This is a genomic window from Lelliottia jeotgali (genome assembly GCF_977070485.1).
In genome coordinates, this window is record NZ_CDRVFO010000028.1 from 1 (window position 1) to 55,973 (window position 55,973).

At 61.8% G+C, this 55,973-nt stretch carries 49 protein-coding genes and 2 tRNA genes; 33 read left to right on the top strand and 18 right to left on the bottom strand.

Annotated elements, in window-relative coordinates; all coding sequences use genetic code 11:
* Positions 1-3,599 (top strand): Ig-like domain-containing protein (locus tag ACW4TB_RS26510; RefSeq protein WP_455828689.1); only part of this gene is annotated, 3,599 nt, incomplete at its 5' end.
* Positions 3,600-3,681: 82 nt separating this feature from the next.
* Here ACW4TB_RS26510 and ACW4TB_RS26515 read toward each other — a convergent pair.
* Together ACW4TB_RS26515 and ACW4TB_RS26520 are read right to left on the bottom strand one after the other, a co-directional pair.
* A complete protein-coding gene (locus ACW4TB_RS26515; RefSeq protein ID WP_012315633.1) occupies positions 3,682-4,047 on the bottom strand; it encodes a YbaN family protein in 366 nt (121 codons plus the stop codon).
* Between the two features lie 7 nt (positions 4,048-4,054).
* Positions 4,055-4,642 (bottom strand): YecA/YgfB family protein, encoded by a 588-nt coding sequence (locus tag ACW4TB_RS26520; protein WP_012315632.1) that lies wholly within the window; start codon positions 4,640-4,642, stop codon positions 4,055-4,057.
* Positions 4,643-4,886: 244 nt separating this feature from the next.
* Here ACW4TB_RS26520 and recQ point away from each other — a divergent pair, with 244 nt between their 5' ends.
* Both recQ and ACW4TB_RS26530 read left to right on the top strand, forming a co-directional pair.
* The gene (gene recQ, locus ACW4TB_RS26525) at positions 4,887-7,031 is read left to right on the top strand and encodes a DNA helicase RecQ (protein ID WP_012315631.1); all 2,145 of its coding nucleotides are present in this window, start codon (positions 4,887-4,889) and stop codon (positions 7,029-7,031) included.
* A 141-nt stretch (positions 7,032-7,172) separates the two neighbouring features.
* A complete protein-coding gene (locus ACW4TB_RS26530; RefSeq protein WP_012315630.1) occupies positions 7,173-7,610 on the top strand; it encodes a MarR family transcriptional regulator in 438 nt (145 codons plus the stop codon).
* Between the two features lie 21 nt (positions 7,611-7,631).
* On the opposite strand, the gene ACW4TB_RS26535 is transcribed toward ACW4TB_RS26530, so the two are convergent.
* Positions 7,632-9,815 (bottom strand): patatin-like phospholipase family protein, encoded by a 2,184-nt coding sequence (locus ACW4TB_RS26535; protein WP_279929750.1) that lies wholly within the window; start codon positions 9,813-9,815, stop codon positions 7,632-7,634.
* 66 nt (positions 9,816-9,881) lie between these two features.
* Between ACW4TB_RS26535 and ACW4TB_RS26540 the strand changes: the two genes are divergently transcribed.
* Positions 9,882-10,163, top strand: coding sequence for a SelT/SelW/SelH family protein (locus ACW4TB_RS26540; RefSeq protein WP_125924520.1), 282 nt, complete (start codon positions 9,882-9,884; stop codon positions 10,161-10,163).
* Here ACW4TB_RS26540 and ACW4TB_RS26545 read toward each other — a convergent pair whose 3' ends face one another.
* The gene (locus ACW4TB_RS26545) at positions 10,164-11,054 is read right to left on the bottom strand and encodes a DMT family transporter (RefSeq protein WP_279929753.1); all 891 of its coding nucleotides are present in this window, start codon (positions 11,052-11,054) and stop codon (positions 10,164-10,166) included.
* 110 nt (positions 11,055-11,164) lie between these two features.
* Complete coding sequence (locus tag ACW4TB_RS26550; RefSeq protein ID WP_012315626.1) at positions 11,165-11,938, bottom strand: helix-turn-helix transcriptional regulator; 774 nt, start codon at positions 11,936-11,938, stop codon at positions 11,165-11,167.
* Between the two features lie 126 nt (positions 11,939-12,064).
* Between ACW4TB_RS26550 and ACW4TB_RS26555 the strand changes: the two genes are divergently transcribed.
* On the top strand, positions 12,065-12,877 hold the full coding sequence (locus tag ACW4TB_RS26555) for a UDP-2,3-diacylglucosamine diphosphatase (protein WP_279929756.1): 813 nt from the start codon (positions 12,065-12,067) through the stop codon (positions 12,875-12,877).
* A gap of 15 nt (positions 12,878-12,892) precedes the next feature.
* Here ACW4TB_RS26555 and ACW4TB_RS26560 read toward each other — a convergent pair whose 3' ends face one another.
* A complete protein-coding gene (locus ACW4TB_RS26560) occupies positions 12,893-13,204 on the bottom strand; it encodes a DUF962 domain-containing protein (protein WP_008091834.1) in 312 nt (103 codons plus the stop codon).
* A gap of 155 nt (positions 13,205-13,359) precedes the next feature.
* Between ACW4TB_RS26560 and ACW4TB_RS26565 the strand changes: the two genes are divergently transcribed.
* A complete protein-coding gene (locus tag ACW4TB_RS26565) occupies positions 13,360-14,421 on the top strand; it encodes an AraC family transcriptional regulator (protein WP_012315624.1) in 1,062 nt (353 codons plus the stop codon).
* Here the strand turns inward: ACW4TB_RS26565 and ACW4TB_RS26570 are convergent.
* Positions 14,378-15,832 (bottom strand): TrkH family potassium uptake protein, encoded by a 1,455-nt coding sequence (locus ACW4TB_RS26570; RefSeq protein WP_012315623.1) that lies wholly within the window; start codon positions 15,830-15,832, stop codon positions 14,378-14,380. The genes ACW4TB_RS26565 and ACW4TB_RS26570 overlap by 44 nt on opposite strands.
* A 181-nt stretch (positions 15,833-16,013) precedes the next feature.
* Here ACW4TB_RS26570 and ACW4TB_RS26575 point away from each other — a divergent pair, with 181 nt between their 5' ends.
* Positions 16,014-16,571, top strand: coding sequence for an NAD(P)H nitroreductase (locus ACW4TB_RS26575; protein ID WP_012315622.1), 558 nt, complete (start codon positions 16,014-16,016; stop codon positions 16,569-16,571).
* A 131-nt stretch (positions 16,572-16,702) separates the two neighbouring features.
* On the opposite strand, the gene ACW4TB_RS26580 is transcribed toward ACW4TB_RS26575, so the two are convergent.
* The 5 genes from ACW4TB_RS26580 to ACW4TB_RS26600 form a co-directional block, all read right to left on the bottom strand.
* Positions 16,703-18,037 carry a sensor histidine kinase gene (locus tag ACW4TB_RS26580; RefSeq protein ID WP_455843117.1) on the bottom strand — a complete coding sequence of 445 codons (1,335 nt, stop codon included), beginning with the start codon at positions 18,035-18,037 and terminating at the stop codon, positions 16,703-16,705.
* A 64-nt stretch (positions 18,038-18,101) separates the two neighbouring features.
* Positions 18,102-18,518 carry a Spy/CpxP family protein refolding chaperone gene (locus tag ACW4TB_RS26585; protein WP_254466250.1) on the bottom strand — a complete coding sequence of 139 codons (417 nt, stop codon included), beginning with the start codon at positions 18,516-18,518 and terminating at the stop codon, positions 18,102-18,104.
* A gap of 162 nt (positions 18,519-18,680) precedes the next feature.
* Positions 18,681-19,358, bottom strand: a complete 678-nt coding sequence (locus ACW4TB_RS26590) for a response regulator transcription factor (RefSeq protein ID WP_012315619.1) — start codon at positions 19,356-19,358, stop codon at positions 18,681-18,683.
* Positions 19,359-19,436: 78 nt separating this feature from the next.
* Positions 19,437-19,736, bottom strand: a complete 300-nt coding sequence (locus ACW4TB_RS26595; protein WP_039604111.1) for a YciI family protein — start codon at positions 19,734-19,736, stop codon at positions 19,437-19,439.
* 1 nt (position 19,737) lies between these two features.
* Positions 19,738-20,331, bottom strand: coding sequence for a septation protein A (locus ACW4TB_RS26600; protein ID WP_042111648.1), 594 nt, complete (start codon positions 20,329-20,331; stop codon positions 19,738-19,740).
* Between the two features lie 67 nt (positions 20,332-20,398).
* Between ACW4TB_RS26600 and ACW4TB_RS26605 the strand changes: the two genes are divergently transcribed.
* The 6 genes from ACW4TB_RS26605 (at position 20,399) to ACW4TB_RS26630 (ending at position 26,863) form a co-directional block, all read left to right on the top strand.
* Complete coding sequence (locus tag ACW4TB_RS26605) at positions 20,399-21,259, top strand: PHP domain-containing protein (RefSeq protein WP_012315616.1); 861 nt, start codon at positions 20,399-20,401, stop codon at positions 21,257-21,259.
* A gap of 13 nt (positions 21,260-21,272) precedes the next feature.
* Entirely contained in the window at positions 21,273-21,902 is a 630-nt protein-coding gene (locus ACW4TB_RS26610; RefSeq protein WP_042111646.1) for an L-threonylcarbamoyladenylate synthase, read from the top strand.
* Between the two features lie 5 nt (positions 21,903-21,907).
* Positions 21,908-22,753 carry a segregation and condensation protein A gene (locus tag ACW4TB_RS26615; protein WP_455843118.1) on the top strand — a complete coding sequence of 282 codons (846 nt, stop codon included), beginning with the start codon at positions 21,908-21,910 and terminating at the stop codon, positions 22,751-22,753.
* The gene (gene scpB / locus ACW4TB_RS26620) at positions 22,740-23,519 is read left to right on the top strand and encodes an SMC-Scp complex subunit ScpB (protein ID WP_279929765.1); all 780 of its coding nucleotides are present in this window, start codon (positions 22,740-22,742) and stop codon (positions 23,517-23,519) included. The genes ACW4TB_RS26615 and scpB overlap by 14 nt, the downstream gene beginning before the upstream one ends.
* Before the next feature lie 222 nt (positions 23,520-23,741).
* Positions 23,742-24,806 carry a 23S rRNA pseudouridine(2605) synthase RluB gene (gene rluB, locus ACW4TB_RS26625; protein WP_279929767.1) on the top strand — a complete coding sequence of 355 codons (1,065 nt, stop codon included), beginning with the start codon at positions 23,742-23,744 and terminating at the stop codon, positions 24,804-24,806.
* A 635-nt stretch (positions 24,807-25,441) separates the two neighbouring features.
* A complete protein-coding gene (locus ACW4TB_RS26630; protein ID WP_012315611.1) occupies positions 25,442-26,863 on the top strand; it encodes an amino acid permease in 1,422 nt (473 codons plus the stop codon).
* A 100-nt stretch (positions 26,864-26,963) separates the two neighbouring features.
* On the opposite strand, the gene ACW4TB_RS26635 is transcribed toward ACW4TB_RS26630, so the two are convergent.
* Positions 26,964-27,848 (bottom strand): LysR substrate-binding domain-containing protein, encoded by an 885-nt coding sequence (locus tag ACW4TB_RS26635; protein WP_012315610.1) that lies wholly within the window; start codon positions 27,846-27,848, stop codon positions 26,964-26,966.
* A gap of 152 nt (positions 27,849-28,000) precedes the next feature.
* Here ACW4TB_RS26635 and ydiJ point away from each other — a divergent pair, with 152 nt between their 5' ends.
* Positions 28,001-31,018, top strand: coding sequence for a D-2-hydroxyglutarate dehydrogenase YdiJ (gene ydiJ / locus ACW4TB_RS26640; protein ID WP_279929771.1), 3,018 nt, complete (start codon positions 28,001-28,003; stop codon positions 31,016-31,018).
* Positions 31,019-31,091: 73 nt separating this feature from the next.
* Here the strand turns inward: ydiJ and ACW4TB_RS26645 are convergent, their stop codons facing one another.
* The 4 genes from ACW4TB_RS26645 to phhA all read right to left on the bottom strand — a co-directional run bounded on the left by ACW4TB_RS26645 (position 31,092) and on the right by phhA (position 33,898).
* Positions 31,092-32,279 carry an MFS transporter gene (locus ACW4TB_RS26645; RefSeq protein WP_254466247.1) on the bottom strand — a complete coding sequence of 396 codons (1,188 nt, stop codon included), beginning with the start codon at positions 32,277-32,279 and terminating at the stop codon, positions 31,092-31,094.
* Between the two features lie 97 nt (positions 32,280-32,376).
* On the bottom strand, positions 32,377-32,502 hold the full coding sequence (locus ACW4TB_RS26650) for a hypothetical protein (RefSeq protein ID WP_256345817.1): 126 nt from the start codon (positions 32,500-32,502) through the stop codon (positions 32,377-32,379).
* 211 nt (positions 32,503-32,713) lie between these two features.
* A complete protein-coding gene (locus ACW4TB_RS26655; RefSeq protein WP_003254532.1) occupies positions 32,714-33,070 on the bottom strand; it encodes a 4a-hydroxytetrahydrobiopterin dehydratase in 357 nt (118 codons plus the stop codon).
* Positions 33,071-33,109: 39 nt separating this feature from the next.
* Entirely contained in the window at positions 33,110-33,898 is a 789-nt protein-coding gene (gene phhA, locus ACW4TB_RS26660) for a phenylalanine 4-monooxygenase (RefSeq protein WP_012315607.1), read from the bottom strand.
* A 256-nt stretch (positions 33,899-34,154) separates the two neighbouring features.
* Between phhA and ACW4TB_RS26665 the strand changes: the two genes are divergently transcribed.
* Positions 34,155-35,714 (top strand): sigma-54-dependent phenylalanine hydroxylase transcriptional regulator PhhR, encoded by a 1,560-nt coding sequence (locus ACW4TB_RS26665; RefSeq protein WP_012315606.1) that lies wholly within the window; start codon positions 34,155-34,157, stop codon positions 35,712-35,714.
* 81 nt (positions 35,715-35,795) lie between these two features.
* On the opposite strand, the gene ACW4TB_RS26670 is transcribed toward ACW4TB_RS26665, so the two are convergent.
* On the bottom strand, positions 35,796-36,050 hold the full coding sequence (locus tag ACW4TB_RS26670) for a DUF2790 domain-containing protein (RefSeq protein WP_012315605.1): 255 nt from the start codon (positions 36,048-36,050) through the stop codon (positions 35,796-35,798).
* Positions 36,051-36,477: 427 nt separating this feature from the next.
* On the opposite strand from ACW4TB_RS26670, the gene acs reads away from it, so the two are divergent.
* The 18 genes from acs (at position 36,478) to ACW4TB_RS26760 (ending at position 55,972) form a co-directional block, all read left to right on the top strand.
* Positions 36,478-38,439: an acetate--CoA ligase gene (gene acs / locus ACW4TB_RS26675; protein ID WP_012315604.1), complete on the top strand. Its 1,962-nt coding sequence runs from the start codon at positions 36,478-36,480 to the stop codon at positions 38,437-38,439.
* A gap of 506 nt (positions 38,440-38,945) precedes the next feature.
* Positions 38,946-39,731 carry an ABC transporter substrate-binding protein gene (locus ACW4TB_RS26680; RefSeq protein ID WP_012315603.1) on the top strand — a complete coding sequence of 262 codons (786 nt, stop codon included), beginning with the start codon at positions 38,946-38,948 and terminating at the stop codon, positions 39,729-39,731.
* 88 nt (positions 39,732-39,819) lie between these two features.
* On the top strand, positions 39,820-40,509 hold the full coding sequence (locus tag ACW4TB_RS26685; protein WP_012315602.1) for an ABC transporter permease: 690 nt from the start codon (positions 39,820-39,822) through the stop codon (positions 40,507-40,509).
* A complete protein-coding gene (locus ACW4TB_RS26690) occupies positions 40,506-41,204 on the top strand; it encodes an ABC transporter permease (protein ID WP_012315601.1) in 699 nt (232 codons plus the stop codon). The genes ACW4TB_RS26685 and ACW4TB_RS26690 overlap by 4 nt, the downstream gene beginning before the upstream one ends.
* Before the next feature lie 22 nt (positions 41,205-41,226).
* Positions 41,227-41,991: an arginine/ornithine transport ATP-binding protein AotP gene (aotP, locus tag ACW4TB_RS26695; RefSeq protein WP_012315600.1), complete on the top strand. Its 765-nt coding sequence runs from the start codon at positions 41,227-41,229 to the stop codon at positions 41,989-41,991.
* 100 nt (positions 41,992-42,091) lie between these two features.
* Positions 42,092-43,072, top strand: coding sequence for a transcriptional regulator ArgR (argR, locus tag ACW4TB_RS26700; protein WP_012315599.1), 981 nt, complete (start codon positions 42,092-42,094; stop codon positions 43,070-43,072).
* A 294-nt stretch (positions 43,073-43,366) separates the two neighbouring features.
* Positions 43,367-44,587, top strand: a complete 1,221-nt coding sequence (locus tag ACW4TB_RS26705; RefSeq protein ID WP_012315598.1) for an aspartate aminotransferase family protein — start codon at positions 43,367-43,369, stop codon at positions 44,585-44,587.
* 140 nt (positions 44,588-44,727) lie between these two features.
* Positions 44,728-45,747, top strand: a complete 1,020-nt coding sequence (aruF, locus tag ACW4TB_RS26710; RefSeq protein ID WP_455828682.1) for an arginine/ornithine succinyltransferase subunit alpha — start codon at positions 44,728-44,730, stop codon at positions 45,745-45,747.
* A gap of 54 nt (positions 45,748-45,801) precedes the next feature.
* Positions 45,802-46,830, top strand: coding sequence for an arginine N-succinyltransferase (gene astA / locus ACW4TB_RS26715; RefSeq protein WP_012315596.1), 1,029 nt, complete (start codon positions 45,802-45,804; stop codon positions 46,828-46,830).
* Complete coding sequence (gene astD, locus ACW4TB_RS26720; protein WP_254466246.1) at positions 46,831-48,294, top strand: succinylglutamate-semialdehyde dehydrogenase; 1,464 nt, start codon at positions 46,831-46,833, stop codon at positions 48,292-48,294.
* 23 nt (positions 48,295-48,317) lie between these two features.
* On the top strand, positions 48,318-49,667 hold the full coding sequence (gene astB, locus ACW4TB_RS26725; protein ID WP_012315594.1) for an N-succinylarginine dihydrolase: 1,350 nt from the start codon (positions 48,318-48,320) through the stop codon (positions 49,665-49,667).
* A gap of 14 nt (positions 49,668-49,681) precedes the next feature.
* Positions 49,682-49,972 carry a hypothetical protein gene (locus ACW4TB_RS26730; protein ID WP_012315593.1) on the top strand — a complete coding sequence of 97 codons (291 nt, stop codon included), beginning with the start codon at positions 49,682-49,684 and terminating at the stop codon, positions 49,970-49,972.
* Positions 49,973-49,982: 10 nt separating this feature from the next.
* The gene (astE, locus tag ACW4TB_RS26735; protein ID WP_012315592.1) at positions 49,983-50,990 is read left to right on the top strand and encodes a succinylglutamate desuccinylase; all 1,008 of its coding nucleotides are present in this window, start codon (positions 49,983-49,985) and stop codon (positions 50,988-50,990) included.
* Positions 50,991-51,327: 337 nt separating this feature from the next.
* Positions 51,328-53,952: an alanine--tRNA ligase gene (alaS, locus tag ACW4TB_RS26740; protein WP_042111640.1), complete on the top strand. Its 2,625-nt coding sequence runs from the start codon at positions 51,328-51,330 to the stop codon at positions 53,950-53,952.
* An 85-nt stretch (positions 53,953-54,037) separates the two neighbouring features.
* Positions 54,038-55,273 carry an aspartate kinase gene (locus ACW4TB_RS26745; RefSeq protein ID WP_012315590.1) on the top strand — a complete coding sequence of 412 codons (1,236 nt, stop codon included), beginning with the start codon at positions 54,038-54,040 and terminating at the stop codon, positions 55,271-55,273.
* A gap of 167 nt (positions 55,274-55,440) precedes the next feature.
* The gene (gene csrA / locus ACW4TB_RS26750; RefSeq protein WP_003254503.1) at positions 55,441-55,629 is read left to right on the top strand and encodes a carbon storage regulator CsrA; all 189 of its coding nucleotides are present in this window, start codon (positions 55,441-55,443) and stop codon (positions 55,627-55,629) included.
* 72 nt (positions 55,630-55,701) lie between these two features.
* Positions 55,702-55,792, top strand: a tRNA-Ser gene (locus ACW4TB_RS26755).
* Between the two features lie 106 nt (positions 55,793-55,898).
* Positions 55,899-55,972: transfer RNA gene (locus ACW4TB_RS26760), tRNA-Arg, on the top strand.
* Position 55,973 lies beyond the last annotated feature (1 nt).

A 55,973-nucleotide genomic window follows, 5' to 3' on the forward strand; every position in this document is an offset into this window, starting at 1 on the left:
ATGTGGTGTACGGCAATGTGATGTACAACGACGTGGTGGGCGCTGACATCCGCAGCGACGGCCAGTATGTGGTCGGCGTGCGTGCCGGTAGCGATACCTCCACGTCGGCTATCGGCCAGCTCAACACCCAGGTCAACGGCCAGTACGGCTACCTGACCATCGATGCCCAAGGCAACGCCGAGTACCACTCCAACCCCAACGTCACCTCGCCGCGGGATGCCGTCGATACCTTCGTCTATACCATTCGCGACGCCGATGGCGACGAAAGCACCACGACCATAACCATCAATGTGCATAGTTCGTTGATGACCTGCGCGGACCACGACGTCACGGTCTACGAGAAAGCTCTGGACCTGCACAAGGACGGTGGCGACCTGGCCGCCGGCACTGTGACTGGCAGTGACCCAGCATCGCACCAGGAAACGGCCTCTGGCACCCTGGCCGGCTCGACCAGTGGCGGGGTCGGCGCACTGACCTACACCTTGGTCGGCAATGCTGTCGGCCAGTACGGTCAGATCCTGCTGAACGCTGATGGCTCCTACACCTACACCCTGACCTCGCCAGCGAACTCGCCGACCCATGCCAACGACGGCGCCAATACCGTGACTGAAACCTTCACCTACCAGGTGCAGGATTCTCAGGGTAATTCGACCACCAGCACGATCGTCATCAGCATCGTCGACGATGTACCGACGGCTAACGCCGATTTCGTCAGTGTCGCCAAAGGTGATGTGGTCAGCGGCAATGTCATGTACAACGATGTGGTCGGTGCCGACACCCTGAGCGATGGCAAGTACGTGGTAGGCGTGCGCGCTGGCAACGATACCTCAAGCTCTGCGCTCGGCCAGCTCGACAGTCAGGTGCATGGCCAGTACGGCTATCTGATCATCGATGCCCAAGGCAATGCCGAGTACCACTCCAATCCCGATGCCGTAGCGCCGCGGGATGCGCTGGATACTTTCGTCTACACCGTTCGTGATGCCGACGGCGACGAGAGCACCACGACCATCACCATCAATGTGCACAACCCTTCACTGCAGCCATGTGGTGACGGGGGCGTCAAGGTCTACGAAAACGCGCTGGACCTGCATCGGGATGGCCACGACCTGGCTGCTGGAACTGTCACCGGCAGCCACCCCGAGTCGACCCGCGAGACCGCTTCCGGCAGCCTGGTCGGCCAGGTCGCAGGAGGCGTGGGGGCGTTGACCTACACCTTGGTCGGTGATGCCGTTGGCCAATACGGCCAGTTGCTCCTCAATGCTGATGGTTCATATACCTACACCCTTACCTCGCCGGCGAACTCGCCGAACCATGCCAACGACGGCGCCAATACCGTCACCGAATCCTTCACCTACCGGGTGCAGGACACGGTGGGCAACTGGACCACCAGCAGCGTCAGCATCACCATCGTCGATGACGTCCCGCAAGCCCATTACGATTTCGTCAGCGTGGGCAAGGGCGACATCGTGCGCGGCAACGTGATGTATAACGATGTGGTGGGGGCCGATACCTCGAGTGACGGCGCCTATGTGATTGGCGTGCGCGCGGGGCATGACACCTCCACCTCTGCCAGCGGCCAGCTCGACAGCCATGTGTATGGGCAGTACGGCTACCTGACCCTCGATGCCAAGGGCAACGCCGAGTATCACTCCAACCCCAATGCCGTAGCGCCGCGGGATGCGCTCGACACCTTTGTTTACACCATTCGCGATGCCGACGGCGACGAAAGTACCGCTACCGTGACCATCAACGTACATGACCAGTCGCTTCAACCCTGTGGCGACGGTGGGGTCACGGTTTACGAAAAAGCGCTTGACCTGACCAAGGATGGCCACGACCTGGCGGCAGGGAGTGTCAACGGCAGTGAGTCTTGCTCGACTGCCGAAACGGCTGTCGGCAGCCTGGTCGGACAGGTCGGTGGCGGCGTCGGTGCTTTGACCTACAGCCTGATAGGCAATGGCATAGGCGAGTACGGTCAGATCCACCTGAACGCAGACGGCTCCTACACCTACACCCTGACTTCGCCAGCGAATTCGCCGACCCATGCCAACGATGGTGCCAATACCGTCGGTGAGTCGTTTACTTACAGGGTCGAGGATACGCAAGGTAACTGGACCACCAGCAGTGTCACCATCACTATCGTGGATGACGTGCCGCAGGCCCATTGCGATTTTGTAAGTGTCAGCAAAGGTGAGGAGGTGCGTGGCAATGTCCTGTCCAACGATGTGATCGGCGCTGACGTGCCGGGCGATTGCGGCTACGTGGTGGGCGTACGCGCTGGCGATGACACCTGCACCTCGGCTATAGGTCAGCTCGGCAGCCAGGTGGTTGGCCAGTATGGTTACCTCATACTGGACGCCAGGGGGAATGCGGTTTACCACTCCGACCCGAGCGTCGTGGCACCGCGGGATGCAACCGACACCTTCGTCTACACCATTCGTGATGCTGACGGTGACGAAAGCACCGCGACCATCACGATCAACGTGCACGACAATTCGATAGCCGAATGTGGCGCCGGGTACGTCAGGGGGCAGGAGCAACGGGTTGTCGATCGCAGCGCGTTCACCCTCGATACCAGCAGCATGACCGCGGCGCTGGTGGTGCTCGGCTACCTGGGCGCGTCCGGCATGGTCAACGCCCAAGGCAATGCCGAAGAAGTGATCAATGTCACCCTGCGCAAAGGTGAAGCCCTGCAACTGAATCACACGCCCGATGGCGGCGACCTGGCAATGCAGTGGAAGGATGCCGGTGGCAGCTACCAGGCCATCGCCTCAGGCGACAGCTTCACTGCCAGCCATGACGGGGTGTACAGCATTCACCTCAGCGACCCGTTGGGTGCAGGCAAAGGCAGCGAGAGCTACACACTTAACATGGTCCTCGACTACGCCAATGCGCAGGACGCGGCCCCGCTCACGGGCGCTGGCAGTGAGCACTTCACTGCTGGAGTCATCGACATTGCGTCGCTTGAAGCGCATGCCGCCGCTGCCCAGGGGGCGAGCGCTACGGCTGACTATGCTCAAGCCGAGGGCGCGGTCACCGTCGACCTCAGCCTTGAAGGGCCGCAGGACACAGGAGGTGCGGGCGTTGAAACCTTGAGTGGCATTTACAACCTGATCGGCTCGGACTTTGGCGACACCTTGATCGGCAACAGTGCCGACAACGTGCTCAACGGCGGTGCAGGCAATGATGTGCTCACAGGGGGAGGCGGCAATGACATTTTGACCGGTGGCAATGGCAGCGACACGTTCGTATGGCAGAAGAACGACAGCGGCCATGACACGCTCAACGATTTCACCCCAGGCAGCGACAAGCTCGACCTGTCGCAGCTGTTGCAGGGTGAACACGCCACGGCGGCGTCCCTGGATGACTACCTGCACTTCAAGGTCAGTGGCGCCGGGGCGACTGTGGTATCGACCATCGAAGTGAGCAGCGTGGCGGGGGCGGCGCCGACGCAGACGATCGACCTGGCCGGCGTTGACCTCGCGCAGCACTACGGTGTGACGGCAGGGGCGGGCGGGGTGATATCGGCGGGGCCGGATACGGCGACCATCATCAACGGGATGATCGATGATCATTCGTTGAAGGTGGACACGGTGTGAGCTGCGCGGCCTGCAAGTTTGCTTGAAGCTTGTGGCGCTATCTCCGGATTGCCGGCGATAGCGCCAGAGCCGGCTGCGCTGTTCAGCCTGGCCGGTGCAATGTCTTCTGCTTGAGGATGTACAGGCTCACAAGCACCGCACTGGTCAGCATGAATGCCCGTGCCCAGAACAGGGGCACCAGGTAGCAGGACAGGCCGATGCTCGCCCACATCAGGCCGATGGCGTATACCTTGCCCTTCAAGGGGATACCTTCACCGCTCAGGTAGTCGCGGATCCACGGCCCCAGTGTGGGGTGGTTGACCAGCCAGTGATGAAAGCGTGGCGAGCTGCGGGCGAAGCAGGCCGCCGCCAGCAGCAGAAAAGGGGTGGTGGGCAACACCGGCAGGAAGATCCCCAGCACCCCCAGCGCGACGCTGAGCCAGCCTATGGCCAGCAGCAGGTAGCGCACAGCCGACTCAGTGGTGGCGTGGCTTGAGCAGCGCAGGCTTCTCGTCAGGCGCGTGCAGCAGCAGGAACAACGCGCTCAGCGCCTCTGGGATCTGCACGATCATGTCGTCCTGCAGGTTGGCATTGCTGGCGATGTCGGCGAATTCCGGTTGTTCGTCGAACAGGCCGGAACCGACCATGATCGGCAGCAGCATCTCGCTGACTTCTTCTTCGGCGTTCTCGAACCAGGCCTCTTCACGCAGGAAAACGCCTTCCATGAAGCCGATGCACCAGCCGCGCAGGTCGGAGTCGTCCGGCTCGTCGGTCAGGTCCAGGTCGCACGGCAGGTCGAATTCTTCATCGCTGGCCAGTTGACGGGCGATGTGGCCCTTCAGTGCCACCAGGGTAGCTTCGATCTCGGTGCGCTGGGCATCGCTGGCGTAATGGGGCTCTTCGGCGAACAGCGCGTCGATCCATTCACGCTCGGGGACGTCTTCCGAGCAGATCGACAGCGCGGTCAGGTAGCCGTGGGCGGCGACGTAGTCCAGCGCTTCTTCGTGCAGCTCGTCGGCGTCGAGGAAGGCTTGCAGGCGGGTCAGTTGCTCGGCGAAGGACATTACAGGGCTACCTTGGGGAATAAACGATATTGAATTCTAGCACCTTGCGGCGATGGCGGGGCAAAGGGAACGTCTGTCACCGGGCATCCTGCACAGGCTGGCACTGGGGTATACTTCGCGGTTTTTCACCCAGGAGCGGGTTTCCCCGGCCTCTGGCAAAAGCCGCTTACGCATTTGGCGTGTGCGGAGCGGGTTTTTCGTCCAGCCTGTGTCCAGGATGGTACGGCGATTTGTGGAGTTGCACATGCTCGAACAGGCTCAGCGCGTTCTCAAGGATATCTTCGGTTACGACAGTTTCCGTGGGCGCCAGGCAGCAATCATCGAATGCGTGGCCAATGGCGGCGATGCCCTGGTGCTGATGCCCACCGGTGGCGGCAAGTCGCTGTGTTTTCAGGTACCGGGGCTGTTGCGCCCGGGCCTGACCGTGGTGGTGTCGCCGCTGATCGCGCTGATGGACGATCAGGTCGCTACTCTCGATGAACTCGGGGTCGCGGCTGCGGCCCTGAACTCTACCCTCAGTGCGGAACAACAGCGTGATCTCGCCGGGCGCCTGCGCCGCGGTGAAGTGAAGATGCTTTACCTGGCGCCTGAGCGCCTGGTGCAGCCGCGGATGCTGGATTTCCTTCGCGGTCTGGACGTTTCCCTGTTCGCCATCGACGAGGCCCACTGCGTTTCGCAATGGGGCCACGATTTCCGCCCGGAGTACTTGCAACTGGGCCAGTTGGCCGAGCTGTTCCCGCATGTGCCGCGCATCGCCCTGACCGCCACCGCCGACATGCGTACCCGCGAGGAAATCGTCCAGCGCCTGCACCTGCAGGGCGCCGAACGCTTCCTGTCGAGCTTCGATCGGCCAAATATCTTCTACCGCATCGTGCCCAAGGAGTCGCCGCGCAAGCAGTTGATGGCCTTCCTCGGCGAGCGCCGCGGCAACGCCGGTATCGTCTACTGCCTGTCACGCAAGAAGGTCGATGAGACCGCTGCCTACCTGTGCGACCAAGGCTTCCCGGCGTTGCCGTACCACGCCGGCCTGGCTGCTGAAACCCGTTCGGCCAACCAGCACCGCTTCCTCAACGAGGAAGGGCTGATCATGGTCGCCACCATCGCCTTCGGCATGGGCATCGACAAGCCCAACGTACGCTTCGTCGCCCACCTCGACCTGCCCAAGTCGCTCGAGGCCTATTACCAGGAGACGGGGCGTGCCGGCCGCGATGGCCTGCCGTCCGATGCCTGGATGGCCTACGGCCTGCAGGACATGGTGATGCTCAAACAGATGCTGCAGAACTCCGATGGGGACGAGCGCCACAAGCGCGTTGAGCAACACAAGCTCGACGCCATGCTTGCACTGTGCGAGGAAACCCGTTGTCGCCGCCAGGCGTTGCTGGCCTATTTCGATGAAGTACTCGAACAGCCCTGCGGGCATTGCGACAACTGCGTCGACCAGATCCAGACCTGGGATGCCACCGAGCCTGCGCGCCAGGCCCTGTCGGCGGTGTTCCGTACCGGCCAGCGTTACGGTGTCGGCCACCTGATCGATGTGCTGCTGGGCAAGGATACCGAGAAGGTGCGCAATTTCGGTCACGAGAAACTCTCGGTGTTTGGTGTTGGCAAGGCGATGGCCGAGGTTGAATGGCGTTCGCTGTTCCGCCAGTTGGTGGCGCGCGGCCTGGTCGACATCGATCTGGAAGGCTACGGTGGCCTGCGCCTGTCCGACAGCTGCAGGCCGCTGCTGCGCGGCGAAGTGACCTTACAGTTGCGTCGCGACCTCAAGCCGCAGACAGTGGCTAAAACGGCCTCCGGCGGCGGCAGCCCGGCCAGCCAGCTGGTGCGCGCCGAAGAGCGCGAACTGTGGGAAGCGCTGCGCACGTTGCGTCGCAAACTGGCCGAAGAGCACAGCGTGCCGCCTTATGTCATCTTCCCGGACTCCACGCTGCTGGAGATGCTGCGCAGCCAGCCGGCCAGCCTCAGCGACATGGCTCAGGTCAGCGGCGTGGGGGCGCGCAAGCTGGAGCGCTACGGCCAGGCCTTCCTCGAAGTGCTCAATGACGCCGGTGGCACCACCGAGGCGCCCAAGGTGGTACTCGATCTGCGCCACGAACTGGTCAGCCTGGCCCGTGCCGGCATGACCCCGGCGCAAATCGCCGGCCAGCTCAATTGCAGCGAAAAGAACGTCTACAGCCTGCTGGCCGAGGCTATTGGTCGCCAGGAACTGAGCCTGGACCAGGCACTGGACCTGCCTGAAGACTTGATGATGGAAGTGCAGGATGCCTTCCTTGATGGCGAAGGCGAGCTGCCACCTGTCTCGGCCATTGCTCCGCTGTTCGGCGCGCGCATACCCGAGGGTGTGCTGTACTGCGTGCGCGCTGCGCTGGCTGCGGAATTTGAGCTTTGACGATGGAAGACATTTCGGACATCCGCTGATCAATGTCATCCTTTTTGACGATTTTCAGGCGTTTGCGGGTAGGGCAGTCTTGCCTGATGGCCCGGGGCATGGTTAGCTGACTAATAATTAGTTCTAGTCAATGAGTTGTTTATGCCCCTGACCGACAACCAACACCGTTTCGGCATGCAGCTGGCCCAGATGTCCCGTGGCTGGCGTGCCGAACTGGATCGCCGCCTGGCCGGGCTCAACCTGTCCCAGGCGCGCTGGCTGGTGTTGCTGCACCTGGCTCGTTTTGAAGAAGCGCCGACCCAGCGCGAGCTGGCGCAAAGTGTAGGCGTTGAAGGCCCGACCTTGGCGCGTCTGCTAGACAGCCTGGAAAGCCAGGGCCTGGTTCGACGCCAGGCGGTGCTTGAGGACCGGCGGGCGAAGAAAATCCAGTTGTGTCCTCCGGCCAAGCCGCTGATCGAGCAGATCGAAACTATCGCCAATGCCTTGCGCCTGGAATTGTTCACCGGAGTTGATGAGGCTGACCTGGATGTGTGCATGCGGGTGCATGCGAAAATTTTGGCCAACCTGGAAAAATCCTGAGGCCCGGTTCGGGCTTAAAGCTCAGAATGTATTCCCCAGGTTCAAGTAGATTGCCTGCTCATCCGCACTGTTGGCTCCATAGCTGAGGCTCAACGGCCCGAGTGGCGTGTCTAGGCCCAGGAAGATACTGGCGGCATTGATGTAGCCACTGTCGAACTCGTTGTCGTTGTTCCACGCCCGTCCGCGCTCCAGTGACCCGCCTATGTAAAGCGGGAAGTCCAGCGGCAGATAGGAACGCGGCGTGAGGCGGCGGTAATAGACCATGCGCAGCAGGCTCACGTTCTGCCCTGATACCGAGTCCTGGCGGAACCCGGACAGTTGGCGCGCCCCGCCAAGCACAAAGCTCGACGTCACGACTTCGGTGTCGTCGAGCGTGCGTCCATACCCACCACCGAGCACCAGCGTGTTCGGCCCGCTGCTCAAAGCCTTGTCCAGATTGAACATCCACTGGCGATAGTCCGCGTCCGAGTCCAGCGATTTGTCGTATTTGCGCAGGGTCAGGCCTATATTCTCGCCACTGTGCGGGAAGTACACATTGTCGAGCGTGTCGAACGAGTATTTCAGCTCGTAGAAACCTTCGTTGAAACTGACCTTGGGCAGGTCCTGTTCACCAATGCGCACCTCGGCCTCGCCCCAAGCCTTGCCCGCACCCAGGCGCACTTCGCCATAGGTGCCGATCTGGCGGCCGACGTTGAGGCCGAAGCCATAGCGCTCGAGACGGTATTCGGCTACCGGATCGCTATCCAGGGTGGCTTCGATGTTCTGTGAGCCGAAGTCCAGATAAGGTGCGATGAAATAGCGTGAACCCACGTCAAGCGGCTGGTAGAACTCGCTGTAGAGCTCCTGCTTGTCACCGATCTGCGCGCGCGTCAGCCACTCGGCGCCCAACTGGTTGATACCATTGACCCGATAGCTGGCGCCCAGGTTGAAGGCGCTGTCCCCGCGCAGGTCGTCCGACAGGTTCAGGCCCAGGCGCAGGTAATCGGTGCCGCCGCGCTTGCCACGGGCGTTGATCACCAGAGTGTTGTCGTTGCCTTTATGGACCACGCGGTATTGCACACGGTCGAAGTAGTCCAGGCCATACAGGGTGCCCATGTCGGTTTGCAGGCGGTCGAGTTCCAGCGGCTCGCCGATCGGCTGGCGGATGTAATAGCGGATCACGTCATCGCTGACCTTGGAATCGTTCTCCACCTTGATGGCGGTGATCACCGGGGTGCGCTGGCGCGGTGAGCGTGCCATGGCCAGTTCGGCATCGCCTTCAGGCTGGCGCAGGGCAGCCAGGCGAGGGTCGAGCAGGCGGGTTGCACGGTAGCCGGCCTCGATCATGTCACGCGCGCGGCCGAAGTCGGTGACGCCGAACGCGGCCAGCTGTGGCTGGATGAGGATGTCATCCCTATGCAAACTGGCCAGTTGCTCTTCGGAATTGCGCCGGGTCATCAGGGTGATCGACTGGTTGAGTACATCCACCACCGTGGCCAGTTGCTTGCGGTCACGCAGCGGGGTGCCGATATCGACGACGATGGCCAGATCAACGCCCATGTCCCGGGCCACATCCACAGGTATGTTGTCGACCATGCCGCCATCCACCAGCAGGCGCCCTTCAAGCTCGACCGGGGCGAAGACCGCCGGGATCGACATGCTGGCGCGGATCACTTGGGGTAGGTGGCCGCGGCGGAATACCACCTTCTCGCCGCTGGCGATGTCGGTTGCCACGGCGCGGAACGGTATCGGCAACTTGTCGAAATCGCGGGTATCGGCAGTGTGGGCCAGCTTGCTTTCCAGCAGCAGTGCGAGGTTCTGGCCCTGAATCACCCCAAGTGGCAGGCCGAGGCTGCCGTCGTCTCGAAAACTCAGCTTCTGCTTGACCAGAAAGTCACGGTCATCCTGCTTGCGCCGGAAAGGCACGTCCTTGCGCGGTGGAGCATCTGACAACGCCTGCTGCCAGTCGAGCGTGGTGGCGAGCTTTTCCAGCTCATCGATGCTGTAGCCGGATGCATACAGGCCGCCAACCACGGCGCCCATGCTGGTGCCGGCGATGGCGTCGATGCGCACGCCCTGTTCCTCCAGGGCCTTGAGTACGCCGATGTGGGCCAGGCCACGGGCGGCGCCCCCGGAGAGTACCAGGCCGACCTTGGGGCGTGCCGCCTCGGCGAGCACGGTGAATGAGCTGAGCGTCAGTAAAAGGCAGAACAGCAGGCGGCGCATCTTGAGTCTCAAACAGGGGGCTAAAGACCGCTAGTATAAGCGGCCCCCACCTGGAGAAAGCGCACCATGGCCGACAACAAGCCGGAAATCGTCATCACATATTGCACGCAGTGCCAATGGCTGCTGCGCGCCGCCTGGCTGGCCCAGGAACTGCTCAGTACCTTCGCCGACGACCTGGCCCGGGTGGCACTGGAGCCCGCTACCGGCGGCACCTTCCGCATCACCTGCAATGGCGTGCAGATCTGGGAGCGCAAGGCTGACGGTGGTTTCCCCGAGGCCAAGGTGCTCAAGCAGCGTGTGCGTGACCAGATCGACCCGCAGCGCGACCTTGGGCACAACGATCGTTGATCAGGTGCCCTCGACCACGGTACGTGGTCTGGGCGGCTGCTCGGCGCCGAGGCGGCTGGAAAGCATGATGGCGAAGATGATCAGTGCGCCGCCCAGCAGCATGCGCAAGGTCGGCGTTTCGGCGAATACCACCCAGGCAACAGCGATGCCGTAGACCGGTTCCATGGCGAAAACCACTGCGGCAGTGCGCGCCTTGATCACTGCCAGGCTGGCGACGAAAAGGCTGTGGGCGACGCCCGTGCAGAAAACCCCTAGCAGGGCGATCCACAGCCAATCCATGGGCTTCACCGCGCCCAGACCATGCACAGCAAACGGCAGCAGGCACAGGCCGACCACGAGGTTTTGCCACAGCGCAGCCTGAACGGCGGGCAAACGCCCCGAGCCTGCCCGGTTGGTCAGCGACAACAGCGAGAACAGCAGGCCGGAAAGCAGGGCCCACAGCAGTCCGCCCGTGGCTTCGCTTGCTAGGTCGAATGAGGGCGTCACCAGAACCAGGCCGATGCTCACCAGCAATACCAGCAGTGCTTCGTTGCGGCGGATGCGTTCGCGGAACAGCAGCCCCTCGAGTATCACGGTAAATGCCGGGAAACTGGCGAAGCCGAGGGTGGCGATAGCCACGCCACCGACTTTGACGGCGATGAAGAAGCTGACCCAGTGGCCGGCCAGCAGCACACCGCCCAGCAAGAGGCGCTGTACGTCCTGGCTGCGCAGGCGCTGCCAGCCTGGGCCGGAGAGGCTGGCGAACAGCGCCAGGGCGAACACGGCAAAGGCGGCACGGCCGAAGACGATGATGGCCGGGCTGGCGCTGGCGGCCAGTTTGCCAAACACGCCGGTCAGGCCGAAGAACAGTGCGCCGATGTGCAGGGCGCCCAGGGCTGTACGCTGGTTCATGGTGGTCCTTTGAAATCCGTCTGGTCAGGCCCGGCCTTTTTGTGCGTTTACCCGAAGGGGCCGGGACAGGCACAGTGTAAAGCTACCCACAGACGCGGTCTGTCGCCACCCTAGCGTTCTTTGTCGCCAGATTCTCGTCGCAATGCACTCGGCATGCGCCCGAACATGCGCAACATCGCCGCTGAAAACGCACTTTGCGAGCTGTATCCCACCTGCGCGGCGATCTCGCCCATTGGCAGCAATGTCTGGGTAACCAGCTTGCGCGCTTTGAGCAGGCGCCGCTGGCGAATGTAATCCATAGGTGTCATGCCGCACTCGGCAGTAAATCGTGCATGCAACCGCGCAGTGGACAACCCGGCGATTCTCGCCAGGTCGGCCACTTGCAGCGGGTAGGCTGCGTGCTGATCGATGTGACCGTCGAAGGCAGCATAAGGCAGGCGATGGGTGGGTGTGATGTTGGCTGTCGGCGCCGGGTTGAGGCAGGCCAGCAGCAACGCTGCCCCTTGGCGGGCGATCAGCGGATCGTCCATCGGGCTTGCCGCGAGCCAGTCCACCAGATGCTGCTGGTGAGCGTCCAGGCCCATCGCGGCGGAGCGGTCCAGCAGACGGCGGCTGGCGTTGGCATGCTTGCCGAGTTGCTCGTCCAGCCAATGATCGCTCGGTAAATCGAGCACCAGGCAGTGGCTACCGGCATCGCTGCCACAGGTGTGATGGGCACCGGCCGGCACCACGATCAGGCTTTGACGGTCGATCTTTGCCCCATGCCCTTGCACCTCGAAGTCCAGCCGGCCGCGCAGGCCGAATACCAGCTGTGGGTGGTCGTGGCTGTGCGCGATCACGTCGTCGCGGTAGTGGCGAAGGGAAAGGATCGGGCCGGCGGTCATGGTGAGTCCTCGCAGGGCAGAGCGCCATTGTGCCGTATTCCTGGCTGGCCAGCACCGATCACATCGCTGCCACCAGCCTGTCATGTGCGGATGCCAGTCTCCAGCAAACAGCGCCGGAGCCCGCCCATGACCCATGCCGAACTCTCTCGCCCGTCACGCAAGCAGCGCGTACGCACCCTGTGGATATCTGACGTGCATCTGGGCACCCGCGACTGTCAGGCCGAACACCTGTCGCGCTTTCTCAAAGGCTACCAGGCCGACCGTATCTATCTGGTCGGCGACATCATCGATGGCTGGAAGCTGCGCGGCGGTATCTACTGGCCGCAGGCCCACACCAACGTGATCCGCCGTTTGTTGACCATGAGCAAACGTGGCACCGAGGTGATCTACGTGACGGGCAACCATGATGAGTTCCTGCGGCGCTACTCCAGGCTGATTCTGGGCAACATCCAGTTAGTGGACGAGGCCGAGCATCTCACCGCTGATGGTCGTCGGCTGTTAGTGATCCATGGTGACCAGTTCGATGTGATTACCCGTTATCACCGCTGGCTGGCTTTTCTCGGTGACCGTGCCTACGAATTCACGCTGGTCCTCAACCGCTGGCTCAACCACTGGCGGGCCCGCTACGGTTATGGTTATTGGTCGCTTTCGGCCTACCTCAAACACAAGGTCAAAGGCGCGGTGAACTTCATCAGTGATTTCGAGGATGCCATTGTTCATGAATGCACCCGTCGCGGCTTTCATGGGGTGGTATGCGGCCATATCCATCATGCCGAAATCCGCAAGGTCGGGGATGTGGATTACCTCAACTGTGGCGATTGGGTGGAGTCCTGCACTGCGCTGATCGAGCATTGGGATGGCAGTATCGAGCTGTTCCGGCTGGCCGACGCACAGCTACGGCAGGCAGAGGGCGTTGCGGGGTTGCGCGAACCTGCGTGACAGGCGCCCGAGAAACTATAGGCTGATCCTGCCCAGCAGAATGTCGCGGAACATGGCGAAATCGCCAATCAGGCTGTATAGCGGATGCTTGAAGGTTGCCGGGCGGTTTTTTTCGAAAAAGAAGTGCCCGACCCAGGCAAACCCATATCCGAACAGCGGCACAGCCAGTAGCAGCAGCCATTTGCCGCTGCCGATCGTGTACGCCAGCAGGGCGATCACCAGGCTGGTACCGACAAAGTGCAGGCGCCGGCAGGTGGGGTTGCTGTGCTCCCCCAGGTAATAAGGGTAGAACTCGGCAAAACTGCGAAACTGCGCTGTGCTGTTCATGAGCAGTGCTCCAGGATTGACACTTTTTGACAGGATACACGGCGTGGAGCCTGAATCGAGTCTAGAGTCATTGGCGGAGCCTACCAGTGACAATAGGCGCCAAATGAGTATCCTTGAGGTTAACCGCATGAAGCGGTCAGGATAAGAAGCCTGTCATGAGTGAGAGAACCACGTCAGCCAGCTGGGCATCAGGGATTGTGAAGGCGCTCGAGCTGGAAGGGCTCGACTGCCCGGCCATGTTCGAGCAACTCGGCCTGGATTTCGCTGCCCTCGACGACCCCGATGCGCGGTTCCCTCAGGATTCCATGACCCGCCTTTGGCAACTGGCTGTAGAACTGTCGGGCAATGAAGCGATCGGCCTGAACATGGCGCGGGTGGTCAGGCCGGCTTCGTTCCATGTGGTGGGCTACGCCTTGATGTCCAGCCGCACCCTGGCCGAAGGTTTCGAGCGCCTGGTGCGCTACCAGCGCATCATCGCTGAAAGCTCCGACCTGAGCTTCCGCCTGGGGCCTGAGGGGTATTCGCTGATACTCACCGTACACGGTGATCACCTGCCACCGACACGGCACAGTGCAGAGGCTTCGCTGGCCTGTGCGCTTGCGCTGTGCAAGTGGCTAAGCGGGCGGCCCATCCAGCCGCGGCGGGTGCTGATCCAAGGGCCTCAACCCAAGAACGTCGAGCCCTACAAGGTGGCTTTCCATTCCCCGCTGGTGTTCGGTGCGCCGCACGACGCGCTGGTGTTCGAGCGCGCCGACATGGAAGCTGCGCTACCTACCGCCAATGAGGCCATGGCCATTCTGCACGACCGGTTTGCCGGGGAATACCTGGCACGCTTTTCTGAAAGCCGGGTGACCCACCGGGTGCGCCAGGTGCTTTGCCGCATTCTGCCTCAGGGCGAACCCAAGCGGGAAACCCTGGCCCAGGCGCTGCACCTGTCCCAGCGCACCCTGCAGCGCCGCCTGCAGGAAGAGGGCACCAGCTTTCAGGCTTTGCTGGACGACACCCGTCGTGAGCTGGCAGAGCAGTACCTCGCCCAGCCCGGCATGACCTTGCTGGAAACCGCCTACCTGTTGGGGTTCGCTGACCCGAGCAACTTCTACCGGGCCTTCCGCCGCTGGTTCGACGTCACCCCCAGCGAGTATCGCGCCCGTCTGGGTGCGGACCCCGAGGTGGTCAGTGACGCCAGAACGCCGGCATGCACAGCACCAGCACCGTGATGATCTCCAGGCGGCCGAGCAGCATGCCGCCAGCAAGAATCCACTTGGCCGCGTCCGGCAGCATGGCGTAGTTGCCTGCCGGGCCTATCACTTCACCCAGGCCCGGGCCAACGCCCGAAACGGTTGCGGCGGCGCCGGTCAGAGCGGTCATCCAGTCCACGCCCAGTAGCGACAGTAGCAACGCCATGACGCAGATGGTGATCGCGAAGAAGAACGAGAAGGTCAGGATCGAACGTACGATCTCTTCGTCCAGGCGATGGCCGTTGTATTTCTGTTTGATCACGGCGCGTGGGTGAATCAACTGGTTGAGGCTGGCCTTGAGCAGGATGTAGGCCACCTGGAAGCGGAAGATCTTGATACCGCCGGCGGTCGAACCAGAGCAGCCACCGACGAAGCCCAGGTAGAAGAACAGCATTAGCGAAAAATTGCCCCACAGGCTGTAGTCGCCCAGCGCGAAACCGGTGGTGGTGATCACCGAGGTCACGTTGAACGCCACGTGGCGCAAGGCATCGAGCCAGTGCAGGTTGGTAGTGGCCCAGTACCAGGTACCCAGCACCAGCCAGGTGACCACCAGCAAGCCAAGCAGCCCCTGGACCTGCTGGTCGCGAATCAGCGCCTTGCGGTTGCCGCGCAGGGTGGCTACGTACAAGGCGAATGGCAGGCTGCCAAGAATCATTACAACCACCGCGACCCAGTGCACGGCAGGGATGTCCCATTTGGCGAGGGACTGGTCGGAGGTCGAGAACCCCCCGGTGGAAATGGCTGACATGGCGTGGTTGATGGCGTCGAACGGCTTCATGCCGGCCCACCAGAAGGCCAGGGCGCCCAGCACCGAGAAGCAGACGTACACCCCGACGATCGACTTGGCGACCATGTGCGAGCGCGGCATGACCTTCTCCGAGCGGTCGGACGACTCGGTCTGGAACAGGCGCATGCCACCGATGCGCAGCAGCGGCAGGATCGCCACCGCCATGGCGATGAAGCCGATACCGCCGAGCCAGTGCAGCATCGAGCGCCACATCAGGATGCCCGGCGACATGGTGTCCAGCCCGCTGAGCACGGTGGCACCGGTGGCAGTGATGCCGGACATGCTTTCGAAGAAGGCGTCGGTGTAGCTGATGTGCTGGGTGAGCAGAAAGGGCAGGGCGGCGAACACGCCTACCACCAGCCAGCTGCTGACGGTCAGCAGGTACATGTCGCGCGGGCGCAGGTGCACATGCTCCGGGCGGCCCTGGACGATCAGAAGCAAGCCAGCGACGAAGGTGATCAGGCTTGACCAGAGGAACGATGGCATGTCGCCGGTACGTTCGAAGATCACCAGCGTCGCCATGGGTACGACCATGCTGACCGCCAGGGTGATCAGGAAGATGCCGATGATGAAACCAATGATCCTTAAGGTCGGCAACGCCATGTGATCTGCTCTGACTCTGAACGGAAGGGCGCCATTCTACCTATGGGTCTGGCAGCTGCAAGCTGCAAGCTACAAGCTAGAAAAAATGGCAGTGTGCACCGGGCGGCTTCTGCTTGCAGCTTGCAGCTTGGCGCTTGCAGCTTGAGAATGGCCGCACATTCAACTGCCAGGAGGGTAGCCGATGGAGGCTCTCGACGCATTGCTCAACCGTGTATCCGTGCCACGCCTGACTGAACCTGCGCCAAATGCCGCTCAGCGCGAGGCGCTGTTCCAGGCTGCGCTGCGCGCGCCTGATCACGGCCAGCTGCGGCCATGGCGCTTTCTGACCATCGAAGGCCAGGGCCGCGAGAAGCTCGGGGAACTGTTTGCCGAAGCGGTGCAGAACAAGGGCGATGCCACTCAGGCTGCGCTGGACAAGGCCCGCGCCATGCCGTTGCGTGCGCCGCTACTGATCGTGGTGATCGCCAAGCTGCAGGACCACTTCAAGGTGCCGATGTCGGAGCAGCGCCTGGCGGCAGGCTGTGCGGCGCATGGCATCCTGATAGCCGCACATGCCCAAGGTATCGGCGCAGTGTGGCGTACCGGCGACATGGCTTTCGATGCCCATGTGCACAAGGGCTTGGGGCTGGGCGAGAACGAGGAGTTGATCGGCTACCTGTATGTCGGCACGCCGATGGCCGAGCCGCGTACTGCGCCGGTCCTGCAAACCGCCGAGTTCGTCAGCGCCTGGGGCGAATGACGCCAGGGGCCGCTGTACGCCCCAATCGCCGGCAAGCCGGCTCCCACAAGTGTCGAAAAATGCTGAAACCTGTGGTGATTCTGTAGGAGCCGGCTTGCCGGCGATTGGGCTGCAGCGCAGCCCCCTCGAATTCAACTGCCAATCTCCACTGCCAGCGGCAAATCCAGCCGGGCGACAAATCCACCCTGTGGGTGGTTCTCCAGTACCAGACTCCCGCCATGGCGCTCTGCCGCCTTGCGCGCAATCGCCAGCCCCAGGCCATGCCCCGGTGCTTCCTGCCCGGGGGCACGGAAGAACGGCTCACCCAGCTGCGCCAGGTGCTCCGGCGACACCCCCGGCCCATGGTCACGCACGCTCACGACGATGCGCCCCTGCTCACGCCCGGCGCGTACCTCGATTGGCTGCCCCTGAGGATTGAACCGCAAGGCGTTGCGCAGCAGGTTGTCAACGGCACGTTCGATCAGCGTCGGCCAGCCTTGCAAGGTCAAGCCCGGTTGCGCCTCCAGCCGAACGTCCTGCTCCGGTGCGCTTAGCTGTGCGTCCTTGCGCACGCTGCCCAGCAGGGCGTTGAGGTCGACCGTTTCGGCGTGAGACTGTTCGGCATCGACCCGGGCCAGCGTCAGAATTTCGCTGATCAGGTCTTCCAGCCGATCACATTCGCGGGTCAGACGCGGCCACAAGGCTTGGCGCTGCTCGGCTTCTGCCCGTTCGGCGAGCGCCAGGGCAATGCGCAGGCGCGCCAGCGGTGAGCGCAGTTCGTGGGAAACGTCGCGCAGCAACTGGCGCTGGCTGCCGATCAGGCTCTGCAAGCGGGCCCCCATCTTGTTGAAGTCCTTGGCCAGCACGCCGAACTCATCGCGCCGTGCAGCCAGGCGCGCCAGGCTGTTTTGCTGGTAGCTGGCTTGGCCAAGATCGTGTACCGCACTGCGCAGGCGGCTCAGCGGGCGGGTGATGGACAGGGTCACCAGCAGGCTGAACAGGGTCAGTACCACCAAGGCTATGCCTAGGGCACTCAATGGCCAGAGCAGACTTTCGCGGTGCCAGGCGTCCAGTTCCGGGTGCGGAATACGGTAGATAAGCAGGTAGGTCTCACCGCTTTCGGGGCTGGTGTACTCCTCGGTCAGGCGACGCCACGGTAGGCGCCGCTCGTCATTGTGCTGGCGCGCCTCGAAGGCTGCGGCGCGGCGCGGGAAGGTGCCAGGTACCACGGCTTCGCCACTGTCGTCGAGCACCTGTACGTCGATCTTGAAACGCTGCTTGCGACGTTCGAGGAAATGCTGGGCCGACTCCAGGCCTTCGTGTTCATAGTGCTTGACCCAACGGCTGGCGAGCGTGCTGAGACCGGGGTGGCGGCTGAGTATCCAGGCATCCTGGTTGAGCATATGGCCCAGCAGGATCGACAGGCCTGCGACCAGGGTGATAGCCAGCCAGAAACTGGCCAGGATGCGCCAGAACAGAGAACGCAAGAGCACCTCCTAAACGGGAAAAGCCCGGCCCGCTTGTGGGCGGGCCGGGCATTGGTGGGACAGCTTACTGGGCCTTGCCGGCTTTTTCAGCTTTCCAGGCCTGGAATTCCTTCCATTCAGCCTTGCGTGCTTCACGCGCTTTTTGCAGTTCGTCGAACTTCTTCTGCTGCTCTGGCTTGAGCAGGGCGCGGACCTGGCTGTCGGTCTTGTCGTGGCTGGCCTTCAGTTCGTCCTTCATGGCCTTCTGGTCCGCTGCCGGCAGTTTGGCCAGGTAGCGTTCGGTAATGTCGTGGCGGTTTTTCATCTGCTCGCCCATCAGCTTGCCAATCTGCTGGCGCTGGTCGCGGCTCAGGTCCAGTTGGGCGAAAGGCGCGTTACCGCGATGATGCGGGCCGTCGTGACGCGGGCCACCTTCTGGCATGGCCATGGCCACGGTCGGCAGGGCAGCGGCGAACATCAGGGCGATCAAGGTCTTGCGCATGGTGTCTCTCCTGTCATGGGCCGGTGGTTACCGGATGAGCTCAGTCTAGGGAGATCAAGGTCAAGCGCAGTCAGCGAACGGTAAAGGCTGGGTAAAGAAAGCGCTGCGAGCTGCGAGCTTCAAGCAAGAGCGCGCTTGGCTGTTTCTTGCCGCTGCTCCTGCCTACAGACTGTAGTAGTAGCCGCGGCTACGCAGTGCGACGATGCGCGGGCGGCCGTCGGCGTGCGGGCCGATCTTCTTGCGCAGGTTGCTGACGTGCATGTCCAGGCTGCGATCGTAAAGGGTCAGCTTGCGGCCCAGGCCGATCTGCGCAAGCTCCTGCTTGTCCAGCGGCTCGCCTGGCTGGCGCAGCAGAGCTTCGAGGATACGGCTTTCAGACAAGGTAAGGGTCATCTCGCGGCCATCGATGCTGACCACGCCGCGCACGGGGCTGAAGGCCAGGTCGCCGATCTCGACCTGTGTAGTGGTAGCGGTCGGGTGGCTGCGGCGTAGCACCGCGCGCAGGCGGGCGGTCAGTTCACGCGGGTCGCAGGGCTTGGCCAGGTAATCATCAGCGCCCAGTTCCAGGCCGAGAATGCGGTCCAGGGGCTCGCCGCGGGCCGACAACATCAGCACCGGCAGTTCTGCGTGGTCGCTGCGCAATTGTTTGAGCAGCTCAAGGCCGCTACCGTCAGGCAGCATCACGTCCAGTACCACAGCTGCCGGTGCATGCTCGGCCAGCGCCCGGCGCGCGCTTTGGCCATCATGGCAGGCACGGACGGCAAAACCTTCCTGGGTCAGCCAGCTGCCGAGCAGCTCGCAGAGTTCCTGGTCATCATCAATCAGTAACAGCTCGCTCATGACTCACTCAATTCAAATCGACGGCGTCTGACGCGCTCGCCAGTGGCAAAGATACCGCAGACGCCGACAATTTATCGATCAGGGCAAGACTTGCTTGAAAGGTTTTACGATGACCTGGTCGTAAACGCCCGCTGCAATGTACGGGTCGGCATCGGCCCAGGCCTGGGCAGCGCTGAGGGAATCGAACTCAGCGACGATCAGGCTGCCGCTGAAACCGGCTTCGCCCGGGTCGTTGCTGTCGATGGCCGGGTGCGGGCCGGCCAGTACCACGCGGCCTTCGCTTTGCAGCTGCTTCAGGCGCTCGATATGCGCCGGGCGCGCGGCCAGGCGTTTTTCCAGGGAATTTGCGACGTCGCTGGCAATGATGGCGTAAAGCATGTCAATCCTTGGGTTTGGAGGTAGAAGGGTCGTCGTGCAGATGGCGCGACAGGTACACGCCCTGCGCCACCAGGAATATCACGGTCATGCCCAGGCTGCCGAAGACTTTGAAGTCGACCCAGAATTCCTGGAAGGTGAAGGCCACAAACAGGTTGGCCGCGCCACAGAACAGGAAAAATGCGATCCAGGCCAGGTTCAGTCGGGTCCAGATGGCATCGGGCAAGGTCAGGGCGTGGCCCATGATGCGCTTGATCAGCACCCGGTCCCCGATGAAGTGGCTGCCGGCAAAGCCCAGGGCGAACAGCCAGTTGACCACCGGTGCCTTCCACTTGAGGAAGGTTTCGCTGTGGAAGGTCAGGGTCAGGCCGCCGAATACCAGGCAGGCGACCAGCGTCAGCCATTGGCCTTTCTCCAGCTTGCGCTGGCGCAGGAACAGCGCGCCATATACCACCAGCGAACTGATGATCAGCATTGCCGTGGCGCTGTAGATGCCGCCGAATTCGAAGCTGTGCCCGGCAACTTCCATGGGGCGAGGGTCGAGTTTGTAGACGATGAAGAACAGTAGCAGCGGGATGAAATCGATGAATTGTTTCACAATGGCAGCCAGAATCGGGATGTGGCGGCATAATAACAAACATCGAATCCAGCGGTAGCGCTCCTCTATGAATGTTGATCTGCACTGTCACAGCACGGCCTCCGACGGCGCCCTGGCGCCCGCGGTCCTGGTCGCCCGGGCCCAAGAGCACGGGGTGCAGACGTTGGCACTGACCGACCATGACACCCTTGAAGGCCTGCCCGAGGCCCGCCAGGCCTGCGTCGAACGGGGTATGCGCTGGGTCAGCGGGGTGGAACTTTCGTGCACGTGGGGGGGCGCGACCATCCATGTACTGGGGTATGACTTCCCGCTTGAAGCCCCGCCGCTGCTCGAAGCGATCGAATCCCTGCACCGTGGACGCTGGCTGCGCGCCGAGGAAATCGACAAACGGCTAGCGGCCAAGGGCATGCGAGGTACCCTTGAGGGTGCCCGCGCCGTGCAGCAGGAGTTGGGCGACAGCGGTAACGCGCCGGCACGGCCGCATTTTGCCGAGCACCTGGTGCGTGCAGGCCACGTCAAAGACCGTGGTGAAGCGTTTCGCAAGTGGTTGGGGGCCGGCAAGCTGGGTGACGTCAAGCTGCATTGGCCGACGCTTGAGGAAACCGTTGCAACATTGCGCCAGTCCAATGCCTGGGTGAGCCTGGCCCATCCGATGCACTACGATCTGACCCGCAGCAAGCGCAGGCGCCTGATTGCCGACTATATTCAGGCAGGTGGGCAGGCGCTTGAAGTGGTCAATGGGATGATGCCTGCCGAGCAGGTGGGCACGATGTCCATCCTCACTCGTGAGTTCGGCCTGCTGGCAAGCGCTGGCAGCGATTTCCACGGCCCCGGCACCTGGGGCGAGATCGGTGCCTACCGGCCATTGCCTGAGGATCTGCCACCTCTGTGGCGCCGATTCAGCCATGAACAACCTATGGCGATATGAACAGGAAGACTTCGTGAGCCAATTTTTCCAGATTCATCCGGAGAACCCCCAGCCGCGGCTGATTCGCCAGGCGGTGGAAATCATCCGCAAGGGCGGTGTGGTCGTCTATCCGACCGACTCGGCCTACGCACTGGGATGCCAGATCGGTGACAAGGCAGCGATCGAACGGGTTCGGCGTCTGCGTGGGTTGGACAAGACCCACAATTTCACCCTGATGTGCTGCGACATGTCGCAGCTGGGCCTTTACGCCAAGGTTGACACCGGCACCTTCCGTTTGCTCAAGGCCCACGTACCCGGCCCCTACACGTTCATCCTCAATGGCACCCGTGAGGTGCCGCGGCTGTTGCTGCACGAGAAGCGTCGCACCATAGGCCTGCGGGTTCCGGATCATGGCATCACCCTGGCCCTGCTGGCAGAGCTGGGTGAGCCGCTGATGAGCGTGAGCCTGATCCTGCCCGGTGATAGCGAGCCCATGACCGACCCCTATGAAATCCGCGAGCGCCTGGAACATCACGTGGACCTGGTCATTGACGGCGGTTTCGGCGACCTCAAGGCCTCGACCATCATCGACCTGTCCGGCGACGAGCCCGAAGTGATCCGCGAAGGCTGCGGCGACCCCTCGCCATTTCTGGTCAACGCGTGAGTCAGGTGGAGATACCCGAGGCTGCGGCCATCGAAGCCGAACTGCCTCAACAATTGCAGTTGGCCCTGGTTTACGGCGAAGCCCTGACCGAGATGCCGGTGGACCTGTACATTCCGCCGGACGCGCTGGAGGTCATCCTCGAGGCCTTCGAAGGCCCACTCGACCTGCTGCTTTACCTGATCCGCAAGCAGAACATCGACATTCTCGACATCCCCGTGGCGGAGATCACCCGCCAGTACATGGGGTACGTCGAGTTGATGAAAAGCGTGCGCCTGGAGTTGGCCGCCGAATACCTGGTGATGGCTGCCATGCTTGCCGAGATCAAGTCGCGCATGTTGCTGCCACGCTCCGCCGAGGTCGAGGAGGAGGAAGGCGACCCGCGTGCCGAACTGATCCGGCGCTTGCAGGAGTACGAGCGTTTCAAGGCTGCGGCCGAAGGCATCGATGAACTGCCGCGGGTTGGCCGTGACGTCGTGGTGCCGCGCCTTGAGGCGCCCCAGGCCAAGGTGCGCAAGCTGTTGCCCCAGGTCAGCCTGGAAGAGTTGCTGGTTTCCATGGCCGAGGTCATGCGCCGCAACGACCTGTTCGAAAGCCACCAGATCACCCGTGAGACGCTGTCTACCCGCGAGCGCATGAGCGAAGTGCTGGCGCGCCTCAAGGGCGGTGGCTTCGTGCCTTTCGTCGAGCTGTTTACGGCTGAGGAAGGCAAGCTGGGGGTGGTGGTCACCTTCATGGCAATTCTTGAGTTGGTGAAGGAATCGCTGATCGAACTGGTGCAGAATGAGCCTTTCGCCGCGATCCATGTCCGGGTGCGTGCCGAGTCTGTCGAAGAACCTGATGAATCTGAATGAACCCCGCGACCTGGCGTCGCTGATCGAGGCGTTTCTGCTCGCCTCAGGCAAGCCGCAATCTCTTGAACGGCTGTACGAGCTGTTCGAGGAGGCCGAGCGCCCTGAGCCGAAGGTATTCAAGAAAGCCTTGGACGTGCTCGGCAAATCCTGCAGTGGTCGGGCCTTCGAACTCAAGGAAGTGGCCAGCGGCTATCGCCTGCAGATTCGCGACAATTTCGCGCCGTGGGTGGGCCGCCTGTGGGAAGAACGCCCGCAGCGCTATTCCCGTGCGCTGCTCGAAACCATGGCCTTGATCGCCTACCGCCAGCCCATCACCCGCGGCGAGATCGAGGACGTGCGGGGTGTTGCGGTCAACAGCAACATCATCAAGACCCTGATGGAGCGTGAATGGATCCGGGTGGTTGGCCACCGCGAGGTCCCTGGGCGGCCGGCGATGTTCGCCACCACCAAGTCGTTTCTCGATCATTTCAACCTCAAGAGTCTGGACGAGTTGCCGGCCTTGGCCGAGCTGCGCGAAATGGAGCCGGAGCCGTTGCTGGACCCAGATGATGCACCGGTGCCGGCGCATTTGCAGGCGTTGGCCGATGCCAGCCTGGCCGATGAGGAGGCGCTTGCCGAACCTAAGGAGGAGACGAGCTTTCGTAGCCTGCTGGTGGAGCTGGATGCGATGGAGGAGGGGCTCAAGACCGATTTCGATGATTTGCCAGAGGAAGAGGCGGCAGAGCCTGAGGTCTTGGTTGAGGACCACGGCAAGCTGCAGCCATGAGTCTTGTGCTCCGAGATTGCAGGCGCTGCGCGGTCTGGTGGGGCTTGCCGGCGATGAGGCCGGTCCTTTCAATACAAAACCACTGGGCAGAAAACCACTGCACCCTCTGAAAACCCTCTAAGCTCCAGTGCGTTCCCTTTTAGAACCGCGTATGATGCGCGACCTTTTGGCGCGTTCGTCGCCAGAATCTCTGTTTTCATTCCTACACCGGGAGGTGCCCAGATGAGTGAGCAAGACCTGCAAAATACCGAAATCACCCCGCCAGCCGGCGAAAAACTGCAGAAAGTGCTGGCGCGCATCGGCGTGGGCTCGCGCCGTGACGTCGAAGCCTGGATCAGCCAGGGCCGCATCAAGGTCAATGGCGTCGAGGCCACCCTCGGCCAGCGCGTCGACCTTCACGATGCCATCGCTGTCGACGGCAAGCTGATCAAGCGCGAAGAGGCCGCCGAGGCCACGCGCCGAGTGATCATGTATAACAAGCCCGATGGCGAGATCTGCACCCGTGACGACCCGGAAGGTCGCCCGACCGTGTTCGACCGCCTGCCGCGGCCGAAAGAAGGCCGCTGGATCAACATTGGCCGACTGGACATCAATACCACCGGTCTGCTGCTGTTCACCACCGACGGTGAACTGGCCAACCGCCTGATGCACCCGTCCTACGAGATGGACCGCGAATACGCGGTGCGTGTCCGTGGCGAAGTCGACGACGAGATGATCGAACGCCTGAAGGCGGGCGTGATGCTTGAAGACGGCCCGGCCAAGTTCACCGACATCCAGAAGGCCCCAGGTGGTGAAGGTTTCAACCACTGGTACCACTGCGTGGTGATGGAAGGTCGTAACCGTGAGGTGCGCCGCCTGTGGGAATCCCAGGGTATGGTGGTCAGCCGCCTCAAGCGCGTGCGTTTTGGCCCGGTGTTCCTCAACTCCGATCTGCCGATGGGTCGCTGGCGTGAAATGACCCAGGGTGAAATCGACATCCTGGCCGCTGAAGTGGGCCTGCAGCCGGTGGCGCTGCCTGCCATGAACCTCAAGGCCAAAGACAAGATGGAGCGCCTGCAGCGCAAGTCGACCCGGCCCATGGGGCGCAGCGAGCGTGTGCGCAGCCTGCGCCCGGCGCAGGAAGCCGCAGCTGCCGAGCGCCCGGCTCGCCAGCCGCGTGAAGAAGCGCCACGCAAGGGCAGCCGCGGCAGTGCGGTGGCTGAGCGTCCGAGCGAGATGCGCAAGCGCCCGACCAAGCCCGACGGTGACAAGCCGGCAGGGCGTGGTCGCGGCAAGCCGCGTGGCTGATCGGCTCAGGCCGTGATCAAAGAGCCAGCCTTCGGGCTGGCTTTTTTTCGTCTGCAGGTTTGTGCAGCCCGCACCGCGCGCCAAGATATTGAAGAAAAAGAATTTTTCGGACGACTGGCAAGTTTTCAAACCGCCCTGTAAAGAAAACTGTACGAATTACCCCGGTTTCTCTTGCTGGGCACCTTCTCTGTAAACAGATCTTGCCGCTCCTGCGGTTCAACAGCCCCGCCTGTGCCGGTAGCCCTATTGCCCCAAACCCCCGTCCCACGCTGATATAGCGACCATTGCCGTGTGCAAAAGCCCGTCCAGAGAGCCGGGCATACAGAACAACAAATGGAGGCGCCATGTACGCCGATCACTCCGCCTTTCAGGGCTTCCTACCACAGGATCGCTGCGTTTTTTCCGAGGAAACGACGCAACGCGTTGACGCCTGCGCGCTTGCAGGGGTATACAGTGCGCCGCGTTTTACCTGTGACCCTCTTGCGTACCGCGCACTCTTGCTCACACCCGGCTGATCCGCTCCGGCGGCGGCTGTGTTCAAGAAACCAAGGTAACCACCTTGCCCATTCCGCTGCGCCACGAGCGCGGTGGGTCCGATTCCGTCACAGATAAAAACAATGCAGGTGACTTCGTTCATGAGTGAACACAACATGCATTCAGGCGAGCTCAAGCGGGGCCTGAAGAACCGCCACATCCAGTTGATCGCCCTTGGTGGCGCGATTGGTACCGGCCTGTTCCTTGGCTCGGCAGGCGTGATGAAATCCGCCGGCCCGTCGATGATCCTGGGCTACGCTATCTGCGGCTTCATCGCCTTCATGATCATGCGCCAGCTTGGTGAGATGATCGTCGAAGAGCCGGTGGCCGGTTCGTTCAGCCACTTTGCCCATAAGTACTGGGGCGGTTTTGCCGGTTTCATGTCGGGCTGGAACTGCTGGGTGCTGTACATCCTGGTGGGCATGTCGGAGCTGACGGCGGTCGGCAAGTACATTCACTACTGGTGGCCGGAGATCCCGACGTGGGTCACGGCAGCGGGCTTCTTCCTGCTGATCAACGTCATCAACCTCATGAACGTGAAGGTGTTCGGCGAAGCCGAGTTCTGGTTCGCCATCATCAAGGTCGCGGCCATCGTGGGCATGATCGGCCTGGGCGCCTACCTGCTGACCAGCGGCAGCGGCGGCCCCGAGGCTTCGGTGACCAACCTGTGGGCGCATGGGGGCTTCTTCCCGCATGGTGTCAGCGGGCTGGTCATGGCGCTGGCGTTCATCATGTTCTCCTTCGGTGGCCTGGAAATGCTCGGCTTCACTGCAGCCGAAGCAGATAAGCCGAAAACCGTGATCCCCAAGGCCATCAACCAGGTCATCTACCGCATCCTGATCTTCTACATCGGTGCGCTGGTCGTGCTGTTGTCGCTGACCCCGTGGGACAGCCTGGTGGCCAGCATCGATGCTTCTGGCGGCAGCTACGGTAGCAGCCCGTTCGTTCAGGTGTTCTCGCTGTTGGGCAGCGACGTGGCCGCCCACCTGTTGAACTTCGTGGTCCTGACGGCGGCACTGTCGGTGTACAACAGTGGTACCTACTGCAATGCCCGCATGCTGCTTGGCATGGCCGAGCAAGGTGATGCCCCCGCAGCCCTGGCCAAAGTCGACAAGCGCGGCGTGCCGGTGCGTTCGATCCTGGTGTCGGCAGCCGTTACCCTGATTGCCGTGCTGCTCAACTACTTCATGCCGCATAATGCGCTGGAGCTGCTGATGTCGCTGGTAGTAGCGACCCTGGTGATCAACTGGGCAATGATCAGTTACTCGCACCTGAAATTCCGCCAGCACCTGGACCGCACCGGCCAGAAGCCGCTGTTCAAGGCCCTGTGGTACCCCTACGGCAACTACATCTGCCTGGCATTCGTGGTACTGATCCTGGGCATCATGCTGCAGATCCCGGGCATCCAGGTTTCGGTGTATGCCATTCCGGTCTGGGTGCTGATGATGTTCGTCTTCTATATCATCAAGTCCAAGCGTCGTGAGCTGGGCAATGGCGCAGCAGCCGGCACCGTTACCAAGTAAGCGCAGCGAGCGGTGAACGAAACCCGATGTCAGGTGGCTGGCATCGGGTTTTTTATGCGCCACCTCGCCGGCGACTGGGCCTGTAAAAGCAGGAAATTACTCAGATCTGCTCGAGCAACCATCCACGAAACGCCCGCAGCGAGGGCAACGCTTCGTTCCTTGGCGGATAGATCAAGTAATAGCTGCGCTGGCTGGCGAACGCCGTACCAGGGCTGAACAGTTCGCCCTTGGCCAGCTCCTCGTCCACCAGTATCCGCGGTACCAAGCCGATGCCGATGCCTGCCCGTACCGCCTGGATCAGGTGTGACGTCAGCTCGAAACTCGGCCCCAGGCGCATCGCCCGGTGCGGCAGGCCATGGTGTGAAAACCACTCGCCCCAGGCATGCGGATTGTTGGCAACGTTGAGCAGTACCTCAGCGCTGATACGTGCCGGGTCCCAACCCTGGGCGTCGACGTTGGCTTGCGGTGGGAGGATCACCACCAGTTCCTCGGCATGCAGCCGATGGCAGATCAGTCCGGGCAGGTCATGGCTAGCCACGCCGATAGCGGCATCGATCTCGCTGGTGTCGAAGTTGATCGCTTCGATCCGCGAGTGTATATGCACCAGCATGCCCGGGTGGGCGCTGTAGAAGGCATGCAGGCGCGGCAGCAGCCACTTGGAGCCGAAAGTGGGCAAGGTCGCCAGGCGCAGCGTACCGACCCCTGATTGGTAAGCCAGGGCCTGCAAGGTGGCACTGCGAATGCGGCCCAAGGCTTCGCTGAGCTCGCGCTGGTACAGCCGACCAACGTCGGTAAGTTGTACCTGGCGGCCTTCGCGGCGGAACAGGGTCAGCCCGAGTTGCTGTTCCAGCGCCTGCACCTGGCGGCTGACCGCGCTCTGGGTCAGGGACAGTTCGGCAGCTGCGCGGGTGTAGCTTTCATGCCGGGCGGCAGCCTCGAAAGCCAGCAGCAATGACATGGAGGGTGTCAGGTGGCGGTAATTCATTCATAAAAGTCATTGATAGCGGCAGGATTATCCGTTTGCCCCTGGGGCGAAACTACAGGAACATTGGCCTTTTCGTCATCCTTGCATGGCTCAATCCATGCCAAGGCGACAGGATTCCCGTGAATTAGCCCATATCAAGAGGCCATCCTTCGATGATCGCCCAGCTGCCGACCACTGCGCCGACCGCCGCTTACCCAGAATTCCTCGAAGCCCTGCGCAACAGCGGCTTCCGTGGCCAGATCAGCGCCGATTACGGTACCCGTACCGTGCTTGCTACCGACAACTCCATCTACCAGCGCCTGCCCCAGGCGGCGGTGTTCCCGTTGGACGCCGACGATGTGGTGCGGGTGGCCGCGCTGATGGGCGAAGAACGCTTCCAGCAGGTCAAACTGACACCGCGCGGTGGCGGCACCGGCACCAATGGCCAATCGCTGACCGACGGTATCGTGGTCGACCTCTCGCGGCACATGAACACCATCCTCGAAATCAATGTCCAGGAGCGTTGGGTGCGGGTGCAGGCTGGCGTGGTCAAGGACCAGCTCAATGCCGCGCTCAAGCCGCACGGGCTGTTCTTTGCGCCTGAACTGTCCACCTCCAACCGCGCTACCGTTGGCGGTATGATCAACACCGACGCCAGCGGCCAAGGCAGTTGCACCTACGGCAAGACCCGCGATCATGTGTTGGAACTGCACAGCGTGCTGCTCGGTGGAGAGCGCCTGCACAGCCTGCCGATCGACGACGCTGCGCTGGAGCAGGCTTGTGCTGCGCCCGGGCGGGTGGGTGAGGTGTATCGGACTGCCCGCGAAATTCAGGAAACCCAGGCCGAGCTGATCGAAACCACCTTCCCCAAGCTCAACCGCTGCCTGACCGGCTACGACCTGGCGCACCTGCGCGACGAACAGGGCCGCTTCAACCTCAACAGTGTGCTGTGTGGCGCCGAGGGTTCGTTGGGTTATGTGGTCGAAGCCAAGCTCAACGTGCTGCCGATTCCTAAGTATGCGGTGCTGGTCAACGTCCGCTACACCAGCTTCATGGACGCGCTGCGCGATGCCAATGCGCTGATGGCGCACAAGCCGCTGTCGATCGAGACGGTAGACTCCAAGGTGCTGATGCTGGCGATGAAAGACATCGTCTGGCACAGCGTTGCCGAGTACTTCCCGGCCGACCCGGAGCGCCCCACCCTGGGTATCAACCTGGTGGAGTTCTGTGGCGATGAGCCGGCCGAGGTCAATGCTCGGGTTGAAGCCTTCATCGATCACCTGCAGCGCGACACCAGTGTCGAGCGCCTGGGCCATACCCTGGCCGAAGGGGCCGAGGCCGTGACTCGGGTCTACACCATGCGCAAGCGTTCGGTGGGGCTGTTGGGCAACGTCGAGGGCGAGGTGCGCCCACAACCTTTCGTTGAAGATACCGCAGTGCCGCCGGAGCAACTGGCCGACTACATTGCCGATTTCCGCGCGCTGCTCGACGGCTATGGCCTGGCCTACGGCATGTTTGGCCACGTCGACGCCGGCGTGCTGCATGTACGCCCGGCACTGGACATGAAAGACCCTGCCCAGGCAGCACTGGTCAAGCCGATTTCCGACGCCGTGGCGGCGTTGACCAAACGCTACGGCGGGCTGCTGTGGGGCGAGCATGGCAAGGGGCTGCGTTCGGAATATGTGCCGGAGTACTTCGGTGAGCTGTATCCGGCGTTGCAGCGACTCAAAGGTGCCTTCGACCCGCGCAACCAGCTCAACCCTGGCAAGATCTGCACCCCGCCGGACAGCGCCGAAGGGTTGACCAGGGTCGATGGCGTGACCTTGCGTGGCGACCTCGACCGTACCATTGACGAGCGTGTATGGCAGGACTTCGGCAGTGCCGTGCATTGCAATGGCAATGGCGCCTGCTACAACTACGACCCCAATGACGCCATGTGCCCCTCGTGGAAGGCTACCCGTGAGCGCCAGCATTCCCCCAAGGGGCGCGCCTCGTTGATGCGCGAATGGCTGCGCCTGCAGGGTGAGGCGAACATCGATGTGCTGGCTGCGGCGCGCAACAAGGTGTCCTGGCTCAAGGGGCTGCCAGCACGGCTGCGCAACAACCGTGCACGCAACCAGGGCCAGGAAGACTTTTCCCATGAGGTCTACGACGCCATGGCCGGCTGCCTGGCGTGCAAGTCATGTGCAGGGCAGTGCCCGATCAAGGTCAACGTGCCGGACTTCCGCTCGCGTTTCCTCGAGCTGTACCACGGCCGTTACCAGCGCCCGATGCGTGATTACCTGATCGGCTCGCTGGAGTTCACCATCCCCTACCTGGCCCATGCACCAGGGCTGTATAACGCGGTGATGGGGTCGAAGTGGGTCAGCAGGTTGCTGGCGGACAAGGTCGGCATGGTCGACAGCCCGCTGATCAGCCGCTTCAACTTCCAGTCCACCCTCACGCGTTGCCGGGTTGGCGTGGCCAGTGTGCCGGCGCTGCGCGAACTGACCCCGGCCCAGCGCGAGCGCAGCATCGTGCTGGTGCAGGATGCCTTCACCCGTTACTTCGAGACACCGCTGCTGGCCGCGTTCATCGAGCTGGCCAATCGCCTTGGCCACCGCGTGTTCCTGGCGCCTTACAGTGCCAATGGCAAGCCGCTGCACGTGCAGGGCTTTTTGGGGGCTTTTGCCAAGGCGGCAATCCGTAATGCCAACCAGCTCAAGGCCCTGGCCGACTGTGGTGTACCGCTGGTGGGCCTGGACCCTGCCATGACGCTGGTCTACCGCCAGGAGTACCAGAAGGTGCCGGGCCTGGAGGGCTGCCCGAAGGTGTTGCTGCCCCAGGAATGGCTGATGGATGTGCTGCCCGAACAGGCGCACGCCGCGCCCGGAAACTTCCGCCTGATGGCGCACTGCACCGAGAAGACCAACGTGCCGGCCAGTACCCGCCAATGGGAGCAGGTGTTCGCGCGCCTGGGCCTGAAGCTGGTGACCGAGGCCACGGGGTGTTGCGGCATGTCCGGTACCTACGGGCATGAGGCACGTAACCAGGAGACGTCGCGGACCATTTTCGAACAGTCCTGGGCAACCAAGCTGGAAAAGGAGGGTGAGGCCCTGGCTACCGGCTATTCGTGCCGTAGCCAGGTCAAGCGCATGACCGAGCGGCAGATGCGTCATCCGCTGGAAGTGGTGTTGCAGTACGCCCGCTGAAACAAGGCCGCTCCTGCAGAGATACGCGGGAGCGGCCTCGTGTCGCGAAAGGGGGGCGTAGCCCCCCGTACGCTCAAATATGCCTGAAACGTCGCGCTTGACGGTACAGATACAGGCTCAACACCAGCCCGCAGCACGCCGCCGCCGCCGCAAACAGAAACATCGAAGCAAACCCGAACCCCGACGCCACCGCGCCCACCAGTGGCCCGGTAATGCCCAGTGACAGGTCGATGAACAGCGAGTATGCCCCCACCGCCGCCCCGCGATTGGCTGCCGAAACCTGATTCACCGCTTCCACGCCCAGCGCCGGGAATACCAGCGAGAAGCCGAAGCCACTGAGCGCCGCTCCGGCCAAGGCGAGCTCTGCGTTGGGTGCCAGCCACAGCATCAGCAGGCCCAGTGTCTCGACCGACAAGCACACGATCGCCACCCTGAACCCGCCAATCCTGTTGATGAGATTGCCGAACAGCAGCCGCGCACAGATGAAGCTGGCACCGAACAGGCTCAGGGTCAGTGCTGCATTCGCCCAGCCACGGCTGGCGTAGTAAAGGGTAATGAAGGTGGCGATGGTGCCAAAGCCGATCGAGCCCAAAGCCAGCCCCGAACCATGCGGGAACACTTTGCCCAGCACCCGCAGAAACGGCATACGCACGCCGCTGACAATCGGCGCAGCGCGTTTTGGCCATGCCAGCAGCAGGCCTACCGCGCATAGCCCGATAATGCTCACCCCCATGCTCCACAGCCCCAGGTGCTTGACCATAAGCACACCCAGTGGCGCACCGATGGCCAGCGCACCGTAGCTGGCGATCCCGTTCCAGGAAATGACTTTGGCGGTGTTTTCGGCGCCGACCCGGCCAATCCCCCAGCCTATCGAACCCGAGCCCACCAGGCTTTCTGCGCTGCCCAGCACCAAGCGTCCGACCAGCAGGCAGGCCAGGCTCAGCCAGGGCAGGTGGGTAAGGAATGCACAGGCGAGCATGAAAACACCACTCAGGCCGCAACCGGCGAGGCCATACATGACGGCCTTCTTGCTGCCCAGGTTGTCGATGATGCGGCTGGCTGTGGGGCGGCTGAGCAGCGTGGCGAGGTATTGCACACTGATCACCAGGCCGGCGACGACGGTGCTGAAGCCCAGATCGTTGTGCACGTAGCCAGGCAGCACGGCGAGGGGGATGCCGATGTTCAGGTAGCCGATAAAGGTGAACAGGACGATGGAGACGACTTGCAGGGTGACCGCAAGGGGGCGCGGTGAGTCGGGCATGGGGGCCTACGTGACAGAAGTTCTGGACGGTGTGAAAACGTGATGACAGCGGTAGTCCGAAAGTCAGCCGTTTTCACACAGTCGGGGGGATGCGCGGTTATTCCTGGTCAGCGCTGGATTGATCGTCGCCATCCTCGACGGCAGGCGCCGGTTCGGAGTGAGCGGCAACGGTTTGCTCTTCGGGGTTCAGGCTTGGGAAGGGAAGATTCGGGATTTCGTGCATCTCGTCGTTCCTCGCAAGTGTGAGTGAAAAGGCTGCGCCAGGCGCGTTTGGAGCTTCGCAAAGCTGAGGCAGGATACACAAGTCTGGATGACAGTTTGTAATTTTTCCCGGTCGCTTGTCGGTTTTGCGGGCGGATACCGGACATTTTTCCGACAAGGCAAGGCCGCGGCGCGCACTACAAATGGCGCGCGCAGCGGCCTTGTCTAGCGTGTTACTTGCGCCCTTCAGCGGTCTCGGCAACCTTGTCAGTACGCGCGCACATGATGAAGTCGTTCCGGTGCAGGCCCTTGATGGAGTGGCTCCACCAGGTCACGGTGACCTTGCCCCATTCGGTCAGCAGGCCTGGGTGATGACCTTCGGCTTCAGCGATTTCGCCTACTGCGTTGGTAAATGCCAGGGCGTGCTTGAAGTTCTTGAACAGGAACACACGCTCCAGCTCCATATGACCGTCACGTACTTCGATGTTCCAGTCCGGAATCTCGCGGATGAGTTCGGCCAGTTCCTCGTCGGTGACTTTCGGCGCATCGGCGCGGCAGGCTTCGCAGTGGGCTTGGTTCAAGGCATTCATGAGGTGTTTTCCGATTCGAGTTGTTGTCGGCAAGGTCGCTCAGGCGGCGACCTTGGGTGGAAACTTCGGTGCATGCAGCCCCAGCTGCATGGCTTGCTGGACCATGCCCATGATGTCTTCGTGGGCCAGGTCGAACAGGCGCTTGAGGTTCGGTAGCACGAAATACAGGGGCTGCAGGATGTCGATACGGTAGGGGGTGCGCATGGCCTCGATCGGGTCGAAGGCTTGGTGCTCCGGCTCACCGGACAGACTGTAGACGGTTTCTTTTGGCGAAGAGAGGATGCCGCCGCCATAGATCTTGCAGCCTTGCGCGGTCTCCATCAGGCCGAACTCAATGGTCATCCAGTACAGCCGCGCCAGGTACACGCGCTGCTCCTTGGTCGCGGCCAGGCCCAACTTGCCGTAGGTGTGGGTGAATTCGGCGAACCAGGGGTTGGTCAACAGCGGGCAGTGGCCGAAGATCTCGTGAAAGATGTCGGGTTCCTGAAGGTAGTCCAGCTCTTGCGGGGTACGGATGAACGTGGCGACCGGGAAGCGTTTGCTGGCCAGCAGCTCGAAGAAGGTCTGGAAGGGGATCAGCGCCGGCACACGGGCAACCTGCCAGCCGGTGGTGGCGCCCAGCACTTTGTTGATCTCGCCCAGTTGCGGGATGCGGTCATGGGGCAGCTTGAGCTGATCGATGCCATCCAGGTACTCCTGGCATGCCCGGCCTTCGATGACCTTCAGCTGGCGGGTGATCAGCGTGTTCCACACCGCATGCTCTTGCTGCGGGTAGTCGATGAAGCCTTGCGCATCGGGCTCGCGTGCCACGTATTGCGTCTGTTTCATGTGGCTCTCCTGGTGAGGGCTTTTATTGTTATGTCCACGACATACCTAAGAAATATCCCTTCATCGGCCCGATTGCACGCGGTGTCAGAACCCCTGAACTGCAGTTTTCAGGTGTTTTTCGTAACGATAATTTTACAAACATAGCGGCATCGCGGAAAATTCGGTGTATCGAGCTGGCCTTTGCTGTGTTTTTGTCAGCTTTTCTTTACGAATTTTGTGCGGCCGGTTTAAAAACTTCGCCGCTTCGAGAGCTTTCATGCGTATCAAAGTGCATTGCCAGAACCGCATCGGCATCCTTCGGGACATCCTCAACCTGTTGGTGGAGTACGGAATCAACGTACTGCGTGGTGAAGTCGGCGGTGACCATGGCAATGCCATCTACCTGCATTGCCCGAACCTCATCAACCTGCAGTTCCAGGCTCTACGTCCGAAATTCGAGTCGATTGCCGGGGTCTTCGGGGTCAAGCGTGTCGGCTTGATGCCCAGCGAGCGACGGCACATGGAGCTCAACGCGCTGCTGGGGGCGCTGGATTTCCCGGTGCTGTCGGTCGACATGGGCGGCAGCATCGTCGCCGCCAACCGCACCGCCGCGCAGTTGCTGGGCGTGAGGGTCGACGAGGTGCCGGGCATCCCGTTGGCGCGCTATGTAGAGGACTTTGACCTGCCGGAACTGGTGCGGGCCAACAAATCTCGAATCAATGGCCTACGGGTCAAGGTCAAGGGTGATATTTTCCTGGCCGACATCGCACCTTTGCAGTCCGAGCATGACGACAGCGAGGCATTGGCTGGCGCGGTGTTGACCTTGCACCGTGCCGACCGCATCGGTGAGCGGATTTACAACGTACGCAAACAGGAGCTGCGCGGCTTCGACAGCATCTTCCAGAGCTCGCGGGTGATGGCGGCTGTGGTGCGTGAGGCGCGGCGCATGGCGCCGCTGGACGCGCCGTTGCTGATCGAAGGTGAGACAGGTACCGGCAAAGAGCTGTTGGCGCGTGCCTGCCACCTGGCCAGCCCGCGGGGGCAGGCGCCTTTGATGGCCCTCAATTGTGCCGGCCTGCCAGAGTCCATGGCGGAAACCGAGCTGTTCGGTTATGGCCCCGGCGCGTTCGAGGGGGCCCGCGCCGAAGGCAAACTGGGCCTTCTGGAGTTGACCGCTGGCGGAACACTGTTCCTCGATGGGGTGGGAGAGATGAGCCCGCGTCTGCAGGTGAAGTTGCTTCGCTTTCTGCAGGACGGCTGCTTCCGTCGCGTTGGCAGTGATGAAGAAGTTTACCTGGATGTACGGGTGATCTGCGCAACCCAGGTGGACCTTTCCGAATTGTGCGCTCGGGGCGAATTCCGCCAGGACCTGTACCATCGCCTCAATGTGTTGTCGTTGCACATACCGCCGTTGCGCGAGTGCATGGACGGCCTGGAAGGGTTGGTGCAGCACTTTCTCGATCAGGCCAGCCGGCAGATTGGTTGTGCCCTGCCGCGCCTGGCGCCTGCGGCGATGGACAAACTGGCGCACTACCATTGGCCGGGCAATGTCCGGCAACTGGAAAACGTGTTGTTCCAGGCGGTGTCGCTGTGCGAAGGCGGAATAGTGAAAGGCGAACATATCCGCTTGCCGGATTACGGCGTGCGGCAGCCCTTGGGTGAGTTTACCCTTGAAGGTGATCTTTCGCAGATTATCGGGCGCTTCGAAAAGGCTGTACTGGAAAGTCTGATCGGGGAGTATCCAAGTAGTCGGGCGCTGGGCAAGCGGCTGGGTGTTTCACATACAACCATTGCTAACAAGTTGCGGGATTATTCGCTGGGCAAATCGAATGAATGACTGAGTGGCGAGTGGATCAAACTCAAAACTGTTCATTGTGTAACTGTTGACGAATGGGCCCCGCAGGGCCCAAATCATTCATCAGCCGTTGGAGCAGCCGTTACCCATCACGCGGTATTCGAGAATGTGCTTCTGGCCCTTGGAATCCTCGTAAGTCATGCGGGCAGGCACGACTTCGCACACGTTTGGCACTTCGCTCATGGAGATGACACGGGCGATATCCAGGTGCTGCGAATAGCTGTACTGTTCAACCGGAATCTGCTCGGCATCCTTTGCTTCATCGGCCATCGCCGCGCTGCAAAGACTACCAAGTACCAATACCAGTAACGCTTTCATTTTCTATTTACCTGTCTAAGGTCGTGAGGGGGCACGCGGTGCTTGTGGCGCCGCGAATATAGCCAAGTTTTCAACTATCGGATTAGATCGCGATTAACGAATTGCCTTCGTGGGGGCTGTGACTGTTACCAGTTGTTAATCGCTTTGCCGTTGCTGGCGAGGTGAATCTTATGCCTCGGTAATTAAGGGAAACAGTGGGTGTTTTGATAAAGTTTTTTCGTCTTTTGACAGAAACTGTAACAATCCCCCCGGCAAAATCTTTCGCTTTCCCCTCTCGCCGGGCCGCCAGCTGCGGCCTAGAGCCTTTCCGGCCGCCCACAAGGTGCGCAGCACGTTGCGTTACTACCATCGTCGTATGGCTTTTGCCGCTCTGGTACAGTTACAAACGGTTCCATACAAAAACAACTATTACACCGAGGTAACACAGATGAGTGCGGCTCCACTGTATCCCGTTCGTCCCGAGGTTGCGGCCACTACCCTGACCGACGAGGCCACCTACAAGGCCATGTACCAGCAATCGGTGATCAACCCGGACGGCTTCTGGCGTGAGCAGGCCCAGCGCATTGACTGGATCAAGCCTTTCACCAAGGTCAAGCAGACTTCCTTCGACGATCATCATGTCGATATCAAGTGGTTTGCCGACGGCACTCTGAACGTCTCCTCCAACTGCCTGGACCGCCACCTCGAAGAGCGTGGCGACCAACTGGCAATCATCTGGGAAGGTGACGACCCTTCCGAACACCGCAACATCACCTACCGCGAACTGCACGAGCAGGTCTGCAAATTCGCCAACGCCCTGCGCGGGCAGGACGTGCACCGTGGGGATGTAGTGACTATCTACATGCCGATGATCCCTGAGGCCGTGGTGGCGATGCTGGCCTGTGCCCGCATCGGTGCGATTCACTCGGTGGTGTTTGGCGGCTTCTCGCCTGAAGCGCTGGCCGGGCGCATCATCGATTGCAAGTCCAAGGTGGTGATCACCGCCGACGAAGGTTTGCGCGGTGGTCGTCGTACTCCGCTCAAGGCCAACGTCGACCTGGCGCTGACCAACCCTGAAACCAGCAGCGTGCAGAAAATCATCGTATGCAAGCGCACCGGTGGTGACATTGCCTGGCACCAGCACCGAGACATCTGGTACGAAGACCTGATGAAGGTAGCTTCCAGCCATTGTGCGCCAAAGGAAATGGGTGCCGAGGAAGCGTTGTTCATTCTTTATACCTCCGGCTCCACCGGCAAGCCTAAGGGCGTGCTGCACACCACGGGGGGTTACCTGGTGTACGCCGCGCTGACCCACGAGCGCGTGTTTGACTACCGGCCCGGCGAGGTCTACTGGTGTACCGCTGACGTCGGTTGGGTCACCGGCCACAGCTACATCGTCTACGGGCCGCTGGCCAACGGTGCGACCACGCTGCTTTTCGAGGGCGTACCGAACTATCCGGACATTACCCGGGTATCGAAGATCGTCGACAAGCACAAGGTCAACATCCTCTACACCGCACCCACCGCGATTCGCGCCATGATGGCCGAAGGGCAGGCGGCCGTTGAGGGTGCCGACGGCTCGAGCCTGCGCCTGCTGGGTTCGGTCGGTGAGCCGATCAACCCTGAGGCCTGGAACTGGTACTACAAGACCGTTGGCAAGGAGCGTTGCCCGATCGTCGACACCTGGTGGCAGACCGAGACCGGCGGCATCCTGATCAGCCCGCTGCCGGGCGCCACGGGCCTCAAGCCGGGTTCTGCGACCCGTCCGTTCTTTGGTGTGGTGCCGGCGCTGGTGGACAACCTGGGCAACCTGATCGATGGTGCCGCCGAGGGCAACCTGGTGATCCTCGATTCCTGGCCGGGCCAGTCGCGGTCGCTGTACGGCGATCATGACCGCTTCGTCGATACCTACTTCAAGACTTTCCGCGGCATGTACTTCACCGGTGACGGTGCGCGCCGTGACGAGGATGGCTACTACTGGATCACGGGCCGGGTGGATGACGTGCTCAACGTTTCCGGCCACCGTATGGGTACCGCAGAGATCGAAAGCGCCATGGTCGCCCATGCCAAAGTGGCTGAAGCTGCGGTGGTGGGCGTGCCACACGATATCAAAGGGCAGGGCATCTATGTGTACGTGACCCTCAATGCCGGCGTGGAGCCCAGCGAGCAGCTACGCCTGGAGCTGAAGAACTGGGTGCGCAAGGAGATCGGCCCGATTGCCTCGCCAGATGTGATCCAGTGGGCGCCAGGGCTGCCGAAGACGCGCTCGGGCAAAATCATGCGACGTATCCTTCGCAAGATCGCCACGGCGGAATACGGCTCGCTAGGTGATATCTCCACCCTGGCCGACCCGGGCGTGGTGCAGCACTTGATTGATACCCACAAGGCAATGAACCTGGCGTCGGCCTGATGAAATGAGCGGGACTGCGGGGCAGTCCTGCTTCAAACGAAAACCCCGCACGGGCAACCGGCGGGGTTTTTGCTTTACTGTTACCCGACATTCATCGGTAACTCTTCTGTCACCGATTACGCACAGCTGCGGGGCGAGCGGGAACACTCATGACCCGTTTCGGTGCGTTTAAGGCGCCATTTTTTGCCGTGCAGCACGCTACACTTGCCGTCGTACAAGGCTTTGCCAATAATAGGCCCAGTAATTGCTAGTTCTAAAGGTTATTTTCCTTGCGCTCTTGCATATCTTGCAAAGGCTGTCAACCTCGCCCGCTGCCGTTTCAAGCGCTTCTGTAAGTAGTTGTCGCTTTGAAGAAATATCGACTACCGGGCTGTCGTTAAAATGCCACTCACTCGCTCGTGGTCTGCGACCTTGGTCGAACCCTGCGCGGCTCGCGTTGTACCCATTCGCATATCGGGCAGTTGTTACTCCTGCCTTGTAATGCCCCGTACCGATGGAGTTACCTGATGAAGAAGCTCGCACTGCTTGGCGCCCTGGCGCTTTCCGTGTTTTCCCTGGTGTCGCAGGCTGATGAAAAACCGTTGAAAATCGGTATCGAAGCGGCCTACCCACCCTTCGCCTTCAAGCAGCCCGACGGCAGCATCGCCGGTTTCGACTACGACATCGGCAACGCCCTGTGTGAAGAGATGAAAGCCAAGTGCACCTGGGTCGAGCAGGAGTTCGACGGCCTGATCCCGGCGCTGAAAGTGCGCAAGATCGACGCCATCCTGTCGTCCATGTCGATCACCGATGACCGCAAGAAATCGGTCGACTTCACCAAGCGCTACTACCTGACCCCTGCGCGCCTGGTGATGAAGGACGGCGCTACCGTCAGCGACAGCCTGGATGAACTCAAGGGCAAGAAGATCGGCGTGCAGCGCGGCTCGATCCACGACCGCTTCGCCAAGGAAGTGCTGGGCGCCAAAGGTGCCACCGTGGTTCCTTACGGCACCCAGAACGAAATCTACCTTGACGTGGCCGCTGGCCGCCTCGACGGCACCGTGGCTGATGCCACACTGCTGGAAGACGGTTTCCTGAAAACCGACGCCGGCAAGGGCTTTGCCTTCGTTGGCCCTTCGTTCACCGACGCGAAATACTTCGGTGACGGTATCGGCATCGCCGTGCGCAAAGGTGATGATGCCAACCGCGAGCGTATCAACAAGGCCATCGACGCGATCCGTGCCAACGGCAAGTACAAGCAGATCCAGGACAAGTACTTCAACTTTGACATCTACGGTCCAGACTCGAACTAAGACGTCGAGTTTCACCTGTGCAATGGTGCAAACAGCAGAGGCTCTGAGGTTTGCACCATTTTTCATTCTTTAGGTCGAGGACCTCATCATGTTGAAAGGCTACGGGGCAGTCATCCTCGACGGGGCGTGGCTGACGCTGCAGCTCGCCCTGTCGTCGATGGCCCTGGCCATTGTGCTCGGCCTGATTGGCGTGGCGCTGCGCTTGTCGCCGGTGCGCTGGCTGGCCTGGTTGGGCGATATGTATTCCACGGTGATCCGGGGTATTCCGGACCTGGTGCTGATCCTGCTGATCTTCTACGGCGGGCAGGACATCATCAACCGTTTGGGGCCGCTGGTGGGCTATGACGACTACATCGACCTGAACCCGCTGGTCGCAGGCATCGGTACCCTGGGCTTCATCTTTGGCGCCTACCTGTCAGAAACCTTCCGCGGTGCGTTCCTGGGTATTCCCAAGGGCCAAGCCGAAGCTGGCGCGGCCTATGGCATGAGCAACCGGCAGGTATTCTTCCGTATTCAGGTACCGCAGATGATCCGACTGGCGATCCCGGGCTTCACCAACAACTGGTTGGTACTGACCAAGGCGACGGCCCTGATTTCGGTGGTCGGCCTGCAGGACATGATGTTCAAGGCCAAGCAGGCGGCAGACGCCACCCGCGAACCCTTCACCTTCTTCCTGGCGGTGGCGGCGTTGTACCTGGTGCTGACCAGTGTCTCGCTGCTGGCACTGAAGTATCTCGAGAAGCGCTACTCGGTGGGCGTCAAGGTGGCTGAGCTATGATTTTCGATTACAACGTCATCTGGGAGGCCATGCCGCTGTACCTCGGCGGCCTGCTCACCACCCTCAAGCTGCTGGCGATATCGCTATTCTTCGGCCTGCTGGTGGCTGTTCCGCTGGGCTTGATGCGGGTGTCCAAGCAGCCGGTGGTCAACCTCACGGCCTGGCTGTACACCTACGTGATCCGCGGCACGCCGATGCTGGTGCAGCTGTTCCTGATCTACTACGGCCTGGCTCAGTTCGAGGCGGTGCGCGAAAGCATCTTCTGGCCATTGCTATCCAGCGCCACGTTTTGTGCGTGCCTGGCATTTGCCGTCAACACCAGTGCCTACACCGCTGAAATCATCGCCGGCAGCCTCAAGGCCACCCCGCACGGCGAGATCGAGGCGGCCAAGGCCATGGGTATGTCCCGCATGAAGATGTACCGTCGCATCCTGCTGCCGTCGGCCCTGCGCCGGGCGTTGCCGCAGTACAGCAACGAAGTGATCATGATGCTGCAGACCACCAGCCTGGCGTCGATCGTGACCCTGATCGACATCACCGGTGCCGCGCGTACGGTCAATGCCCAGTACTACCTGCCTTTCGAGGCCTACATCACGGCGGGCGTGTTCTATCTGTGCCTGACCTTCATCCTGGTGCGCCTGTTCAAGATGGCCGAACGCCGCTGGCTCGGCTACCTGGCGCCGCGCAAGCACTGAACGCTCTGTGAGAACCGACAGCATGTACAAACTAGAAGTCCAAGACCTGCACAAGCGCTACGGCAGCCATGAAGTGCTCAAGGGTGTGTCCCTGGCGGCCAAGGCAGGCGATGTGATCAGCATTATCGGCTCCAGCGGTTCGGGCAAGTCGACCTTCCTGCGCTGCATCAACCTGCTTGAGCAGCCGCACGCCGGCAAGATCCTGCTCAACAACGAAGAGCTGAAGCTGGTCGCCGGCAAGGACGGCGCGCTCAAGGCTGCCGACCCGCGCCAGCTGCAGCGCATGCGCTCACGGCTGTCGATGGTGTTCCAGCATTTCAACCTGTGGTCGCACATGACCGCGCTGGAAAACGTCATCGAGGCGCCGGTGCACGTGCTTGGCGTAAACAAGAAAGAAGCCCTGGAAAAAGCCGAACACTATCTGGCCAAGGTGGGCGTCGCCCATCGCAAGGATGCTTTCCCGGGGCATATGTCCGGCGGTGAGCAGCAGCGTGTGGCGATTGCCCGAGCGCTGGCGATGGAGCCTGAAGTGATGCTGTTCGACGAGCCGACTTCGGCGCTCGACCCCGAACTGGTCGGCGATGTGCTAAAGGTCATGCAGGCCCTGGCCCAGGAAGGCCGGACCATGGTGGTGGTGACCCATGAGATGGGCTTTGCCCGCGAAGTGTCCAACCAGTTGGTGTTCCTGCACAAAGGCCTGGTCGAAGAGACCGGCTGCCCGCGCGAAGTGCTGGCCAACCCGCAATCGGAGCGGCTCAAGCAGTTTCTCTCTGGCAGCCTGAAGTAAAGGCTGCACCTTCGCACCAGAATAGGGCATGCTGCGCAGCAGTGCGCAGTCTGCCTTGGCGCCACAGACTCGAACGACTTCAGGTTTCGGACCTTACCCTATGACCACCCAGCGAATCGGTTTTCTCATCTGGCCAAGCACCAAGCCCTTGACGTTGGCGCTGGCGGAGGAAGTATTGCTGGTGGCCCAGCGGGTACATCCTGATGTGGTTTACGAGCTGGCCTTTATGCAGGCCGAACCTGCGCAGGATGGCGCCTGGCGCCTGCCGGGCGAGCCCTGGAACGGGCGCCTGGAGGGTTGTCACAAGCTGTTCCTGCTCGCTGACGAGCTGCCCCAGGCGCTGGGGTCGGCGCTGTCCTCGGCCCTCAAGCAATTGGCCCGTAGCGGCTGCATTATTGGCGGGCTGTCTGCGGGTGTGTATCCGTTGGCCATGCTCGGCCTGCTCGATGGTTACCGCGCTGCGGTGCATTGGCGCTGGCAAGACGATTTTGCCGAGCGCTTTCCCAAGGTCATCGCCACCAGCCATCTGTTCGATTGGGACCGTGATCGCCTGACCGCTTGCGGCGGTATGGCGGTGACCGACTTGCTGCTGGCGGTGCTGGCGCGTGATCACGGGGCTGAGCTGGCTGGTGCGGTTTCCGAGGAGCTGGTGGTCGAGCGCATTCGTGAGGGGGGGGAGCGCCAGCGCATTCCGCTGCAGAACCGCCTCGGCTCCAGCCATCCGAAGCTGACCCAGGCGGTGCTGTTGATGGAAGCCAACATCGAAGAGCCGCTGACCACTGACGAAATCGCTCAGCATGTATGCGTGTCGCGCAGGCAACTGGAGCGTATCTTCAAGCAGTACCTCAATCGGGTGCCCAGCCAGTATTACCTGGAGTTGCGGCTGAACAAGGCGCGGCAGATGCTGATGCAGACCAGCAAATCGATCATCCAGATCGGCCTTTCCTGTGGCTTCTCCTCCGGCCCGCATTTCTCCAGTGCTTACCGCAATTTCTTTGGCGCCACGCCACGGGAAGACCGCAACCAGCGGCGTAACAGCAGCCCCTTCGAATTGAGTTCGGCGCCTGCCGAAAAGGGCTGAAAGCTTCCTTGCGCAGTGCGCTTCCATCGCCGGCAAGCCGGCTCCCACACTGATCGGGTTGCCGCCGGTACAGCCGGCGTATCTTCTTATGTGAACATCCGTTCACCCAGTCTCGCTCTGCCGTTACACTGCGCGATTGCGACAGTGTTTGTCGCATTGCCGAAAGCCTGGGTAAAACTGGGTTTTGCGCTGTAACAAGTTGTCGCTTGGCCGCAAGGACAGGCGCAGATCAGTCCTTACAATCCCCCCATCGCTCGCCACTTCCAGGCCAGCGTTCCTCTTCAGGAGACTCAGATGTCCGTTGAGCAAGCCCCGGTGCAACGTGCCGATTTCGACCAGGTCATGGTCCCCAACTATTCTCCGGCGGCCTTCATTCCTGTGCGAGGCGAGGGTTCCCGCGTCTGGGACCAGTCGGGTCGCGAACTCATCGACTTTGCCGGTGGCATTGCGGTAAACGCCCTGGGCCACTGCCACCCGGCACTGGTCAAGGCCCTGACCGAGCAGGCCAACACCCTCTGGCACGTTTCCAACGTCTTCACCAACGAGCCAGCACTGCGCCTGGCACACAAACTGGTCGATGCCACCTTTGCCGACCGGGCTTTTTTCTGCAACTCCGGCGCTGAGTCCAACGAGGCCGCTTTCAAGCTGGCCCGTCGTGTCGCCCATGACCGCTTCGGTCCCGACAAGCACGAAATCATCTCCGCCGTGAACAGCTTCCACGGTCGCACGCTGTTCACCGTCAGTGTCGGCGGCCAGCCGAAGTACTCTGACGGTTTCGGCCCGAAGATCACCGGTATCAGTCATGTGCCCTACAACGACCTGGAAGCGCTGAAAGCACAGATTTCCGACAAGACCTGCGCCGTGGTGATCGAGCCGATCCAGGGCGAGAGCGGTGTGGTCCCGGCCGACAAGGCGTACCTGGAAGGCGCCCGCAAGCTGTGTGACGAACACAACGCCCTGCTGATCTTCGATGAAGTGCAGACGGGTGTGGGTCGTACCGGCTCGCTGTACGCCTATCAGCACTACGGCGTGACGCCAGACATCCTGACCAGCGCCAAGAGCCTGGGCGGTGGTTTCCCGATCGGTGCCATGCTCACCACCAGTGAGCTTGCCAAGCATCTGGCGGTCGGCACCCACGGCACTACCTATGGTGGTAACCCGTTGGGCTGCGCCGTTGCCTGCGCGGTGCTGGACGTGATCAACACCCCAGAAACCCTGGCCGGTATCAAAGCCAAGCACGAGCGCTTCAAGGTGCGCCTGGAGAAGATCGGCCAGCAGGCCGGCCTGTTCTCTCAGGTGCGTGGTGTCGGCCTGTTGATCGGCTGCGTGCTGACCGAAGCCTGGCAGGGCAAGGCCAAGGACATCCTCAATGCCGCCGAGAAGGAAGGCGTGATGGTGCTGCAGGCCGGCCCGGACGTGGTGCGCTTCGCGCCGAGCCTGGTGATCGAAGATGCCGATATCGATGAAGGCCTGGACCGCTTCGAGCGGGCTGTGGCCAAACTGACCCAGGCCTGATTCGCCGGGGGTCCCTTCGCCGGCCCCGAGCGGGCCGGCGATAGCAGAATTCCAGTGCGGGCGCGTGCTTGCAGTCTCAACACGCGCCCGCCGTTTTTCCGTGCCGCGAAAGCGGCCAGTTTTTCCAAAGGAGTGACACCATGCTGGTGATGCGCCCCGCGCAAATGGGTGATCTGAACGAAGTGCAGCGCATGGCTGCAGACAGCCCCGTTGGTGTCACTTCGCTGCCGGACGACGCTGCCCGTCTGGGCGACAAGATCGCCGCCTCGGAAACGTCGTTCGCTGCCGAAGTCAGTTTCAATGGCGAAGAAAGCTACTTCTTCGTGCTTGAGGACAGTGTCACCGGCAAGCTCGCCGGTTGCTCGGCAATCGTCGCCTCGGCAGGCTACTCCGAGCCGTTCTACAGTTTTCGTAACGAAACCTTCGTGCACGCCTCCCGCGAACTGAAGATCCACAACAAGATCCACGTCCTGTCACTGTGCCATGACCTCACCGGCAACAGCCTGCTGACCAGCTTCTATGTCCTGCCTGAACTGGTGAACAGTGGCTGGGCCGAGCTGAATTCGCGTGGCCGCTTGCTGTTCATGGCCTCGCACCCGGAGCGCTTTGCCGACTCGGTGGTCACCGAAATCGTCGGTTACAGCGACGAGCAAGGCGAGTCGCCGTTCTGGGATGCCATAGGGCGCAACTTCTTCGACCTCAACTATGCCCACGCCGAGCGCTTGTGCAGCCTGAAGAGCCGTACCTTCCTCGCCGAACTGATGCCGCACTACCCGATCTATGTACCCCTGCTGCCGGACGCTGCGCAGGAAGCCATGGGCCAGGTGCACCCGCGCGCGCAGATCACTTTCGACATCCTCATGCGTGAGGGCTTCGAGACCGAGCACTACATCGACATCTTCGATGGCGGCCCGACCTTGCATGCGCGTGCCTCGGGCATCCGCTCGATCGCCCAGAGCAGGGTGGTGCCGGTCAAGCTCGAGGAACTGCCGGCCAAGGGCGGGCGCCCGTACCTGGTGTGCAACGGCCAACTGCAGGATTACCGCGCGGTGCTGGTCGAACTGGACTGGGTGCCGGGCAAGCCTGTCAGCCTCAGTGCAGAGGCTGCCGAGGCGCTGGGTGTGGGCGAGGGCGCCAGCGTGCGCCTGGTCGCGGTCTGAGGTCTGGGAACAGAGAGTTTTGCGGTAGCTACAGTTGCCGCACAAGGAGATAGCATGATCGTTCGTCCTGTACGCAGCAGCGATTTACCTGCGCTGATCGAATTGGCACGCAGCACCGGTACCACCGGGCTGACCACCTTGCCGGCCAACGAGGAGCGCCTCGGGCATCGTGTCGGCTGGGCCGAGAAGAGCTTCCGTGGTGAAGCCGAGCGCGGTGACACCGACTACCTGTTCGTGCTGGAGAACGACGAAGGCCTGGTGGTCGGCATCAGTGCCATCGCCGGGGCCGTCGGCCTGCGCGAGCCCTGGTACAACTACCGGGTCGGCCTGACCGTCAGCGCCTCGCAGGAGCTGAACATCTATCGCGAAATCCCCACCCTGTTCCTGGCCAACGACCTGACCGGCAACTCCGAACTGTGTTCACTGTTCCTGCGTAGCGACCACCGCTCCGGGCTCAATGGCCGCTTGCTGTCGCGGGCGCGCATGCTGTTCATCGCCGAGTTCCCGGAACTGTTCGGCAACAAGATCATCGCCGAAATGCGTGGCATGTCTGACGAGCAGGGCCGTTCGCCGTTCTGGGAGAGCCTTGGGCGGCACTTTTTCAAGATGGAGTTCAGCCAGGCCGACTATCTCACTGGCGTGGGCAACAAGTCGTTCATTGCCGAGCTGATGCCCAAGTTCCCGTTGTACACCTGCTTCCTGTCGGAGGCTGCGCGCAGCGTCATCGGCCGTGTGCACACCGACACCGAGCCTGCGCTGGCCATGCTCAAGCAGGAAGGCTTCAGCTACCAGGGGTATGTCGACATCTTCGACGCTGGCCCGGCCATCGAGTGCGAAACCTCGAAGATTCGTGCCGTACGCGAGAGCCAGACCCTGGTGCTGGCCGTCGGTACGCCTGGCGATGACGCAACCCCTTACATCATCCACAACCGCAAGCGCGATGACTGCCGTATCACTGCCGCGCCCGCACGTCTGGCTGCGGGCACCCTGGTGGTCGACCCGCAAACCGCCAAGCGCCTGCGTATGGGCGCTGGCGACAATGTGCGCGCCGTGCCGCTGTCGGCAAGCCGGGAGGCCCAGTAAATGACCACGCATTACATCGCCGGCAGCTGGCAGGCCGGCCAGGGTGAAGCCCTGCAGTCGCTCAACCCGGTCACGCAAGCCGTTGTCTGGCAAGGGCAGGGCGCCGATGCCAGCCAGGTCGACGCTGCCGTGCTGGCCGCGCGTCAGGCTTTTCCGGCCTGGGCGCAACTGAGCCTGGAGGCGCGCATCGACGTGCTGGAAAAGTTTGCCGAACAGCTCAAGCAGCATTCCGAGGCACTGGCCTACTGCATTGGCGAGGAAACCGGCAAACCGCTGTGGGAATCGGCTACCGAAGTCACCAGCATGGTCAACAAGGTCGCGATCTCGATACAGAGCTACCGCGAGCGCACGGGCGAGAAAAGCGGCCCGCTAGCCGATGCTACCGCCGTACTGCGGCACAAGCCCCACGGGGTGGTGGCGGTGTTCGGCCCCTACAATTTCCCCGGCCACTTGCCCAATGGTCACATTGTCCCGGCGCTGCTGGCCGGTAACTGTGTGGTGTTCAAGCCCAGCGAACTGACCCCCAAGGTCGCCGAGCTGACAGTCAATTGCTGGATCGCCGCGGGCCTGCCGGCCGGTGTGCTCAACCTGGTGCAGGGCGCACGTGAAACGGGCGTGGCGCTGGCTGCCAACCCAGGTATCGATGGCTTGTTCTTCACTGGCTCAAGCCGTACCGGCAACCTGCTTCATCAGCAGTTTGCCGGCCGTCCGGACAAGATCCTCGCCCTGGAAATGGGCGGCAACAACCCGTTGGTGGTGGATGAGGTCAAGGACCTCGACGCGGCGGTATACACGATCATCCAGTCGGCGTTCATCTCCGCTGGGCAGCGCTGCACCTGTGCTCGCCGCCTGCTGGTGCCGCAGGGCGCATGGGGCGATGCGCTGGTCATACGGTTGGTCGAGGTGTGCAAAAGCATCACGGTCGGCGCTTTTGATCAGCAGCCGGCACCCTTCATGGGTTCGGTGATTTCGCTGCAGGCTGCGCGGGCGCTGGTCGCGGCGCAGTCTGAGCTGCTCGCCAAGGGCGCTACCCAGTTGCTGGAGATGACCCAGCCCCAGGCCGATGCCGCACTGCTGACCCCGGGCATCATCGATGTCACCGCCGTGGCGGACCGGCCCGACGAAGAGTTTTTCGGCCCGCTGCTGCAGGTGATTCGTTACGCCGACTTCGATGCTGCCATCGACGAGGCCAACAACACTCAGTACGGTCTGGCCGCCGGCCTGTTGTCCGACTCCCGTGCCCGCTACCAGTACTTCTGGCTGCGCAGCCGCGCCGGCATCGTCAACTGGAACAAGCAACTGACCGGTGCCGCCAGCAGCGCGCCGTTCGGGGGGATAGGCGCCAGTGGCAATCATCGCGCCAGCGCCTATTACGCCGCCGACTACTGCGCTTACCCCGTGGCTTCGCTGGAGACTGCCAGCCTTGCCCTGCCGGCGACCCTGACGCCGGGCGTCACCCTATAACAACAGGTCACGGAGCCTAGCCGATGAAATCCTATGAAGTGAATTTTGATGGCCTGGTGGGGCCTACCCACAATTACGGCGGCCTGTCCTACGGTAACGTTGCCTCGCAGAGCAACAGCCAGCAGGCCTCGAACCCGCGTGAAGCGGCGCGCCAAGGCCTGGCAAAGATGAAAGCGCTGGCCGACATGGGCTTCAAGCAGGGTGTGCTGGCGCCGCAGGAGCGCCCCGACGTAGCGGCTTTACGCCGCCTGGGCTTCAGCGGCAGCGATGCCGAAGTCATCCAGCGCGCGGCCAAAGAGGCCATGCCGCTGTTGGTCGCCAGCTGTTCGGCATCGAGCATGTGGGTGGCCAACGCGGCCACCGTCAGCCCTAGCGCCGACACCGCTGATGGCCGCGTGCATTTCACTGCGGCCAACCTCAACTGCAAGTACCACCGTAGCATCGAGCATCCGACCACCAGCCGTGTGCTGGCTGCCATGTTCAGCAATGAGCAGCACTTTGCCCATCACCCGGCGCTGCCTGCCGTGGCGCAGTTCGGCGACGAGGGCGCGGCCAACCATACGCGCTTCTGTCGCAGCTACGGCGAGGCGGGCGTTGAGTTTTTCGTCTACGGTCGCAGCGCGTTCGACAGCCGCTATCCCGCGCCGCAGAAGTATCCGGCGCGCCAGACCCTGGAAGCTTCACAGGCCGTAGCACGGCTTCATGGTCTGAGCGATGACGGTGTGGTCTACGCTCAACAGAATCCGTCAGTGATCGATCAGGGTGTATTCCACAACGATGTGATTTCGGTGGGCAATGGCGAGGTGCTGTTCTACCACGAAGATGCTTTCCTCGAGACTGACGCGGTGCTTGGCCAGCTGCAGGCTAAACTGGCCAGCAAGGGTGGCAACTTCCAGGCCATCCGTGTGCCACGGGCAGCGGTGGCGGTAGAGGATGCGGTGCGTTCCTACCTGTTCAACAGCCAGCTGCTCAGCCGCGACGACGGCTCGATGCTGCTGGTAGTGCCGGAAGAGTGCCGCAACAATGAGCGCGTCTGGGCTTACCTGCAGCAACTGACCAGCCAGGGTGGCGCGGTAAAGGAGGTCAAGGTATTTGACCTCAAGCAAAGCATGCAGAACGGCGGCGGCCCGGCGTGCCTGCGCTTGCGCGTGGCTTTGAAGGAATCGGAACTGGCGGCGGTCAATCCAGGCGTTATCATGACCGCCCCGCTGTACGACACACTGTTGCAGTGGGTCGACAAGCACTACCGCGACCGCCTGGGCGAAGCGGACCTTGCCGACCCGCAGTTGCTGGTTGAATGCCGTACGGCGCTGGATGAGTTGACCCAGATTCTGAAGTTGGGCTCGGTCTATCCGTTCCAACGCCAACCTTGAAGAGAGATTTTGTAATGACCGACGCCCTGCGCCTGATCCTTGAAGATGTAGACGGCACCCAGCTGGAAACCTCCTGCACCCGCTTCGCCGTTGTCTGGCAGGGCAAGGAAGTGTGGATTCAGCAAGACGGCCGTGGCCAATTGCTGATCGGTGTCGACGTCGATGAGAACGACACCGAGTACGCCAACCTGCTGCTGCGCCCGATGGCTACCAACCTGGTCAGCCTGCAGCTGGAGATGGAGCCGGCAGAAGCCGGTGAAGACGATGATCACGTCCATGGCCCTGACTGCGGCCACGACCACTAAGGAAGCGCCTATGCTCGCCCTTGGCAAATTGCTTGAGCTGACCCTGACCGATCACGAGCCGGCCGAGAAGACCCAAGTTACACCCAAGGGCGTACGTTTACGCTGGCTGGGGGAGGGCGCACTTGAGGTGCGTCCGCCCGAAGGCGACGATTGCGGGTTGGACCTGCTGCTGTCGGCCGGTATCCATGGCAATGAAACAGCGCCGATCGAATTGCTCGAACGGCTGTTGCATGGCGTGGCCAATGGCAAGATCAAGCCGCGTTCGCGTGTGATGTTCCTGTTCGGCAACCCTGCGGCCATCCGCAAAGGCGAGCGCTTCATCGAGCAGGACATCAACCGCCTGTTCAATGGTCGTCATGAGCTTTCCAGTGGTTTCGAGGCATTGCGTGCCGCGGAACTTGAGCAGTTCGCCCGGGTGTTCTTCAGCAAGCCCGAGCGTGCTCGCCTTCATTACGACCTGCATACCGCCATTCGTGGCTCCAAGATCGAGCAGTTTGCCCTATACCCCTATAAAGAGGGGCGCAAGCATTCTCGTCGCGAGCTGGCTCGCCTGGCTGCTGCCGGCATGGAGGCGGTGCTGCTGCAGAGCAAGTCATCGATCACCTTCAGTGCCTTCACCTATGAGCAGCTAGATGCCGAGGCATTCACCCTGGAGCTGGGCAAGGCACGGCCGTTCGGGCAGAACGAGCAGGTCAACCTCGACAAGCTGGAGGAGCGCCTGATCCAGATCATCGAAGGCAACGAACCTGAGGCCGGAGACTCGCTCGATGGTCTTAAACTGTTCAGTGTGGCTCGCGAGATCATAAAGCACAGTGAGGGCTTCCGCCTGCACCTGCCGGTGGATATCGAGAACTTCTCCGAGCTGAGCAAAGGTTATCTGCTGGCCGAGGACCTGGCCGAAATGCGCTGGGTGGTGGAGGAGGAGGGGGCGCGGATCATCTTTCCCAATCCCAAGGTCAAGAACGGGCTGCGCGCCGGCATTCTCATCGTCCCGGACTCGGGGCAGCGTCTGGACTGAGTTTGCGCATTCCCTTGCAGAAGCGGCTTTGTGTCGCGCAAGGGCGCTTCTACAAAGGCCAGTCGTCGCTGAATGCTGCCCATGAAAACCATTTAATTCACCGCCTGTTCCATTTTCCCTTCCCTTGAGCGGTAATTGGCTTGCCAGCGGCAAAAGCCTGCATTTAGCATCCGGTCATGTCATTTTCGTTTGCATGAGCCTGAAAAGCCGTCCAATCGACGCTTTGCATCGCATAAACACACTGCACCGAGATTGCAGGACCGATATAATGCGGCCCTTTGCCGTCGTTTCGTCGACGCGTTTGCCCCCAGGGGCCGCCGTTTCCGTGGAAGAACCTATGAAAAGCGCAGAAATCCGTGAAGCCTTCCTTCGCTTCTTCGAAGAGCAGGGCCATACCCGAGTCGCCTCCAGTTCGCTGATCCCGAACAACGACCCGACCCTGCTGTTCACCAACGCAGGCATGAACCAGTTCAAGGACTGCTTCCTCGGTGCCGAGAAGCGCGCCTACACCCGTGCGGTCAGCAGCCAGAAGTGCGTGCGCGCCGGCGGCAAGCATAACGACCTGGAAAACGTCGGTTACACCGCGCGTCACCACACCTTCTTCGAGATGCTGGGCAACTTCAGCTTCGGCGACTATTTCAAGCGCGATGCGATCACTTTCGCCTGGACCTTCCTGACTTCCGACAAGTGGCTGAACCTGCCCAAGGAAAAGCTCTGGGTCACCGTCTACGCCAGCGACGACGAAGCCTACGACATCTGGACCAAGGAAGTCGGCGTGCCGGCCGAGCGCATGGTGCGCATCGGTGACAACAAAGGCGCCCCTTACGCCTCCGACAACTTCTGGACCATGGGCGACACCGGCCCGTGTGGCCCTTGCACCGAGATCTTCTACGACCACGGTGCCGATATCTGGGGCGGCCCACCCGGTTCCCCTGAAGAAGACGGCGACCGCTACATCGAGATCTGGAACAACGTCTTCATGCAGTTCAACCGCACTGCCGATGGCGTGCTGCACCCGCTGCCAGCGCCGTCGGTGGATACCGGCATGGGCCTGGAGCGCATCAGTGCGGTCATGCAGCACGTGCACTCGAACTACGAGATCGACCTGTTCCAGAACCTGCTGAGCGCTGCGGCCAAGGCCATCGGCTGCAGCAACGACGGTCAGGCTTCGCTGAAAGTCGTGGCAGACCACATCCGCTCTTGCGGCTTCCTGATCGCAGACGGCGTGCTGCCCTCCAACGAAGGCCGTGGCTACGTGCTGCGCCGCATCATTCGTCGTGCCTGCCGTCACGGTAACAAGCTGGGCGCCAAGGGCAGCTTCTTCTACCAGATCGTCGCCGCCTTGGCTGCCGAGATGGGCGAGGCGTTCCCGGAGCTCAAGAGCCAGCAAGCGCACATCGAGCGCGTGCTCAAGGCCGAAGAAGAACAGTTCGCCAAGACCCTCGAGCAGGGCCTGCGCATCCTCGAGCAGGATCTGGCCCAGCTCAAGGGCGACGTAGTGCCGGGTGACGTGGTGTTCAAGCTGTACGACACCTACGGCTTCCCGATGGACCTGACCGCCGACATCGCCCGCGAGCGCGAGCTGACCATCGATGAAGCGGGCTTCGAGCGTGAAATGGATGCCCAGCGTGAGCGCGCCCGTTCCGCCAGTGCCTTCGGCATGGATTACAACAGCCTGGTCAAGGTCGACACCGCTACCGACTTCGTCGGCTACAACGCCACCGAAGGTCAGGGCAAGGTCATTGCCCTGTACAAGGACGGCCAGTCGGTCGACCAGTTGGGCGAGGGCGAGCAGGGCGTCGTGGTGCTGGACCGCACCCCGTTCTATGCCGAGTCCGGTGGCCAGGTTGGTGACACCGGCTACCTGCAGTCGGGCGCCGTACGCTTTGACGTGCAGGACACCACCAAGACCGGCGGCGCTTTCCTGCACCATGGCGTGGTCGCCAGCGGCGCGCTGGTGATCGGTTCTCCGGTCGAAGCCAAGGTCGATGCCGACGTGCAGCACGCCACCTCGCTGAACCACTCTGCCACGCACCTGCTGCACGAAGCGCTGCGTCAGGTACTGGGCGAGCACGTGCAGCAGAAGGGCTCGCTGGTCGACAGCCAGCGTCTGCGTTTCGACTTCAGCCACTTCGAGGCGGTGACGCCTGCGCAGATCAAGGCACTGGAAGACATCGTCAACCGCGAAGTGCGCAAGAACACCCCGGTGGAAACTGAAATCACCGATATCGAAACCGCCAAGCGCAAAGGCGCGATGGCCCTGTTTGGCGAGAAATACGGCGATACCGTGCGCGTGCTGAGCATGGGTGGCGATTTCTCCGTCGAGCTGTGCGGCGGGATCCACGCCAAGCGCACCGGCGATATCAGCCTGTTCAAGATCATCAGCGAAGGTGGCGTGGCCTCTGGCGTGCGCCGTATCGAAGCGGTTACCGGCGCTGCCGCGCTGGCTTACCTGAACGCTGCCGAAGAGCAGGTCAAGGAAGCCGCGCAGCTGATCAAGGGCAACCGTGACAACCTGATCGACAAGCTGTCGGCTGTGCTCGAGCGCAACCGTCAGCTGGAGAAGCAGCTGGAACAGCTGCAGGCCAAGGCCGCCAGCGCCGCAGGGGACGATCTCTCCAGTGCGGCTGTTGAGGTCAAGGGTGCCAAGGTCCTCGCCGCCCGCCTGGATGGGCAGGATGGCAAGGCCCTGCTGGCCCTGGTTGATCAGCTGAAGAACAAGCTCGGCCACGCAGTGATCCTGCTGGGCAGCGAGCATGAGGGCAAGGTCGTGCTGGTGGCCGGCGTGACCAAAGACCTCTCCAGCCAACTCAAGGCTGGTGACCTGATGAAACAAGCCGCTGCGGCAGTGGGCGGCAAGGGCGGTGGCCGTCCGGACATGGCTCAAGGCGGTGGCGTCGACGTCGCTGCACTGGACCAGGCCCTGGCGCTGGCCGTGCCGTTCGCAGAGCAGGGACTTTGAGATGGAGGGGCCGGTGGTCTAGTCATCGGCCCCTCCATGTTGGATGGTTTTTTTGAGGCCCTGTATGGGCTGAGGCACCATTGAAATGGCGTTGATCGTACAGAAATTTGGCGGCACCTCTGTCGGTTCCATCGAGCGGATCGAGCAGGTTGCCGACAAGGTCAAGAAACACCGTGAAGCGGGCGACGACCTGGTTGTTGTGCTGTCGGCCATGAGTGGCGAAACCAATCGCCTGATCGACCTGGCCAAGCAGATCACCGATCAGCCGGTTCCGCGTGAGCTGGACGTGATCGTGTCCACCGGCGAGCAGGTCACCATTGCCCTGCTGGCCATGGCCTTGATCAAGCGTGGCGTGCCGGCGGTGTCCTACACCGGCAACCAGGTGCGCATCCTCACCGACAGCGCGCACAACAAAGCACGCATCCTGCAGATCGACGACCAGAAGATTCGCGCCGACCTCAAGGAAGGGCGTGTGGTGGTTGTAGCCGGTTTCCAGGGGGTCGACGAGCACGGCAGCATCACTACCCTGGGCCGCGGCGGCTCCGATACCACTGGCGTGGCCCTGGCGGCCGCGCTCAAGGCTGACGAGTGCCAGATCTACACCGATGTCGATGGCGTCTACACCACTGACCCGCGCGTCGTGCCGCAGGCGCGCCGCCTGGAGAAGATCACCTTCGAAGAGATGCTGGAAATGGCCAGCCTCGGGTCCAAGGTGCTGCAGATCCGCTCGGTGGAATTCGCCGGCAAGTACAACGTTCCGCTGCGCGTGCTGCACAGCTTCAAGGAGGGTCCAGGTACCCTCATTACCATTGATGAAGAGGAATCCATGGAACAGCCGATCATTTCCGGTATCGCCTTCAACCGTGATGAAGCCAAGCTGACCATTCGCGGCGTACCGGACACTCCGGGCGTCGCTTTCAAGATCCTCGGCCCGATCAGCGCCTCGAACATCGAAGTGGACATGATCGTGCAGAACGTCTCGCACGATAACACCACCGACTTCACCTTTACCGTGCACCGCAACGAGTACGAGAAGGCCCACAACGTGCTGGAAAACACCGCACGTGAAATCGGTGCCCGCGAAGTGATCGGCGATACCAAGATTGCCAAGGTATCGATCGTCGGTGTTGGCATGCGTTCCCACGCAGGTGTTGCCAGCCGCATGTTCGAAGCCCTGGCCAAGGAGAGCATCAACATCCAGATGATCTCCACTTCCGAGATCAAGGTGTCGGTAGTCATCGAAGAGAAGTACCTGGAGCTGGCCGTGCGCGCGCTGCATACCGCGTTCGAGCTTGACGCTCCGGCCCGACAGGGCGAGTAAGGCGTTGCCTTGAGGGGCGCGGCTTGCCGCGCCCTTCGCGTTTCTGCTCGTCACGCAGGCCCTGTCCTGCCAGCGTGACGCGCTACGGGGCCCTGTGTCGTCGTCCACGACCAGGCCCGGTTGTTCCCAGACTGTTATCCCTGAATGTCTTGCGTAAGGAGAAAGCTATGTTGATTCTGACTCGTCGGTGCGCCGAGAGCCTGATCATTGGAGATGGCGAGATCACCGTGACGGTGCTCGGCGTCAAAGGAAACCAGGTGCGCATCGGCGTCAGCGCCCCCAAGGAAGTGGCCGTTCACCGCGAGGAAATCTACCTGCGGATCAAGAAAGAGAAGGATGAGGAGCCAAGCCTTTAATTTTTTTGAAGTTTTTTTCAAAAAAAGGGTTGCAAACGAGGAAGAGCCTGTTTAATATTCGCCTCGTGTTGCGGTGAGGTGGCCGAGTGGCCGAAGGCGCTCCCCTGCTAAGGGAGTATACCTCATAAGGGTATCGGGGGTTCGAATCCCCCCTTCACCGCCATTATTCGCTTAGGGCGCTGTAATCGGTAAGAACGCTAAGTCGTTGAAGTTAAACGAAAAAGTTCTTGCAAAAATGTTTCAGCGACCTATAATGCGCGGCAAGACACGGACTCATAGCTCAGCTGGATAGAGTACTCGGCTACGAACCGAGCGGTCGGAGGTTCGAATCCTCCTGAGTCCGC

What these genes read in the sequence shown, in the direction of transcription:
- csrA (WP_003254503.1), top strand. Translation starts at nt 55,441, where the DNA reads ATGTTGATTCTGACTCGTCGGTGCGCCGAGAGCCTGATCATTGGAGAT.
- argR (WP_012315599.1), top strand. Translation starts at nt 42,092, where the DNA reads ATGACCACCCAGCGAATCGGTTTTCTCATCTGGCCAAGCACCAAGCCC.
- ACW4TB_RS26585 (WP_254466250.1), bottom strand. Translation starts at nt 18,518, where the DNA reads ATGCGCAAGACCTTGATCGCCCTGATGTTCGCCGCTGCCCTGCCGACC.
- ACW4TB_RS26530 (WP_012315630.1), top strand. Translation starts at nt 7,173, where the DNA reads ATGCCCCTGACCGACAACCAACACCGTTTCGGCATGCAGCTGGCCCAG.
- ACW4TB_RS26560 (WP_008091834.1), bottom strand. Translation starts at nt 13,204, where the DNA reads ATGAACAGCACAGCGCAGTTTCGCAGTTTTGCCGAGTTCTACCCTTAT.
- rluB (WP_279929767.1), top strand. Translation starts at nt 23,742, where the DNA reads ATGAGTGAGCAAGACCTGCAAAATACCGAAATCACCCCGCCAGCCGGC.
- aruF (WP_455828682.1), top strand. Translation starts at nt 44,728, where the DNA reads ATGCTGGTGATGCGCCCCGCGCAAATGGGTGATCTGAACGAAGTGCAG.
- alaS (WP_042111640.1), top strand. Translation starts at nt 51,328, where the DNA reads ATGAAAAGCGCAGAAATCCGTGAAGCCTTCCTTCGCTTCTTCGAAGAG.
- scpB (WP_279929765.1), top strand. Translation starts at nt 22,740, where the DNA reads ATGAATCTGAATGAACCCCGCGACCTGGCGTCGCTGATCGAGGCGTTT.
- ACW4TB_RS26570 (WP_012315623.1), bottom strand. Translation starts at nt 15,832, where the DNA reads ATGGCGTTGCCGACCTTAAGGATCATTGGTTTCATCATCGGCATCTTC.
- ACW4TB_RS26540 (WP_125924520.1), top strand. Translation starts at nt 9,882, where the DNA reads ATGGCCGACAACAAGCCGGAAATCGTCATCACATATTGCACGCAGTGC.
- ACW4TB_RS26595 (WP_039604111.1), bottom strand. Translation starts at nt 19,736, where the DNA reads ATGCTTTACGCCATCATTGCCAGCGACGTCGCAAATTCCCTGGAAAAA.
- ACW4TB_RS26705 (WP_012315598.1), top strand. Translation starts at nt 43,367, where the DNA reads ATGTCCGTTGAGCAAGCCCCGGTGCAACGTGCCGATTTCGACCAGGTC.
- ACW4TB_RS26535 (WP_279929750.1), bottom strand. Translation starts at nt 9,815, where the DNA reads ATGCGCCGCCTGCTGTTCTGCCTTTTACTGACGCTCAGCTCATTCACC.
- ACW4TB_RS26575 (WP_012315622.1), top strand. Translation starts at nt 16,014, where the DNA reads ATGGAGGCTCTCGACGCATTGCTCAACCGTGTATCCGTGCCACGCCTG.
- ACW4TB_RS26565 (WP_012315624.1), top strand. Translation starts at nt 13,360, where the DNA reads ATGAGTGAGAGAACCACGTCAGCCAGCTGGGCATCAGGGATTGTGAAG.
- ACW4TB_RS26670 (WP_012315605.1), bottom strand. Translation starts at nt 36,050, where the DNA reads ATGAAAGCGTTACTGGTATTGGTACTTGGTAGTCTTTGCAGCGCGGCG.
- acs (WP_012315604.1), top strand. Translation starts at nt 36,478, where the DNA reads ATGAGTGCGGCTCCACTGTATCCCGTTCGTCCCGAGGTTGCGGCCACT.
- ACW4TB_RS26605 (WP_012315616.1), top strand. Translation starts at nt 20,399, where the DNA reads ATGAATGTTGATCTGCACTGTCACAGCACGGCCTCCGACGGCGCCCTG.
- ACW4TB_RS26650 (WP_256345817.1), bottom strand. Translation starts at nt 32,502, where the DNA reads ATGCACGAAATCCCGAATCTTCCCTTCCCAAGCCTGAACCCCGAAGAG.
- ACW4TB_RS26635 (WP_012315610.1), bottom strand. Translation starts at nt 27,848, where the DNA reads ATGAATTACCGCCACCTGACACCCTCCATGTCATTGCTGCTGGCTTTC.
- astA (WP_012315596.1), top strand. Translation starts at nt 45,802, where the DNA reads ATGATCGTTCGTCCTGTACGCAGCAGCGATTTACCTGCGCTGATCGAA.
- ACW4TB_RS26685 (WP_012315602.1), top strand. Translation starts at nt 39,820, where the DNA reads ATGTTGAAAGGCTACGGGGCAGTCATCCTCGACGGGGCGTGGCTGACG.
- ACW4TB_RS26550 (WP_012315626.1), bottom strand. Translation starts at nt 11,938, where the DNA reads ATGACCGCCGGCCCGATCCTTTCCCTTCGCCACTACCGCGACGACGTG.
- ACW4TB_RS26730 (WP_012315593.1), top strand. Translation starts at nt 49,682, where the DNA reads ATGACCGACGCCCTGCGCCTGATCCTTGAAGATGTAGACGGCACCCAG.
- phhA (WP_012315607.1), bottom strand. Translation starts at nt 33,898, where the DNA reads ATGAAACAGACGCAATACGTGGCACGCGAGCCCGATGCGCAAGGCTTC.
- ACW4TB_RS26680 (WP_012315603.1), top strand. Translation starts at nt 38,946, where the DNA reads ATGAAGAAGCTCGCACTGCTTGGCGCCCTGGCGCTTTCCGTGTTTTCC.
- ACW4TB_RS26520 (WP_012315632.1), bottom strand. Translation starts at nt 4,642, where the DNA reads ATGTCCTTCGCCGAGCAACTGACCCGCCTGCAAGCCTTCCTCGACGCC.
- ACW4TB_RS26645 (WP_254466247.1), bottom strand. Translation starts at nt 32,279, where the DNA reads ATGCCCGACTCACCGCGCCCCCTTGCGGTCACCCTGCAAGTCGTCTCC.
- recQ (WP_012315631.1), top strand. Translation starts at nt 4,887, where the DNA reads ATGCTCGAACAGGCTCAGCGCGTTCTCAAGGATATCTTCGGTTACGAC.
- ACW4TB_RS26690 (WP_012315601.1), top strand. Translation starts at nt 40,506, where the DNA reads ATGATTTTCGATTACAACGTCATCTGGGAGGCCATGCCGCTGTACCTC.
- ydiJ (WP_279929771.1), top strand. Translation starts at nt 28,001, where the DNA reads ATGATCGCCCAGCTGCCGACCACTGCGCCGACCGCCGCTTACCCAGAA.
- ACW4TB_RS26745 (WP_012315590.1), top strand. Translation starts at nt 54,038, where the DNA reads ATGGCGTTGATCGTACAGAAATTTGGCGGCACCTCTGTCGGTTCCATC.
- astD (WP_254466246.1), top strand. Translation starts at nt 46,831, where the DNA reads ATGACCACGCATTACATCGCCGGCAGCTGGCAGGCCGGCCAGGGTGAA.
- ACW4TB_RS26655 (WP_003254532.1), bottom strand. Translation starts at nt 33,070, where the DNA reads ATGAATGCCTTGAACCAAGCCCACTGCGAAGCCTGCCGCGCCGATGCG.
- ACW4TB_RS26555 (WP_279929756.1), top strand. Translation starts at nt 12,065, where the DNA reads ATGACCCATGCCGAACTCTCTCGCCCGTCACGCAAGCAGCGCGTACGC.
- ACW4TB_RS26590 (WP_012315619.1), bottom strand. Translation starts at nt 19,358, where the DNA reads ATGAGCGAGCTGTTACTGATTGATGATGACCAGGAACTCTGCGAGCTG.
- ACW4TB_RS26630 (WP_012315611.1), top strand. Translation starts at nt 25,442, where the DNA reads ATGAGTGAACACAACATGCATTCAGGCGAGCTCAAGCGGGGCCTGAAG.
- aotP (WP_012315600.1), top strand. Translation starts at nt 41,227, where the DNA reads ATGTACAAACTAGAAGTCCAAGACCTGCACAAGCGCTACGGCAGCCAT.
- astE (WP_012315592.1), top strand. Translation starts at nt 49,983, where the DNA reads ATGCTCGCCCTTGGCAAATTGCTTGAGCTGACCCTGACCGATCACGAG.
- ACW4TB_RS26545 (WP_279929753.1), bottom strand. Translation starts at nt 11,054, where the DNA reads ATGAACCAGCGTACAGCCCTGGGCGCCCTGCACATCGGCGCACTGTTC.
- ACW4TB_RS26665 (WP_012315606.1), top strand. Translation starts at nt 34,155, where the DNA reads ATGCGTATCAAAGTGCATTGCCAGAACCGCATCGGCATCCTTCGGGAC.
- astB (WP_012315594.1), top strand. Translation starts at nt 48,318, where the DNA reads ATGAAATCCTATGAAGTGAATTTTGATGGCCTGGTGGGGCCTACCCAC.